The organism is Bacillus sp. HNG (assembly GCF_003400205.1).
GTDB lineage: Bacteria > Bacillota > Bacilli > Bacillales > Bacillaceae_L > Ferdinandcohnia.
On sequence record NZ_QUQV01000025.1, the window covers coordinates 1 to 40,814 of the forward strand.

Sequence of the window (40,814 nt, forward strand, 5' to 3'; positions counted from 1 at the left end):
ATATTTTTTACTATAACAATGAACGGATAAAAGCAAAATTGACTGGTATGAGCCCGGTGGAATACCGTCTTCATACCAGTCAACAAGCTGCATAAATATTTTGGTCTAACTTTTAGGGTTCAGCACACGTTGTGGTCTTTTTTCCTTTTCAATTGATCCTTTTTATGAAAAAATAGAGATGGAATTTAATGTTCAATTAAGGGTAGGTGATAGCTTGTTTCTCAATATTTTTTTCACCATTGTTTACATACTAGGGGTATATTATTTAATACAGTATAGAATGAGCATCAAAAAGGCTGTCGATCTTTCAAAAGAAGCTCTTTTTCCACAAACAGAAGAGGAATTTCGAGGGATCCTTATTCCAACCGAATATAAAGAAATGGAACCACTTTCTAAATCAACTAGATCTTATAAATTTGTCAAATGGGGAACCGTTGTTGCAATCGTGGTCCTTTTAGGATTACTAATAGTCATTCTTACAACCGATTTTTTAGGTTCCTCCTTCTTCTCAATGGCCTATCTCTTTTTTGTCATCATCAGTGCTATTCGCCACCGCGGGAATCTTTTTATATTACCAAAGGGCATTATCCTGCAAGGACGATATTTTTCTTATAGCCGAGTCAAGGAATATGAGGTTGAACGAATTGTGCGTTGGCATGATTTGTACGGCATTAATGACCGAATGAATTTTAGCTACAAGCTAACGATTAAGGTAAAAGGATTTTTTCCATTGGTCAATTTCGTTGTTGTTGAAAAAGAAGAGCATCTTGAAAAAATCATTCATTTGCTGGAAACGGGTGGTGTCCAAGGAAAAAGAATTGCAGAGTCCACACAACACTCAGCTCCAAACATGACAACAAAACCGTAACTCACCAGGCTTTTCACCTGGTGTTTTTTTATTTCCACATTTGTACCCTCTTAATCTGGGATTTTGTCCAAACACTATGTACAAATGTGCATAAAGTAATGGAAAAGACTACCGCAAACGGAAAGGAGTCGATAGTTTTGCCCACTGCTATGCACTTAAACTTACGTGTAGACCCAACCCAATACATTCCACAAATCCGAAACGTGCCTGACTATGATTATATTCATGTAGTTAGACAGCCGAAATATATGGTGGATATGTCCCTCTTAAATGATAAGGTTTACTATTTAAATGAAATTGAATCGCCTAAGAAGTTTGTAAAAAAACAAAAAATAAAGCTTATTCACGCTCATCACGGACAACTAGGAATTCTTTTGCTTCCCTTTAAGGAAAAAACAGGCTTACCCATGGTCACAAGTATTCGAGGGCGTGATGGAACCTTGGCAGACCAGCATTTTACCTATTTAGATCATATGAAATTGCTTTTTAAGCAAACGGAAATATTATTCCCTGTATGCCATTTTTTAGCCGAGAAAATGATTGAATGGGGCTGCCCTGAAGAAAAAATCAGAGTGCTATATGGAGGGGTGGACCTAAACCAATTTCAATTTCGATCACCTGACATCACCGGTACACAAAATATACTCTCGATTGGAAGATTAGTAGAAAAAAAGGGGCATCATGTTTTGCTCCAAGCCTTTGCTAAAATCCGTAAATCATTCCCAAAAGCAACTCTAACACTTATCGGTCGTGGACCGTTGGAAGATGACCTCAAACATTTGGCATCCAAATTAAATCTAGGTGATTCCTTTCGATTGCTACAACATCTACCAAAAGCACAAGTACATGAACACATGAAGAAGGCAGACCTCTTTTGCGCGGCAAGTCTAACCGCTGCTAATGGAGACGTTGAAGGAATACCTAATACAGTAAAAGAAGCAATGGCAACAGGGGTACCCGTTATCTCAACGACCCATGCGGGCATTCCAGAACTGGTGACACATAATGTAGATGGTTTCTTAGTACCAGAAAACGATATCGATGAACTTGCACTTGCACTAGAACACATGTTAACTAACCAATCACTCTGGCTCCCCTTCGTAACTGCTGCACGACAAAAAGTAGAGCAAAATTTCGAACTAACTACCCAACTTAAACAACAAGCCCGCTTCTATGATGAACTGTTAGGAGGATCAAAATGAATGATTTTACTTCAATAACTGTAACAAAACCCGAAAAATCGCTAGAAATCCACAATCCTACCTCATACCCTCTCATTGGAAAAGGTGCTCAAGGAGCTGTCTTTAAGCTCTCCGATAATACATGTGTAAAAATTTTTGTAGACCCTGATAAAGCCAAAATGGAACAAGAGGCTTTTAAATCCGCCAAAAAGAACCCATTCATGCCAAAGGTTTATGAAACAGGAGAAAATTATGTGGTGATGGAATACTTGAATGGCCCTTGCTTAAAAGACTATCTTCTTGGAAGCATGTTCATGCCCGAAGAAATCACGAAGAAACTATTACAGATGCTAGAAGGGTTTAAAGAATCGAAATTTTCAATGGTAGACGCCCCCCTACGCCATATTTTCGTCGTAAACAATGAATTGAAGGTAGTCGACCATGTGAATGCATTTAAACGAGATCATCCAGTGCCTATTAAATTGATTCGCGATTTAAAATTACTCCTCTTGAAGGATTCCTTTCTCATGCAGGTCCAAAAGCTAGCACCCGACACTTATAAAGAGTGGGACAGTTATTTTCATAAAAAAATAAGCTTTAAGAAAATGCTCATACAACCCAATCGCGGTGATGTTGTGGAGGTCGATAGCTCTTTTTCACAGTTATTGATTGGAAAAGGGCATCAGGGCGCTGTATATCGAATATCAGAAGACCGCTGCGTAAAAGTTTATGGAAAAATCACACATGCTCAACAAGAACAAGATGTTTTAATATCTTGCCAGCATTTATCCTTCATTCCAAAGGTACACGAGGCAGAAAAAAATTATGTTGTGATGGAATATTTATCTGGACCAGATCTAAATACGTATCTAAAAAAACAAACCAAGCTTCCAGAAGAGGTTACGAGAAACCTATTAGATATCCTCACGCAACAGAAAAGGGAAGGCTTCAAGCAAATTGATGCACCACTGCGCCATATTATTATTACAAAGAATGGCTTTAAAATGGTTGATCATGTGTATTCATTTACGCGTGACCAAGATCGGCCACTCGAGTTATTTCAAGATTTACATGAAAGAGGATTTCTTGAGGCGTTTTTAGAGCAGGTGAAAAGGCTAGATTCAAAAACATATCATGAATGGACCAAAACCCCCATTCCTTTAACAAAGGAATGTTAGAGAATTATGAGCATTCTAGTAACTGGTGCTGCAGGCTTTATTGGCTATCACTTATCAACACGTCTACTCGCAAAGGGATATCATGTCATCGGTGTTGACAATCTCAACAACTACTATGATGTTCGCTTAAAAAAGGAACGCCTCCTTCAGCTAAGACAACATAATAATTTCATATTCTATCATCTGGATTTGGCAGAATCTGAGAAACTTCACGAGCTGTTTATAAGAGAGAAAATCAATATTGTGATTAACCTTGCGGCCCAAGCCGGCGTTCGTTACAGCCTCAATCATCCGCAAGTATATGTCCATTCAAATCTAGTAGGCTTTCTAAATATTTTAGAAGCCTGTCGACATCATCCTGTTGAACATCTACTGTTTGCATCCTCAAGCTCGGTATACGGGGCAAACGCGAGCATTCCGTTTTCAACTAAAGACTCTGTTGACCATCCGGTTAGCTTATATGCTGCAACGAAAAAATCCAATGAACTCATGGCCCATTCCTATAGCCACCTTTTTAATATACCTATTACCGGTCTCCGTTTTTTTACTGTTTATGGACCGTGGGGACGCCCAGATATGGCCTATTATTTGTTTACACAAGATATTTTAGAAGGCAGACCTATCAAAGTCTTTAATAATGGTGACATGCGGAGGGATTTTACGTATATTGATGATATTGTGGATGGGATTATTGGTTTACTCGACCACCCACCATCTAAAAACTCTGGCTGGGAACCATTGGATCCAGATCCTAGCTCAAGCAACGCCCCCTATAAAATTTATAATATCGGCAATAACAGTCCAGTTAGCCTAATTAATTTCATTAGGACCTTGGAAAATGCAATTGGAAAACAAGCCTACATCCAGTTGTATCCGATGCAGCGTGGGGATGTCAAAGAAACTTACGCTGATATTACTGATTTGCATGAAGCGATTGGATTTCAACCAAAGGTTTCAATCGAAGAAGGACTTACTAAGTTTGTGAACTGGTTTAAAGAATATTATCGGTGGACATAGGTTTGTATTTTGCGACCCGCCTCCTGTTGGGAGGCGGGTGTTTTCGTGAGGTCACTCTTGTGTGGGACATGCTTACGCGTTTTTCCCATCCAGCTTGTACCGCAAAAACACTCTTGCGGGACATGCTTACGCGTTTTTCCCTCGAGCTTGTACCGCAAAAACACTCTTGCGGGACATGCTTACGCGTTTTTCCCATCCAGCTTGTACCGCAAAAACACTCTTGCGGGACATGCTTACGCGTTTTTCCCTCGAGCTTGTACCGCAAAAACACTCTTGCGGGACATGCTTACGCGTTCTCCCCCTCTAGCTTGTACCGCAAAACCCTTCTTGCGGGACATGCTTACGCGTTCTCCCCTCGAGCTTGTACCGCAAAAACACTCTTGCGGGACATGCTTACGCGTTTTTCCCTTCAAGCTTGTACCGCAAAACCACTCTTGCAGGACGTGCTTACGTGTTCTCCCCCTCCAGCTTGTACCGCAAAACTACTAAACGACTATATCAGGCTTGTTCAAAAAAACTCTTAACAAAATATACGAATAAACGTTCTTATTTTTGTTGATAATAGAATATACGTTCGTATATAATATAAAAAAGGAGATGATTACATGCGCGGGATTTTACATCGTGCCCTACTTCAACACACACCTATCGAAATCATCTATATGTCTCAAAATGGCATTCTTACACAGCGGAACATTCAGGTTTTAGAAATCCAGGATACCACAATTAAAGCTTTTTGCTTGCTTCGTAATAAAAAAAGAACCTTTAAAATAGATAGCATTTTATCAGCAGCCGTACCAAGGAACAAAGGAGTTGTGAAATTTGCAAATTAGAACACTACAAATGAGGATGGAACATACAGAACAAGAAATATATGAACAAGTTGTAAAATATATGAGGAAACACCACAAAGCTCCGACGATGCGTGAGCTTTCAAGACTTTGTACATCTGTAAGCTCAACAAGCACAATCAAAGCATATCTTGATCGACTCAAGGAAAAAGGGATGCTACATTATGAACCGAAAACACCACGTTCCATCACCTTACTAAAAGAACTACCCCAGGCAAAATAGGGTAGATCTTTCTCTAACATATTCTAAAGTTTTTCATCTACATCTGAGGTATCGACATCATCGCCAAACCAGTCAACCAGCTTTGCTTTAGCCCTTGCTTTGACATCTTCATCAATATGCATGGCTACTTGGAAAAGCGCAACACCTAAAGCCCCAAGATCATCTGTAAAACCAATACCTACAGCGAGGTCTGGAATGAGGTCAACCGGAAAAATAAAATAGCCCAAAGCAGCAAGAATCGTCACTCTTGCTTTTGCAGGTAGATTAGGCTTTTGTAGCACATAGTAAAGCAAAAGTGCCGTATATACCACAGAATGACCTGCTCTTAGAGCAAATTTTTTAAGTTTTTCCCAAAACTTTTCATCCGAATAATGCTTTTCCATTTCGTCCATGTGAATCCCCCATTTTATTGTTCTGCATCTTTTACTACTATTGTACTACATAGGCAAACAAATGAATCATTGGACAATCATGAAATTTCACTTTACTTAGGATATGTTGCGATTCCATTTTTACACGTGAAAATCAATCAAATACGCTTTGGCGTATTTGCGCCCAGATTTTATTAGGCCCACATGATGTGGGTCACAAAGACGTTGTCACAGGATGTGTCGTTCTTAGTCTTTGATCTTTTGCTCGAAGAGATTCCTTTGAAATCTGTGGCAGCCGCCGGAGGCTTTGAGTTAATTTAGCAGAAGTAGCTGACTTCTGCTCAATTAATTTAAAAGCATTTTTCAAGCTCATCCACCAATGAACCAACATAAGCTACAGCCTTTTTAATTGGCTCTGGTGTTGACATGTCTACTCCAGCAAGTTTCATTAACTGTAGTGGTTTTAGTGTTCCGCCCGCTTTTAATGCAGATAGCCAACGATCTACTGCAGGCTGGCCTTCCTCTTGAATCATTTGGGAGGCTGCTGTTGAAGCGGTTAGCCCAGCGGAATACGTATACGGATATAATCCCATGTAATAATGTGGCTGACGCATCCATGTTAGTGCAGCTAGATCATCCATTTCGACTTCTTCTCCCCAGAATGCAGAAAGTAACTCTGTTTTTTGTTCACAGAGAATGTTGGCCGTAATTGGGGTACCATTATGTGCTAACTCATACACACGTCGCTGCAGTTCACCTTCAAGAATATGTGTTACAAAATTGTGGTAGTAGGTGCCTAACGATTGTAAAATCACCCAGCGTTTCATGCGATCATCATTTGACTGAGACAGAATATGTCTACTTAACAGCATCTCATTCATTGTCGATGGCGCCTCGATAAAATATCGAGAAAGACGTGTGTTTGAAATTCGTTGATTGCGCCCCGCTAATACAAAGTGCCCAGCATGTCCCAGTTCATGAGCAAGGGTAAATGTATTACGCATTGAATTATTCCATGTCATTAAAATGTACGGATGGGCGCCATACGGGCTTGAGCAAAACGCACCAGATCGCTTTCCAACGTTATCAGCTAGGTCAACCCAGCGGTTATGAATTCCTTCCTCCATGATTTCAATATATTCCGGTCCCATCACCTGTAAGGCATCAAGAACTAGCTTTGAAGCCTCATCATACGTGACCTCAGGGTCGAAATCTGGATCAAGCGGTGCCTTTAAATCACTATAGTACATTTTCTCGAGCCCTAATACGCGTTGCTTTAATTTTGCAAGGCGACGCATATGCGGTGATAATTCAGTTTGAATTGTCATCAGCTGATTATGGTACATTTCCTTTGTAACCTGTTGTTCGTCAAGTAGCATCTCTGTTACAGACTCAAACCCCCGTAAACGAGCTTCAATTACCTGCTTCTTCACCTCTGTAGCATATGTAGCCGCATAAGTGTTTTTATATTTCTCCAATGTTTTAGCAAAAGCCGCGGATGCCTTACGACGCAACTCCGTATTCGCTGAGTCCTCATATTTTGGGAATGAATTAAAGGTGAGTGGATGTTCGACCCCATCATCCGTCGTAAATGCCGAAAACTGCATATCGGACGTTTTACTTCTTTGATAAATCATATATGGAGAATCCATGACCTCACCAAAAGCAGCTAATACTTCCTCAGCATCTGGTGATAGAGTATGTTCCTTTGCCTCAAGGATATCTGCTAACGTTTTCTGGAATTCCTCCAACCCTTTTTCTTCTTTTACGTATGTACGAATCGTTTCTGCGTCTAATGTAAGCAATTCTGATTTTATAAATGAAAGACTAGCTCTCACATTTGAAAGTAACGATGCTGCTCTGGCTGCGTTTGCCTGATAAACGGAGTTCGTTCCATCAACCGACATATGGAGGTCGGCATAGCTCACGACTCGCATCACTCTTTCCTGCAGAGCATCCTTTGTCACTAGACAGTCAAACAAGGTTTTTGCTGTTTCACCAACACGTCCCTTGTATTGCGTGACGGTTTGGATGTCCAATTGGACTGACGCAAGTTCCTTCTCCCATGCTTCCTCTGTTTCAAATAAATCTTCTAGGTTCCACGTTTGTTCGACTGGTACCTCTGATCGTAATAATGCCATTTTAAATTTCCCCCTTTTGATAAATGCTTCGTTAATCGAAATATATATTCAAATTATAACGTATTAATCAAAAAAGTTAAAATTTTATCAGGAAAACAAAAAAAGCTTCTACCATTATCCAGGCAGAAGCATGATTTCTAGCAAAATAGCATTATTAATTCGTTACATCTAAGAAAAACTCATATGCTTCTTTATCCGTATATCCTTCATGCACAACCTTCCCAACAGCCTGAATCATTTCTTCAGGGTAATCGGATTGGAAGATGTTTCGTCCCATATCAACTCCAGCCGCCCCACCCTGTATGGAATTGTAGGCCAAGGAGAGTGCGTCTTTTTCTGGAACCTTCTTTCCGCCCGCAACGACTAGTGGAACCGGACAAGCGGAGGCTACCTTTTCAAAATCATCACAATAATAGGTTTTGACTATTTGCACACCAAATTCTGCTAACATTCTAGTTGCTAAGAGGAAGAATTGAGTTGTACGCTCCATCTCTTTACCAACAGCAACAACACCCATGGTCGGAATCGAATACCTTGTTCCTAGATTGACTGCTTTATTTAATTGTTCAATTGTTTCTTTTTGCCCATCAGCCCCGATAAAGGTTTGGATAGCTATCGCACTTGCATTCATTCGAATGGCATCCTCAATATCAACAACCATTGATTCATGACTTAGGTCATCCTGTAATACACTTGAACCTGATGATGCCCTTAATGCAATTGATTTATTAAAGGTTGGAGGCACACTACTTCTAATTGCCCCTCTAGTTCCCATTAAGCAATCAGCATGGTTCGCTAGTTTTGGAATCAGAATATCTAATCTTTCTAAGCCAGATGTCGGTCCCATAAAATATCCATGGTCAAAAGCTAACATGACTGTCTTCTGACTTTTGGGATTGAATATTCTGGACAATCGATCCTTCATCCCCCAATCTAAATTAGCGGCTCCCTTTACATGAAAGTTACCAGTATTGACAAAAGGAGTATCCTCTAAAAACTTCTTTGCTGCTTTGTTCCCCATTGCATCTGCCATTTTTGTTCTTCCTCTCCTTACCATATTTCTATAATCTATTAAGAAAGGCGCAAGGCGCGCAGCCTTAGGCGACAAGCATAAGACGAGCGTAACCAGAAGGCGCTTCTAACCTTCCGAAGCGATTAGCCTAGACCAGAGAGCCGATTGCGCCTAGAGCTAGACATCGAAAACTACGTATTAATACTTCTTTATCTTTCGAAAAAGACTAGCGAAATTGCGTACAGATTAGATTAGAAATCGTAATCTCCTGTATTATCTTTGGTAAATACGATTCTTTCAGGTAATACAATGATTCCAGAGTCTTCTGCTTCGTACTCATAGCCTTGAACAGTATTTGGCTCTACTTTTACCTCCCCTAGTTCCGGAACTTCAACAGTGTCACCTACTTTTAGTTCATTTCCCTGAGCTAAATAGTATGCAATATATACTGCAAGGGCGCCTTGGTCTTTTACATCCCATAACCCATGGTTTTCAATCGTATCATTTTCAATATATTGTCTCATTGAATTTGGAGAAGCAAATCCAGTAATAATTACATCATCTTTATTTAGTCCTTTATTTTGAGCCGCCTGAGCCATTGCAGGAAGAGCAGTTGAATCAGGACAAATAATGATATCGATGTCAGGATATGAATCTAGAATACTCTCTCCGACTTGAAGGGATTTTTGTTCATTGCCTTCACCAAATTGCGTTGTTACAACTTCCCATTTTGGATATTTTTCTTTTATATATTTATTTGCATAATCCACCCATGAATTTTGATCTGGTACAGTCGGACTTGAATAGAACCAGGCTACCTGTTGTGCATCATCTGGATTTTCAAGTTGGCTTGCTGCCATGTCAACAAGCATTGCACCAAGTATGTCAGGTGTCCCTTGGTTTATATAGGCAGTTCGATATTTTGGGTCAACATCGGAATCCCAGGTAACGACTTTAATTCCTGCATCTAACGCCTTTTGTAGAGCTTGATTTAAGCCATCAGAGGTAACAGATGATATCGCAATTGCATCTGCACCACTATTTACCGCACTATTTATAATTTGCACCTGATTTGCAACCGTTCCCTCTGGCGCTCCATCATATTTAACCTTAAATCCAATCTTTTCGGCCATTTCTTGTGCTCCGTCATTACCTGATTCAAAAAATGCATTCCCAGTCATCTTTGGAATAAAGACTACTTCAATATCTTCTGCATTTTTTTCTCCGCTGGAACCATTATCTGCACTGTTTCCCGCGTCTTTTCCGCTACAGGCTGCTAATAACATTGTTAAAAGAGTCACTCCAGTTAATAGTTTAAAAAACGTTGATTTACGCAAGTAGATTTCCCCCTTTGTCCTTTTTAATCGTTAAGAACCTTTTAAACTTGGACTTGAAACCCGGAACACCTAAGAATGCAACCGAAGTGATTAAAAGCAATCCTGTAGCTAAGCCTATATATTGTGTTTGGACTCCTCCCATTTGCAATCCTAGCTTTAAGAAACCAACAACTATGCTTGCAAGTGCAGTGCCTATAACACCCCCTTTACCTCCAGTTATTAATGTTCCTCCTAGCACAACAGCTGTCAATATGGGCATTAAATACTCCGCACCAAAGTCTGCTCTTGAGCTGCCTAAATATGAAGTTAAAATAACTCCAGCAACACCTGCGCTTAACCCTGATAGAATATATGTACTAGTCATAATTTTTCTAGTATCAATACCAGAGTAATCTGCAGCGTTTTGATTAATTCCAGTTAAATAGATGTATCTCCCGTATCTCGTTCTGTGCAGAAGAATGTATGCAATCACAAGCATTACAACAAATAAGATAACGGAATGTGGTATGCCAAGAACTCTTCCATTTGCTAAATTGATAAATCCTTGGGTATATCCGGAAATTCCTTCATAAGTGCTTGCTCCAGATAAACCCACTAATACAATTGCAACTCCGCTATACAAGAGCATTCCGCCTAGCGTGATAACCATAGCTTGAACTTTGGCATATGCAATGAGAACGCCATTTAGTAAACCACAAAGCCCACCAACTAGTACTGCAAGAAGGGCTGCAAGCCAAATATTCATTCCAACAAATTGTGCTAGAATTCCCGTTACTACTGAGGTTAACCCAATAATAGAGCCACCAGAAATATCGATGCCACCTGTAATTACGACAAATGTCACGAAAAAGGCAATGATAGCAATCCCAACAAAATCATTAAAACTATTTAAAAGAACATGTATATTCCAAAACCTTGGGTTAATTAAACCAAAGATAATAATTTCACCTATTAACGTTACTAAAAGCACCAGATTCCACTTCGGTATTTTTTTCAGCATCCCGGGCTTCACACCTCCTTTGTCAAGGTAAGGACTCTTGCATTTAGTCTTTCCTTTTTTGCCCTCTTGTTAGCTCTACGGAAAATGAGTACATCCACTACCACGATGAAGATCAATAGTGATCCCGAGATTGTAGCATTCCAAAACGCTGGAACTTTTAAAAATACAAGAGCTGAATTGATCGAACTCATAATAATGGCACCAATTGCCGCACCAATGACAGAACCTATACCACCGCTTAAGGAGACTCCACCCAGAACAGCAGCTGCGATGACAGTCATTTCAATCCCTAATCCTGCAGTAGTTGAAATAAAACCAACCTGACTAGCAAATATGAGCCCAGCTAAACTGGCTGAGATTCCGGAAATGACAAATGAAATGACTTTATACCTTTTTACGGGTATTCCCATTAATATTGCCCCATCCTCATTATCACCAATAGCAGCGAAATACCTTCCTTTCCTGCTATTTGACAAGTATAGATGTAGGGTTATAACCGCTAAAATTACAATAATCCCTAATAAGTTCATTCCTGCTATATTGATTTGTGAAATGTGTTTAAAATTAGCAGGAAGATTTTCAATCCATTTTCCGTCTGTATAAATCACTTGTACAACTCTCACAATTTCCAGCATACCTAATGTCATAATGAATGAAGAGATTTTTAGTTTTGTAACACCTATCCCATTGATTAAGCCAATAATGGCTCCAATGCAAATGGCTATTAGGATTGCAAGGAAAATACTTCCCCCATCCCTCACAATAACACCGCCTACTGCAGCACTAAGTCCCAATGTACCGCCAATCGAGATATCAATTTCTCCAGTTAATAGAACGAGAGTCAATCCAACAGCAAGGACAATATATAGCAAACTATTTTTCACAGTGTTCAATATATTTTCCATAGCGAGAAAGTCTGAGTTTACTAGACCTACCAGTAAAAAAATAATGATTAAGAAGAGAATGGTTCTAAATTCCCTTTGTTTTGTGAGGACAATGATTTTAGACATGCCTATCACTTCCTTTGTATGTTCCAAAAGCAGCGCTCATTACATTTGCAGCGTTAATCTCATCGAATCCTAGACAGTGTTTACACGTTCCGCGGTAAATGGCATAAATACGATCACTAATTCTTTCAATTTCTTCTAAATCTGACGAAATCAACAAAATTGAATATCCCTGTTCTTTTAGTTGTGTGATAATGGAATAAATATCACTTCTTGCTGCTGCATCAATTCCCCTAGTGGGCTCATCCATTATGATAAGCTGTGGATTCGTTGATAAAATCCTTGCAATGATTACTTTTTGTTGATTTCCTCCGGATAATGATTTAATTTCCTCATGTTGGTTGCTTATTTTAATACTCAACTTGTTTACATATTCATTTGTAATTTCTTCTTCTAATTTTTCATTTAGGAAAAAACCTTGATTTTTTATTACTTGTGCTGTGACATTACTACTTACTGAACTAATTGAAAAAGTCCCATTTAAAAATCGATCCTCTGGAATATAGGCTAAGCCACTGTCAATCGTCCTACCCACATGTAAATCCGTAATATCCTTTCCATTCAAATAAACCTTCCCACTACTTATTTTATTAATTCCATATATAGCCTCAGCGATTTCCGTTCTACCTGCCCCAACGAGTCCGGCAAGGCCAACTACCTCTCCTTTGAAAATCTCGAAGCTTATATTCTTAAAACCGTCACCACATATGTTTTGGACCTTCAGAATTGGTTCTACTTTGTCTCGATTAACAAAATTCTTTTTATATCCTTCACTTCCACTACGTTTACTATCTATAGGTAACAATCCATTGATTAACATTTCTTTTGTAAAGTCTTGAATGTCCCCTTTTAATGTCACTTTACCGTCTCGTAAAATTACAGCATGTGTTGATATTTGAAAAACTTCATCAAGCCGATGTGTAATATAAAAAATTCCGACGCCCTCGGCTTTTAGCTTTTCAATTAACATAAATAAGCTTTTAGTCTCTGCGAACGTTAAGGAAGATGTAGGCTCATCTAAAATAAGAACTTTTGCATTCCTTAACAGACCTTTTATGATTTCTACTTGTTGCTGCTCAGCAATCGATAATGAAATTGCTAATCTGGTCAACTCCAAATCCCAGCCTAGTTGCTGAATTAACTTTTTTGCCTGATCTCTTACCTCTATTTTTTTCCTACTTAATCCAATTGTGAGATTTTGCTCAACTGTCATATTTGGGAATAATAGTGGTTCTTGCGGTACTAAATAGATTCCCTTTTCATGAGCAATCGATGGATTAAACTGAAGCACTTTCTCTCCATTTACCTCAATACTGCCACTATCGGCTTTATAAACTCCTGTAAGAATCTTCATCAATGTACTCTTCCCTGCACCATTTCCACCGATAATCGAGATTACTTCTGATTCATGAATTTCTAGAGAGACACCCTTAAGGACTTCATTTTGATTAAAAGTCTTATGAATATCATCGAATCTTACCAACTGTTTTTTCACATCCATAAAAAGCCCCCCCATCATCTCTTTCTATTTATGTAATCGCTTTCTATTTATAGGTTTTTAAACATTTTATTAATCCACAATCATTTTATTCATTTTCATAATTATTAAAATTTTATATCCGCTAGAACTTTTTTATTACATATATATTCCTAGTCTTGAGATTATTCGCATATTAATAAAAGGATTTTTCTGTAAATGTTTATACCTACAGAATTTTAACTTGGTTATTAGGTTTGTATCATTTTTAAACATTTGTTGGCATATGAATAATTTGTATAAACCAAAAATATAGTTAAGAAGAGTGATCACAATGAACTATGAAAATGACTTAATTGTTAAAATCGCGTGGCAATATTACATTGAAGGTTTAACGCAAAATGAGATTTCAGAGGCTCTTCATTTATCAAGAATGAAAGTTATTAAATACCTTGAAAAAGCAAAAACAAATAATGTGATTCAATTTAAAATTAACTTAGAAGAGATTGATACTCTTGGACTTCAAAATAAGATTAAGGAAAAATATCATTTAAAAGACATCATCATCGTGCCTACTTCAAATCAAAATAATGTTGAAAGTTTAACGATAGCCGCTGCCCGATATATAGAAGATCGAATTACTAGTGACATGATGATAAGTATTGGTTACGGGGAAGCTGTATCAAGAACATTAGGACATCTCCGTATCTCTACCAAATACAAGGTGACATTTGTTTCCCTTTCTGGCGGAGTCAAATTCTACATGCCTACAGCTATCGATACAAGATCTGACTATTATACAAACCCTAATTACAATCATTACATTGTTCCTTCCCCCTTAATTGTATCCTCTAAAAATATTGCAGAGCATTTACTTAAGGAACAATCAGTTAGCAAAATCTTAGATATGATTCCGTATACAAATTTAACAGTAATCGGAATTGGCGCTCTAAATGAGCGAGCCACATTAATTAAAGAAGGCTTTTTCAACACAAATGACTTTGAAATCTTAAAATCAAAGGGTGCGGTTGGCGATTTATTATGCCAGTTTTACGACATCAATGGAAATGTTTTAGATTTAGATTTTCATAAACAACTTATTAGTACTGAAATTGACGTACTTAAATCCCTAAATCATGTTGTAGCTGTTGCTGGTGGCCTTGAAAAAAAGGACGCCATTATTGGTGCGCTCAAAGGAGGATATATTGATGTACTAATTACTGATGAGGCTGTTGCACAAGGTTTGATTTAGGGAGTTTGTACCATTAAAAATTAAGGGGGAAACTAGGGATGAGGGGGAAGTTCCTAATGGCAATCGATGCTGGAACTGGCAGCGCGAGGGTAATCTTATTTGACACATCTGGTCAAGAGGTATGTGTTTCACAGGCTGAATGGACACATCATGAGGATGAGAGATATCCAGGATCCATGGATTTTGATATCCATAAAAATTTCAGGATAATCACTGGACTTATCAAGGAAACCATCGACAAAAGTAACATTGACCCAAATGATATTCTTGCTATATCTACGACAAGCATGAGAGAAGCAATTGTTTTATACGATGTAGAAGGTAAAGAACTATGGGCATGTGCAAATGTTGATTCACGTTCAAATCATGAAGTTTCTAACCTATATAGCCAAAGTGAATCACTAGAATCTGAGATTTATAAACTCTCTGGTCAGACATTTTCCTTAGGTGCCATCCCTAGGATCCTTTGGGTTAAAAATAATCTCCCTGATACCTATGAAAAAATAAAATACGTCACCATGCTTAATGACTGGATCACCTATCGCCTCACAAATATTATTTCAGTTGAGCCCTCAAACGGCTGTACCACGGGTCTTTTTGACCTGAAAAATAGGTTATGGGACACTACCATAGCTGAGAAAGTTAACTTAAGAAATGATATTTTTCCAATCGTTTATGAAAGCGGTACAGTAATTGGAACCGTAACAAAAGAAATGGCAACGCTTACAGGATTAAACCCGCAAACACTTGTTGTTGCTGGTGGTGGGGATGCACAGCTTGGTTGTATTGGCGTTGGTGTAATTAATGAAGGAGATGCTGCTGTTTTTGGAGGTAGCTTCTGGCAATACGAATATACGACCAATCATGTCAAAATCGATGACGAATGCAGGGTTCGAATCAATTGCCATGCTGTACCAGCTACTTGGCAGTACGAGGCCATTGCCTTTTTTCCAGGCTTAGTCATGAGATGGTTTAGAGATAGCTTTTGTGAACTTGAGAAGGCAATTCAAATTAAAACGGGTGAAAGTATTTATGCCCAGATGGAAAAACGAGCACAAAACATACCTCCCGGAAGCTATGGGGTGCTCTGCACTTTTTCAGATCAAATGAACTACAAGTCTTGGAAGCATGCTGCTCCTGGTTTTATTAATTTTAAACTAGATTCCGAGAAGTTTAATAAAGCAAGCTTTTATAGAGCCATCATGGAAAATGCAGCTTTTGTAACAAAGGGGAATATTGAACTGGTTAACGAAATAACAAAAACATCACCTGATTCGATTATTTTTGCAGGAGGTGCTTCGAAAAGTGAGTTGTGGTGTCAAATTGTATCTGATGTATTAAATAAACCTATCAAGGTTCCTGTTGTTAGAGAATCCACCGCACTAGGTGCCGCTATCTGTGCGGGAGTAGGTGCGAAGGTTTATACGGATTTTAATGATGCGATAGTGAAAGTCATTCATTTCGAAAAAACCTATTTACCTAATCAAGAAAATAGTGAAGTGTATGATCGCCTCTATCGAAAGTGGAAAGACATTTACAAGCACCAGCTTGAATTAGCCGATTCCGGTTTAACCGACCATATGTGGATAGCACCAGGAATCAAATGAGCCTTGGCGAATTTGCGCCCGATTTTTAGGCCCACAGGAAGTAGCGTACTTAGTCTTTGAACATATTGCTTGAAAAATTTCCTTTAAAAAATCGTGGCATCCGCCGGAGGCTTTAACTTTATTCAGCTTCTGCTGAATAAAGCTAAAAATAAACGACTTGGAGTGATAGCAATGACAGTTATTAATGAGAACGAAAGAGAATACAGATTTGGTGATAGCGGTCCAAAATATCTTCAAAGGGGTCCAAGGATGAACTTCGGTATCGTCGCTTTAAGACCCGGTCAAGACTTCCCCGCTCATTTCCATAATATAATGGAGGAAAATTTCTTTGTTCTTGAAGGGGAATTAGAAATCCATATTGATAGCGAGGTTTTCTATTGTAAAAAAGGGGACTTTATCCATGTCGAGCCGAAAAAAGTCCATTATCTTGTGAATAAAGGAGAAACGGATTTTAAAGCTGCCTTTATGCTCTCCCCCTACCAGGAAAAAGATAAAGTTGATGTTGATTACAAGCCTTCGAAATAAAATAAGGGGATGCTAAATATGATGAAACAAGTTCCATTAGGAAAAACCGATCTTTACGTGAATCCAATCGGGTTAGGGGCAAATGCAATTGGTGGTCATAATATTTACTCCAACCTGAATGATGAAGTTGGGAAGGATTTAGTTAGAACGGCATTCCATCATAATATAAATTTTATAGACACGGCATATAGTTATGGATTTGGGAGGTCAGAAGAATTAATTGGTGAAGTCGTCAGTGAGATGAAAAATCGATCGGATGTCATCATTGCAACAAAGGGCGGCCCTAAACTAATTAATCATAAACTACACTTTGATAATTCCCCTTCTTTTTTAAAGCAAGAGGTTGAAGAAAGCCTAAAGCGACTAAAAACAGATTATATTGATATTTACTATATTCATAAACCTGACAAAACAACGCCAAAAGCTGAAGCGGTCGGGGCTTTAAAAGAACTTAAAGATGAAGGCAAAATCAGAGTAATCGGTGTGTCAAACTTTTCAATAGATCAACTTCAAGAAGCCAATATAGACGGTTACGTAGATGTGTATCAGGGTGGCTATCATCTATTAGATCGAAAATTAGAAGATGACATTATTCCCTACTCAATTGAAAACCATATTTCCTTTATTCAATTTTATCCCCTAGCTGCAGGATTACTAACTGGTAAGTTTTCTAAGGACTCCACATTCACTGATCTTCGTGCAAGATTACCTTATTTTAAAGAGGAATCATACATTCAGAATCTTGAAAAGGTAGAGCAATTACGAAGTATTTCCGAATCCAAAAATGTAGAAATGGCTCATCTTGTTCTTGCTTGGTATCTAACACAAGATGGAATTGATTCTGTGATTCCAGGTGCAAAAAGACCCGAACAAATCTTAAGTAATCTTAAAGCTTTGGACATAAAATTAACGCCTAATGAAATTCAAGAAATCGATATGATTTTTAATTCCTAATAAAAAGAGCGAAAGCCACGTACTAGTCAGCTTTCGCTCTTCCTTTTTTATAACAACCCTACCATTTTTAATCCGTGTAAAATGCCGTCTTCTTCAACAGACTTCGTTACATATTTGGCAACTTCCTTAACTTCGTCAACCCCATTGCCCATGGCCACACTATTGTGGACCGTGGTGAGCATTTCAAGATCATTTAATCCGTCACCAAAGGCATATACTCGTTCTTCAGGGATTCCTAATTTCTCAACAAGCTTTTCAATTCCTTTTGCTTTTGAACCGCCACTTGGGAGGACGTCAACAGAAACCGGGTGCCAGCGCACAAAGTCAAAGTCCTTAAACCCTTCTTCGTACTGCCCTTCTTCTCCTTCTTGGACAAATAGAAGCGATTGGAACAATTTACGTCCTTCATAATACTTTGGATCATATGTAGGAAAGCTTTTAATTTTTAACGTTGCAATGCTCTCCGTAATAAATTCATGTTCCGGAACATTTGCTTTCATGTCCTCGTGATCCATATAGACAATAGGATGATTATTGGCAAGTGCTGTTTCTGTTAGCTGTAAAAGAGCTTCTTCGTTCAATGGATTTGTGAAGATTTCTTCTCCGTTTAACACGACGTATTGACCGTTGTAGCTAACGTACGTTCCGATTCCGAGCTCCTCGCGCAGGTCTTCGAACATAAATGGAGCGCGACCTGTAGCAATGGCAACTTCATGTCCAAGTTCCTTTAGTTTAAAAATGGCTTCCTTTGTTGAGGCTGGTAGCTGTTTTTTATGATTCAAGAGAGTTCCATCTATGTCAAAAAAAATAAGACTTCGTTCTTTCACTTCAAATTCCTACTTTCTGTTTTACTTTTGTCTGCATTCACATATAACACATACGATACAATATTTTCATGCTTTAAACAAATGAAACACCCTTTGTATTTGCAAATATAAAACATGCAAAAAGTACTACTCCCACGCATAAATTAGTACTACTGTTTTTATTTCACATCAAGGAGAGCGCAAATGAGAAAAACATGGCTGTTAGGGTTTGGCTTTTTTAGCATTAGTCTTGGGTGGTCTTTATATAATGGTTTTGTTCCTTTTTTTCTGGATAACTTTATTACGAGTACGGCTTTAATTGGGTTTCTAATGACCATCGATAATTATATCGCTCTCTTTTTACAGCCATATATTGGTCAGCTAAGTGACCGAACTCGGACCCGTTTTGGGCGCAGGATGCCTTATTTACTTATTGGAGTTCCACTAGCAGCCCTTTTCTATACACTGATTCCCCTTCACACAGGCTTAGTTTCCTTACTCATCTTCATGCTATGCATGAACTTGTCAATGGCGGTGTTCCGTTCCCCGACCATTGCGTTAATGCCAGATATCACTCCTGAACATAAACGAACAAATGCGAATGGAATCATCAATTTTATGGGTGGCTGTGGGGCAATTTTAGCGTTTAGTATCGGATCGTATTTATTTAGCGTTGATGAGACCCTTCCTTTTATCGCCGTTTCCATCATCTTTTTAATCACTTTATGGATCGTGTTTAAACATATCAAAGAGCACCGTGATTCCCTTTCTTATACAGAAACAACTGTCCCGAAAATCAATTACAAGGAAGAATTGAACTCTTCTACTCTTTATCTATTAGCTGCGATCTTTTTTTGGTTTATAGCGATCCAGGGAATGGAGGCTTTATTTACCTTATATGGAGTGAACGAATTAGGCCTCTCCAAAAGTGCCTCAGCGTTTTCGTTAACATTTTTTTCATTAAGCTTTGTCATTTCCGCGATTCCGAGCGGTCTACTGGGTGCAAAAATTGGTAAGAAAAACGTAATTGTAATAGGAGTTATCGGATTAATTGTTGCATTTTTGCTGTTGAATTGGGTTGTATCGGTGTTTTATTTAAGAGCGATTTTATTTTTAGGTGGCATCTTTTGGGCTTTTGTTAATATTAACGCATACCCCTTTATTGTTTCTACTGGAAGTGAAAAAAGCTTTGGAACGAGAACGGGGCTGTATTATTTGGTTTCCTCACTGGCAGCTATTACATCCCCACCGGCTCTAGGTTATTTAATTGACCTGTTTGGGTTTAGTGTGTTGTTTTTAGCTGCAGCTGGCAGCCTATTGGTTGCATTGTTTTTTATTAGCAGAGTGAAAGAGCATGAAAATCATGTTCTTAGCTCTTAGTGCATTAGCGACATGAATGGGCGTGTAAACTGGAAACAGTTTTTCAACGCCTTTTTTACTCTTTCATTGTTTTTACCATAGACTATTACAAGGATTTCTGTTACTATTATCAAATGGTTACCCTCGATAACTATTTTTCCAAAAAGGAGTGAACTCCCATCGAGACATTTCAATTATTCTTCCAACAACTAACGCAATTGTACCGTCCTTTTGAAAGTCAGCTGAATGTTGAGCTTAGTAAACATCAGCTTTATCGGGCGCAATGGTCCATTCTTTACTATATTGTAAATTTTGGTTCTCCCACTCTAGTGGAAATTTCTAATTATCTTGGCGTTGAAAAGCCAACGGTTACAAGAACCATTAATCGTTTAGAAGAACTTGGATATGTGGAGCACATTCCCGGGAAGGACAAGCGAGAAAAGAGAATGCAGCTTACTGTTCTAGGTAAAAAAGTTTATCAAGACGTCCGGAAAACGGTTGATGAATTTGAAAAAGAAATCATAAAGGGTGTTTCTGAGAAGGAACTACTTGAAGCTGTACATGTTATGAAGGCAATTCGCAACAATCTTATAAAGTAAGGGGAGTTACAACTTGGATAATCAAAAACTGTGGACGAAGGATTTTATTATCGTTTCCTCCATCAATTTTTTCTTAACATTTATTTTTTACTTATTAGTTGTCATCATTGCGGTTTATGCAGTCGATGAATATGGTGCTTCTACGAGTCAGGCGGGACTTGTCACCGGAATCTTTATCGTCGGAACACTAATCGGCCGCCTATTTATCGGACGATATATCGATCTGATTGGTCGAAAAAAGACATTATTTATTGGTTTAGTTTTATTTATCATCACGACCTTCTTATACTTCGTTCATGCCGGAATCACTTTTCTTCTTATCAATCGCTTCATTCATGGGATTACACTCGGTATCGCAAGCACCGCAACAGGTACAATCGTTGCGCAAATCATTCCACCTAAACGCAGAGGTGAAGGAATTGGTTACTTTAGTATGAGTGCGACATTAGCAACAGCAATCGGTCCATTTATTGGTTTATTTATGTCTCAGCATACGAGCTACCAGGTTATCTTCAGTTTATGTCTTGCGATTGGCGTTATAGGGCTACTCACTTCTTTCATTTTGTATGTACCACCAATTGAAAACCAAACAAATCAAAATCAAGAGAAAACAGGGTTCTCGATTGCTAATTACGTGGAACCAAAGGCACTTCCAATTGCATTTGTTACATTTGCAATTTCACTTTGTTATGCAAGTGTTCTTTCATTCATCAATTTTTATGCGATTGAAATTGATTTAGTAACAGCGGCAAGCTTTTTCTTCCTTGTCTATTCAATTGCGGTTCTTATTTCACGTCCTTTCACTGGACGCTTAATGGATATAAAGGGAGCAAACTATGTCATGTATCCGGCCTTTATTATCCTTGCAATCGGAATGTTTCTTTTAAGTATCGCTCATAATAGCGTCACACTTCTTATATCTGGTGCGCTTATTGGGCTTGGTTTTGGGAATATGCAATCATGTACTCAGGCTGTCGCGATCAAGTTAACTCCCGCACATCGCATGGGACTTGCGACATCAACTTTCTATATCTTTTTAGATGCTGGGCTTGGTTTTGGTCCATATTTATTAGGTTTTCTCGTTCCGTTAACCGGCTACAGCAAGTTGTATTCCATTTTAAGCATGGTTGCTTTGATGAGTATAGTCCTTTATTTTTTCATGCATGGAAAGAAAGAGACTTCCAGTCGAAAAAATCCAACAACTTCTATGTCCATGTAAAAAGAAGCGATGCCCCGCGGATTTATAGGGCATCGCTTCTTTTTAGTTTCGGATTCCATCCATGACAAAACGGACAAGGTTTTCTGTTTCTTGTTCGATATCCAGCGTGTCTTGAGAGGGTGAAAGAACAAAATTCGTAACGAGAAAACCACCAAATGTTGTCATAAACATTTTTAAAAGGGCATCTGTAGGTAGGTCCTTTATTTCACCACGGTTTTTAAAAAGTTCGAATGCATGTGCAGCACGTCTCATAACATTAGCAGAGAAATACGGAAGAAATTCCTTTCTTAGTTCTTCACTATATAATAATTCCTTGACGATAATTCGAAAGATTTCTTGATTTTCACTGATAAATTCCATCCTGTTTTTGATAATCCTTCTTAAAAAATCTTCAAAATGAACAGTATCTTCGGTTAATACCTCTTTAAATACTTTCTCAGCCATACCTGGTAAAGCTTCTTTTAAAAAGGGAATGATCACCGAAAGCAATAAATTATCCTTCGTACCATAATGACGGAAAATGGTTCCTTCAGCTACCCCTGCCGCTTTTGCAATTTCGCTTGTAGATGTATTTGCATATCCTTTGTCAGCAAACATTTTAATGGCTGTTTCGGCGATTTTTTGTTGTTTTTCAGTTGGTTTCTTGGATAACTTTGTTTGTTCAATGATGGCATCTAAAAGATTTTCTTTAGACAAATTCCTTTCACTTCCTTCGTTACAATGCGCGGTATCTTTTCAACGCAAATACATTTAATATGATAAATACAGTAGCGAATATGACTAATGCCAAAAGGTCCAGACTGATATCGGCGAATCCTAACCCTTGATACATAACTCCCTTTAATGCATCTGCTGCATAATAAATGGGCATGACTTTTGCAATTGCCTGAAGCCAATCTGCCATTCCCTCAAGGGGGAAAATACCAGAGAAGAATATTTGTGGGATAATGACAATCGGTATAAATTGAATCATTTGAAATTCAGAGGCAGCAAATGCCGATAATAAAATGCCTAATGATAAAGCAACTAAAGCAAGCAATAAATTAATAAGGATAACATTCCAGATTGAGCCTACTAGTACAACATCTAACACATGAATGGTAAAGAACACAATAATCACTGTTTGAATGATAGCGAATATTCCAAATCCAACTAAATAGGCGGTCACAATCTCTCCCCTTCGGATAGGTGTCGCCATCAATCTCTCGAGGGTTCCCGATGTTCTCTCCTTTAACAATCCAATGCCTGAAATGAGAAATACAAAGAAGAAGACAAAATAGCCAATCAGGATTGGACTAAGCACATCAAAAAATATCGTATCACTATTTCCGTACACATAGTTTATCTCTAAATCGACTTTTGGTAAGTTCTCAATAGCAGGTATCTGTTTTGCCAATTTTTCCTGAGCCTGTGCGGCAAATACTTGATTTACCTTCATTTGCAAGGCTTTTGCGGAAGTCGGGTCACTGTTTGTTACTGTTAGAATGACCTTGTTGTCTTCCATTGCAAGTAACCCATCAAGCTTGTAATCGAGGATGGTTTGTTTAGGATTACTTGATTGGTTGAATTTCTCAGTTTGAATATCTATCTCTTTTAAAGCTGTGACTACTTTTTCATCAACATCTACGACACCTAATGTAGGTTCTACCGAATCACCATTAAACATTACGTACATAAGGGATAAGACTAAAAGCGGCGCAACAAATAACAGTGCTAAAGTCCGCTTATCACGAAGAAGCTGCTGAAAGATTCTTTTTATGAGGGCGATGGTTCTCATTGTCTCCCCCTCCCCGCTTGTAAAAATACTTCATCAAAATTACTTGCTTGATATGTTTCTTTCAATTCTGTCGGTGTACCTCTTGTTAAAATTCGACCATCACGGACCATCGCAATATAATCACATCGTTCTGCTTCTTCCATGACATGAGTCGTAACGATGATTGTTTTGCCTTCTTCCTTTTTTAAGCGGAATAGTTCATTCCAAATCGTAAGCCTTAGCTCTGGGTCAATTCCGACAGTTGGTTCATCTAAAATGAGTACTTTCGGGTTTTGTATTAAGGCGATGGCTAGTGATAACCTGCGTTTCATCCCACCAGAATAGGCTGATACTTTTTTATTTAGGTCCTCTGTTAGATTAACGAGTTTTGCTGTATACGCAATTCGTTCTCTTGTTTCGAGTCGATTTAATTTATAAAGTGAAGCAAAAAATGCGAGATTTTCCCTCCCCGTTAGCTCTGTATATAGTGCATCGGATTGAGCCATATAGCCAATATCCTGTAGCAACTCTAAATTCGGCATTTTCTTTCCTAACACTTGAATGAATCCATCGTCAGGCGAATCCATCCCAACAATCATTTTCACCAATGTCGTTTTACCTGCTCCAGAAGGGCCAATAAATCCATAGATCGTTCCTTCCTCGATGGTAAGGTCGATTTCGTTTAACACAACTTTTTTACCAAAGCTTTTACTAACCTTTTCAATTTCCACCGTATTAGTCATCAAACTACCTCCCTTTTACCTTCATCCCCCACTAGGGAACTTTCGCATAACAAAAGTGAGTGATTACTCACATTATCTCCCTAGATTTTATGTAAGTCAATAAAAAAGTGAGTATTCACTCACAAAATATTTTTACAAGTAGGATATACGAACAAGCACTTTGTTCTTCACATTCATACGATGCATTGAAGGAGGTGACAACGATGGACTTGCTACAATTTTCAAATGAAAATTATTATATGTTGGTTCCTATGTTATGGGTCATTGGATTTTTCTTAAAACAAACGCCTACTATTCCAAATTGGGCAATCACTTGGATCTTATTAGGGGTTTCATTAGTGGGTGGTGCCTTTTTCTTTGGATTTACTGCAGAAGCTTTCTTCAATGGAGTAATTGCAGCTGGCGTTGCTGTATTTGGGCATCAAATGGTGAAACAAACCGCAGAAGCAATGGAAGGGAAAAAGTAACAACATTTCATGCATTTATTCCATTTATGAACGAATGAATATCCTTTCATTGTAATAAATATAAATCGCCTCAAACAAATAACGCTTGGTTTTCCAAGCGTTTTCTCGTGAAAGGTATTAGACCGTACACCTATATACTCTAAAGTTTAATTTATCCTTGTATTTACTTACAATTTGTTGATGCTGCTCAAGTATCTCATGATGCTTTTCATGTATTTGATTTGAAAGCATAAAATCATTTGCATACATAACGTCCTGTGGCACGAAATGATGCTTGTGTTTTTCAATTTTCACATGGTGAAAGCCTGATTTCTGAAAATGTTGACGCCATTCTGTCTCTGTTAATAAATCGGAAACACCATAGAAATCACAGATAAACTGTTTTTCTTTTTTTGTAAAAGGAAGTGGTTCAGCTGTCATTTCAATCGCTAATAGAACACCGTTTGGCTTTAGTACCCTTTTATACTCTGAAAGGCTTACAGGTATATTTGTAAATGCTGTTACTGACTCCGAGAGAATAAAATCAAACGCCTCATTTTTAAAAGGCAAATTTTCAGTCTGCCCTTTAACGACATTAATTGGTAAGCGCAAGGAGCGAAATCTTTGTGTCGCCTTATCCACCATCACTTTATTGTTATCCAAGGCGGTTACATGACACTGATATTGCCTAAAGATGTATGCTGCTGTTTGACCGGTCCCGCAGCCGACATCAAGGATTGCTGATTTTCGATTCACTTTTTCCCTTGCTAATAGCTGTTCGGTAAGCTGTAAGCCTCCAGGGTGAGCTCCCCCCACTCCATATGTGGCTAAACTATCGAGATATGTGTAGTTCATCTATATTCACCTATTCTTTATTTTTTCAAAAACATGGATAGTAAGGGACTCACCTGACCATATATCTTTTTCATATGTCCCGCTGTAGTAGAGATCTTACTAAAATCAAGCTTTCCATCGGCTGTTTGAAAATGGGACATTAGACTAGAAATATTTGATGGCTGCGAATTAGTGAATGGTCTTCGTGGTCTACCTATATTGTTTGGCCTGAAAGGAACGGGGCGTCTTGGTCTTCCATACACCATTTTTTCATCTCCCTACTTTCTATTACATTTATATGGAATTCTTAATCGATACGTTTATCATTGAAGGACAATCCTGTCTTATTATGAACGGGAAGTGCCCTCCAACGAATGTTCAGTTGCTTTTTGCTAGTAATTCATCTTATTAACCTACAACCAGAACGCCCCAACTAGGGCAATACCTGCAATCGCTCCGATAGCAAGACCAGCTCCAAAGCCACCCCATCCCCAACCATAATAGCCGTAGCCATAGCCACCAAAATTTCTTCGTGGACCAAGTGGGCGGAGATATACCCGGTCACCAGTTACACGATGGATAATTCCACGATGGACCCTTCCATCCCGCATTCTTATTTCAACAGCCCTTCCTCTGTATCTACGACACAAAGAATGATAATATCCGACAGACACGATAGTTCACCCCCAAACCTGTTAGATAATTATCATCTTATGTGAGAATTTAAGTTTCGCAGAGGTCAGGTGTCCTAAGACAAGCGCGGAAATTTGTAAAACGGTGAAGGACGTTATTTACTATTTTGGGGTATGGGTTTTAGTCGTACAGGTATATTTTGCATATTTTAAGAATACTAACATAAATAATTGTATTTTTTACAAGGAGGGGTAACGGTGCAGATTAGAAGAGCAACTTATAATGAAACACAAAGAATACTCAATCATTCTTTGGAGGTATTAAAAGAGGCTACGATGGGTCATGTTAAACAAAGGAGAAAAAAAGCATTAGAATTAATTACACCATTTCTATCCAATGGGGGATATTACTTGATTTGTCTTGAAAATAATAGAGTTCTAGGCTGGATTGGAGTCGGTAGTTCCGTTGATGTTAATACGGATGAAATGGTTGGAATCATACCTGAAATATACGTCCTGCCCGAATATCGGAATAAAGGAATAGCTAAAGCACTTTGTAATGAAGCGTTTACCTATTTAAAGAGTGAAGGATTGAATAAGGTTCAACTAAATGTATTTTCCGGAAACTACGCGAAAAGGATATATGAAGATCTTGGTTTTAAAGAAGTTTCTACAGTCATGGAACGAAAAATTTAAGAATCATTTTTTCTTCAAATCCAAAAGAAAGCGTAAATCCTCAACTGGATTTACGCTTTCTTTTGTTCATTCTTGTCTATTGATTTCGGTACCAGACAAACCAACCTTTATCTTTGCTTTTTGATACAAAGATTTGACCATCTGATGCAACGCCACTTTTTCCTTCCCATCTAGGAAAATGTAAGGTCACTAACCATGACTTATCCGCAACTTCTTGTCCACAATACTTGGAGGACATTTGATATTCTTTTGCTACCTTTTCATCTAATGGCTGTGCTGTAACGACTTCCCAGTCAGCATAATGATTTAAGTAATCACCATCTCCAAACGTACGAGGGATAATGGTTTCTAATGCCTTTAAGAGCTCATCTTTATAAATCATCGTGGTATTTTCTAACTGGCTTACATTGGGACATTCAACATTCGATGCGGCACCGACAGGGTATGGGAAAAAGATGACAAGAGTAAGCAGGGATATTACTATTTTTTTCATATTATTCACCTCAGGTAGTAATATCCCAATTATTTCATTGCTTATTCATATTTTTTCCAACTTTTTTATTTCGCTTCGTTCTCGGTTTCCCACTTTGCTACTTCTTCTCTAACGCGTGGTGCCACTTCTTTTCCTAATAGTTCGATGGAGCGCATCACATCTTCATGTGGCATTGTTCCAACAGGGCAATGTAGCATAAAGCGAGTAACCCCTACATTTTTACGCAAGTGGATAATTTTATTGGCAACATACTCAGGGTCACCCACATATAATGCACCCTCAAAACTTCGGGCAAACTCAAAGCTTTCACGTGTATATGGTCCCCAACCACGCTCTTGACCTAATTTGCTCATCGCTTGTGCGGTCGATGGGAAGAATTTTTCTGCTGCTCCTTCCATCGTTTCTCCAACAAACCCATGAGAATGTGAGGCAACGGCTAATTTTGAAAAGTCATGACCCGCATGAGCAACGGCTCTCTTATATAATTCCACAAGTGGTGCAAATTGAACTGGTCTACCACCAATGATTGCTAACACTAGTGGCAACCCTAATAATCCTGCACGAACGACTGACTCCTGGTTTCCGCCACTTCCAATCCAAATTGGTAACGGATCTTGAACAGGTCGTGGATAAATTCCACGGTTATTGATGGATGGGCGATGTTTCCCTTGCCAGGTTACTTTCTCTGACTTTTGAATCTGTAATAACAGATCTAATTTTTCTTCAAAAAGCTCATCATAATCCTTTAAGTCATACCCAAACAGTGGGAAGGATTCGATGAAGGATCCTCTTCCAGCCATGATTTCAGCACGACCATTTGAAATGGCATCAAGTGTTGAAAAATCCTGGAACACGCGAACCGGATCGGCAGAGGACAGCACAGTAACCGCACTTGTTAAACGGATATTCTTTGTTTGTGACGCAGCCGCTGCAAGCACCATGGCTGGAGCTGAAGCCGCGTAATCCTCCCGATGATGTTCACCCACTCCGAATATATCCAAACCTACTTGGTCAGCTAGGACAATTTCCTCTACAACTTCGCGAATTCTTTGTGCGTGACTGATGACCTCACCAGTTTGCGGATCCGGTGTTGTCTCAACAAAAGTACTAATTCCTATTTCCAATGTCTGTACCCCCTATTTTATGTATTGCTTATTTGTAACTGTTTATTAACTACCTCCATTATTTAATAATGTTGTTTTCGATGCAAATTTTAGGATTATTCGAATGAGATTTTTAACGACTGTAATTATGCTATCATGCTTAATAATCAGGACTTTTCGGGTGAGAAAAGCTACAAAAAAATTAATGGAACGAATGACATTGTTACAAGGTCTAATAAGTAGATAGTTGTTTAGTTCCGGACTAGCAATAATGTCTAAACAGATAAAATCATAGTAATATAAACCTAATGAAGGGGGGAGTCCTGTCCACATGTCTATTTTTAAATCATTTTATAAGAGTTCAAATTCAAGCAAATATTCCTTTGAAGCCCTCATCAATGAGGAGCAGGAAAAACTTTATAAAGTTGCCTACTCATATGTTAAAAATGAGCAGGACGCATTAGACATTGTACAAGATGCAATCATAAAGGGCTTCAAATCCTTTGATAGATTGAAAGAAATTGAATATTTTTCTACATGGATTACTCGGATTTTAATAAATACTGCGATAGATCATATCAGAAAATCTAAAAAGGTTATTACCCTCGAAACTGACTTGTTCGACCCCGGGTTTAACGAAGAAAATAATTCAATTATGACAATGGATATCGAACTCATTTTTGAAAAGCTAAGACCACAGCAAAAAACATTAATTCTTCTGCGGTTTTATTATGGATATTCTATTAACGAAATCTCTGAAATTCTTGGTAAACCCGAAGGTACAATTAAATCTCAATTACATCGGACACTTCAATTTATAAAAGAAAAACTTGAAAATGGAGGAGATTCCTATGGAAAAGCTTCATCGAGATATTAAAATCATGGTAGATCATGTTTCCGTACCTACTGAAAAGCTTAATGAAACTGTCCAAACTGCTCTATTGTCTGGAAAAAAGAAGCGTAAACTCCATATATTCCAGTGGCCTAATCTGATGGCTAGTGTTGCTTCCCTATTTATTTTAGTAATTGGAGGCGTATTGTTTACTTCATTTTATCTCGGTCCTTCGGAAAAAGAAGTCCATTTTAGTGGTAATGAAGGTATCTCTTATACTGAGAGTATTTTTTATCATGTTAGTGATGCCGGGCTTAAAAGAATGGCAATGGAAGGAATGACAAAGAACCTTTCTCTAGAGTCGGAGGATCAAGGACTAAAAGTAATTCTTGAGGAAGGGTATCTTGACAGCCAGCGAATGGCCATTTCTTATCGGTTAGATCGAACTGGTACAATGGGAGTTATTGAAGAAACTTCCATTTCTTTAGACCTCTATGTTAATGGAAAAAGCATGGGAAATCATGGTTTTAGTGGAATGAAAACAAACCAATTAGTTGAAACAGGTGATGTTTTTCAATTTGAAACTTCGGAAGAATTCCCAGAACATCCAGAGATAGAAATTCGTATAAAATCAATAAATAATATAGAAGGAGATTGGTCCTTTACCTTTGATATTGAAAAGAAAGAAGAATTTATTAAAAAATCTTCTCTAGCATCAAAAGAAGATAATAAAGGAAATTATTTTTCAGTAGGTCAAGCTAGGATGACTCCTTCTGTATTAGTATTAAACACGGGAACAAAGCTTAAATTAGAAAAGAAATACTCAGATTTAAGTCACTATGAAATTTCAATTACTGCACTTGGAGCAGACGGAACAGTGTATCTAGACCATTATAGTCGGAGGGGCGGGAACGATTCATATAATTTAGACGCTCCTGAACTAATGATAAATGAAAAGGTTGAGATCCCAAGAAAAAGTAACTCTTATTTATATAAATTAGTTCCTTACATTGCAACTTATAAGGGAGAAAAAGTAGATGACAACGGATATATATGGAATGAGATTTCCGTCCCATATAATCAAGGTGTAATTTTAGAAACTGATTCTAAGATTAAAGTGTTTGAGATTAAAGAGGAGCCTAATGAGACTATCGTTTATTATGAAATGGACACCTTATTACCAATTTTCCCTATTATAATTGATCGCAATAACAATTTAGAATATCAAGCAATTTCTTATAAACAAAAAGATAGTCTTCTTGAAGTAACATATCCAAAAGTAAAGGATCCAGTTTCCTCTCGGTTCTTAATGTATGACGCTAGTTACGAAGTATTCTCAGATTTAGAAGTTGAAATAGACTTAAAATAATATCATTTAAGGCTAGCCTACACACAGGTTGGCCTTTATTTGATTCATAATGCACATATATGTTAGTCATAAATTAGTAAAATTGAATTTTATGGAATAAATGTAAAACTTTTTACTGGTTTTTACGTATAATATATATATAGCCCCTAGTTATCAATTCTTTTAGGAGGGATGAAAAATGCAATTAGTTCCTGAAAAACTGCGCGAACCACTCTCACATTTTAAATTCAGCATATTTGAAACAGAATCTCTCAGCACATTTTTCTCAACCTTCAAGCTCAAAAGCTATTTCTTGCTTCTACTCTCACCTATTGGTTTAGGAGCATCTGCCTATCTTGCTCAAATGTCGTTTGGAGTTGAATCACTCGGCACTTCGTTCGGGTTGTTTTTATTAAGTCTATTAGTCTTATTACCTTGGACACTAGTACCCATCACTTTTCTGTTTACAACCATCCAACCTAAAACATGGCAGCGCTGGCTAGCATGGGTATACATAGCCCTGCTCATTGCTTCTTATATTTATTGGTTGGTTTTCTTTTAATATTTGCACCTCAATTCAAGGTGCTTATAAAATTGCCCGGTTGTCACCGAACGATTTCCTATTATTATTTTATAATCACTTATTAAAAATAGAGCTCCTGTTACTTTATGTATAAATCTTTACAGTCTAGTCAGAAAATTCTTTATTTAACTCAAATGTTAATGGTATTCTACAGATGAAGATATTTTCAAGAGGAGGATTTTTTTGATAAACACTACAAATGATAGAACTATTATTAATGAGGTTACAATTAATGCCCCCTTACATTTACTTTGGTATGCATGGACAATATCAGAACGTGTTTCAGAATGGTTTGCTCCTGAAACAGTCGTAGAACCCATAGAAGGTGGGGCTTATGAACTTTATTTTATTCCTGGAAATAAAAACGGAATGAATACCAAAGGTTGCAAGATTGTTAAACTTGTTGAAGAAAAAGAACTACGATTCACTTGGAAAGGTCCAGATCAGTTTGAATCAATAATGAATAGTGAAAATGAATTAACAACTGTAAGTGTTCGTTTTGAACCAGTTGACACTATGTCTACAAAAGTTATTGTTGAACATACTGGATTTAAAGAAGATGAAAATTGGAAAGAAGCATTTAATTGGCACCAAATGGCTTGGTCCGGTGTTCTAAGTAGCTTAAAGTCTGCTCTTGAAAAAGGTGAAGGCAGTTTATGCTGCCAACCTATAAAATAAACTGCACAAAACCATCTATTGTTTAGAATTTAATAGATGGTTTTAATATTTCGGCTCCTATTTTGGAAAAGTCCAAACTTATTTAACTTGATTACATAAACTCAAACAACTTCTAATGTAGTAGCATATTTAGAAAATTGATTTGCTTCGAACCAAAAAGGACCGTCAAAAATGGCGGCCCTTATTGAGCTATCTTTTTAGAATTTGTTTTAATGACTTTTCTACAAAACTGTATGCAGCCTCTTCAGTTACATTTTTTTCAGGGAAAGTGTATACATAAACAGCATTATTTAGTTTAAAGCTGAAGTAATATGCTTTGTCGTTAAGTGGTGAACCCGTATCAACTACTCTGTACTTAACAGTATGACCAGCTATTATTCTTTCTTCACCATACAAAGCTGAATATATCAGGTCTTTTCGACTAGTTTTTTCGGACATAATGGCAATGGTAGCTTTGTATTTTTCTGCTTTTAGAAAATCACCATATACAATCTCATAAGGTGCTAATTTAAGTCGTCCTTGTTCTTTTAATCGTTCAAATTCTGCTGCATCAGCTTGATCAGCTTCTAAGGTACTATAGCCAATAATAGCTGCCCCGTGCTTTCGTCCTATTACTTCTCCCTCTTCTGTGCTAGTTGTTTCCATAATAAACATTGCCGTTCTTAATGGAAGATTCTCATGATATGGAATGTACACTGGTGCTTGTAATACATCTGAAACTTTGTTTTCAATCTCGGTATACGGTGATTGAACTTCTGCATTTTCGTGGCCTAGATTTCCTTCCTCTGAAAATATGACTTGGTTTACTAGGAAGTATCCTCCAATAAATAATAATATTCCTGTTAAAATAGCATTGAATATTGGACGTATACCCCATATTTTATTCCGACGATCTGATTTTTCTACAGATTCTATCATCTTCAGGTGGATTTCACTCTTTTCTTGAGCTGTTAATGTAATATTTTGTAAACTTTTTAAACTATCATCGTATACTGTTTCTTTTTTAGATTGTTTCATGCACATAGCCCTCCTTAATCATTTGTTTTCTTAAGGCCTCTAATGCTCTGAACAATGTAGTTTTCACTTTCGATTCGGTCCAATTTAATATTTCACCTGTTTCTCGGATGCTAAGTTCTTCTATTTTCCTTAATATGATAACCTCACGATAAGGCCTTTTTAACTTTTGAAGTGAACGATAAAGCTGTTCCTCACTTTCCCCTAACTGGGCTACTTTTTCTGGAAGATAGTCATTTGTTGCGATAGAAGTGTAAGTATTGACCATAAACCGTAATGGCTTCCTTTTTCTTATTTCGTCAATGGTCGTGTTATGTGCAATTCGATACAACCAGTTTTTCTCACTTGCTTCCCCTCTAAAATTTTTCATATTCCTATAGGCTTTAATAAAGGTATCGTGTGTTATATCTTTTGCTAATTCTTCTTCAGCAGTCATCATTAGTACATATCGATATATCTCAACACTATATTTGAAATACCATTCATTTAGTTTTTCTAATGAGCTATCTTCTCCCACTCACTTCACCTCCTGCTAAAATCGATTTATTATTAAAAATTGTTTGCCTTAAAGACGTAACAAGATATAAAAAGTTACACTTTATTTACAAATATAAACAAATACAAAAAAATCATTGTTATTTCTGTTCAGAAATACACTGCTTTTCTATTGTTTACATTCGCTCATCCTTTTTAATTGGCCAGATACCTTTCCAATGTCAAAAAAAATAGTGCCTACCCCATCGGGTAAGCACTATTTATTAATTTTATAATTTTACAGTCCATCCGAATACGTCTTCTTCTGTACCATTTTGAATGCTGGTAATGGTGTCATATAATTTTTTCGATAACGCACCTGTTTCTCCGTTGTTAATGATCAGCTTTTCATTATTATAGAAAAGTTCTCCAACCGGTGAAATAACAGCAGCTGTTCCAGTTCCAAAGACTTCCTCCAGAATACCTTCATTATAGGCTTCTTGGATTTCATGAATCGAAATTCTTCGTTCTGTTACAGGGATGTTCCAGTATTTTAAGAGTTCAATAATAGACTTACGAGTGATTCCATCAAGAATACTACCGTTTAATGCAGGCGTAATTACTTCTCCTTTAATCTTAAAGAAGATATTCATGCTACCTACTTCTTCAATATATTGTCTCTCTCTACCGTCAAGCCATAATACTTGGGAATATCCATTTTCACCTGCAATTTCTGATGCTAGTAAACTTGCAGCATAGTTACCAGCTGTTTTTGCATCACCTGTACCGCCTGCTACGGCACGAACAAATTTATTCTCTACTGCAATTTTTACAGGATTGATACCTTCTTTATAATAAGAGCCTACTGGGGATAAGATAATCATTAATTTATAGTTTTTAGCCGGATCAACGCCAAGATGTGCTTCCGTAGCAATCATAAATGGACGGATATATAAGGAAGTACCAGGAAGATTTGGAACCCAATCTCGATCGATTTCAATTAGCTTCTTCAATGCATGAAGGGCAAATTCTTCGTCAAACTGTGGCATAACTAAGCGCTGGTTAGACTTATTGAATCTCTTCATGTTTTGATCCGGTCTGAATAATAAAATTTCCTCGTCCTTTGTACGATAGGCTTTTAATCCTTCAAATACGGATTGACCATAATGAAAAACTGTCGCTGCAGGATCTAATGGAATGGATTGATAAGGGACAATACGAGCATCATGCCATCCTCTTCCTTCTGTGTAATCCCACATAAACATATGGTCAGTGAAGCTTGTTCCAAACACCAGTTGGTCAAATGGAGGAATCTCTTTCTTCTGAGTTGTAAGGGTGATGTCAAGTTTAAAATCTGTCGTCATGTTAATCCCAGCTTTCGTTTAATATAAATCGTTAGTAATAATCGAAATCTTATATTATTCTGATAATAATATCAACTATTTTATCACAATCTTATGAAAAATGGACTATGCAACTTATACAATATTTTAAATTCTTTTAAAGAATTTTTTGGAAACAGCAAATTGGCGACCGTTAAAACGGACGCCTTTTGTTATTTTCATTTAGCTGTATAATACCCTTTTACCATTTCGCCCATTACCCAATTTGTTCGTGCACCCGATTCACCAGTGCTTGGGCATACTCCACTTTTACCTGTCAATTCAGCCACAATGGTTTCCACAAGTGGTTGGTGAACATGCTGAGGGCGCTCAAAACTCCACTCTTCTGTTCCGTTCAGGGTTGTTAATACGATTGGCTCATTACCGAAAGTAGAGAATGTAATCTTTCCTTTGCTACCGACGATTTCATTGATATCCTCATCTTGAAATGCGGTAAAACACCAATTGCCAACACCATGGATTCCTGATTCAAATAAATAGGTACCCGTAACAATATCTTCCGCTTTGTAACGACCGCCATGATTTGAGGCAAAGCCGTGTACTTCCTTAATTGGTCCAAGAAGGAAATCTAATATATCTAGGGTATGGCTTGCTAAATCAAAGAATAATCCCCCACCCGATATTTCAGGTTGTACTCGCCATGGCAGAGCATTTGGATCTTCGGTTGCTTTCCGGTATTGTGTGGTTGATACAAATCGCACTTCCCCTACTGCCCCATTCTCCAGCAACTCTTTTATTTTCAAAAATCTTTGTTGTCCTCTACGATAATAGGCGACATATAATGGAACATTTTCCTTTTTACAGGCTTCAATCATTTCTAGACATTCCTCATAATTTCGTGCCATTGGCTTTTCAACATAAACGGGTTTGCCAGCCTGTGCTGCCTTCAGTGTATATTCTTTATGAGATCCAGGTGGTGTCGCGATATAGATGGCATCCACCTCTGGGTCTTGAATAAGCTCGTCTGCATTGTCATACCATTTATGTACATGATGTCTCTCAGCATAATCCTTCGCCAGTTCACCTGTTCTTCGCATTACCGCAACCAACTCGGAATTTGCGATTTTTTGAAATGCAGGACCACTTTTCACTTCTGTCACGTTCCCACAACCAATAATTCCCCAACGAACTTTTTTATAAGCCATAACCGAAACTCCCCTATCAAAAAACGTTTATATAAAATTATACCTCAAAAAGGCCAGCTAGCACAAACGGCCATTCAACAAGAAAACTTGCCGAATGACCTGAACCTTCTTTACTTAACGTTAAAACGCTGAGTAATTTCTGATAGGGATTTTGACAGATTATGTAGTCTTTTCCCTACCCCGTTTGTATTTTCCATTTGTTCAATTTGGCTTTCACTAAAGGCCAACATTTCTTCAGCGCTCGCTAATGTTTCCTGTGACACAGATGAGAATTGTGTAACAGATTGCTGGAGTTCTGGTACAATGCTCTCAAGTCCAGTTAATTCTTCCTGCATAACTTCAATGTTTCCACTGACCTCATAAATCCCTTGCATTAACTCATTAATGGAGATTTTCGAATCATTTGCCAATTGGAGATTGGAATTAATTTGGATCAGCATTTGGTCAAATTCCTTTGAAGCGAGTAATGTAATAGACTCCATTTTTGTGATCGCATTTGTAATTTCATCTGTCGCTTTCGTTGATTGCTCGGCAAGCTTTTGAACCTCTTGGGCTACGACTGCAAATCCTTTTCCGGCTTCACCCGCACGTGCTGCTTCAATGGTTGCATTTAAAGCTAACAGTTTTGTTTGTTTCGCGATTTCCGTTACCAACTCCACAAGGGAGGTAATCTCGAGTGAATATTCCTTCACTTCCCTAATTGTTTTTGTGAGACGGTTGAAATCACTTTCAAATGATTGAATGGTTGTAATCAACTGTCCCATATTTTGTTCACCACGGCCTGCTGAGAGATTCATATTCTTTGAGCTACCGATGACAGTTTCCATGTTTTTCATAATATCTACTATCCGATTTGACATCGTCTTAAATCCTAATGCACTCTCCTCTGAACTGCTTGCTGTTTGCTCTGCACCTAGTCTTACTGTATCAATCGCCGAGATTAATTGATGACTTGATTCAAGTGCATCTTTAGATGAAACATTTAATTCATCGCCTGTTGTTTCTAATTCTTTAGTTGATGTCTTCAATTCATTTAACATGCTTCTCATTTGATCAATCATTGCATTATAGCTCTTATGCAATGAAGTAATTTCCGGAATCGTTGTACGTATATCAACTGAATGCTTAAGATTTCCTTCCCTTACTTCTTTCATCGTATTACGTAATGCACCTAATGGTTTTACAATTGTTCGAACTAATAGGATAATCACGACCGTCATCACAATGATACTAACAGCCATCACAAGCAAGGTAAAATACGCCATTTGGTCGATTGGACCTGTATAGGATTTCGTTGGGATAAGGATTCCATAAACTCCGTCTATCTCTTTAATCATATGAAACGAAATTGTGTAATCCTCACCATTAATCCTCTCATGAATGACACCATTTTTGCGATTAACGAGTTCTTTGATTGTTTTTTCTGAAATAGTTGGGATTGCATCTTTACTCACCTTGAAAGGGACTACTTCTGATTTTCGAATATAGAAAAACTCTGCCTGTATCCCATCTGATTCAAGCTTCTTCTGCTGTACTCGAACATTCCCATTTATCTGCTGCATAAAATAATCGTAATCGTCTTTACCGACATAAACAAACTTTAAACCTTCTGCAATATAGCCCATTAGCTCTGCTTCCCGTACTAATCGATTTTCAATCGTTTCAATTGTCATATCTTTTGCCTTTATGTAAGAGACTGTTCCTACCGTCACAACAGAAATCACGAGTAACGAAACAAACAGGATAAATAATCGGGCACTCAAATTCACTCTTTGTAAAAATCCCTGTAAGAACCCTTTTCTGCCATTATTCTCTTTATCTAGCATTTTCACTTTACGCAACTTTTTTCCCAAGTATAGAACCCCCAAACTCCATGTCTTTTTACCTATATAGTAAAAATTATAAACAAGCATTGTAAATTCCCTGTAAAGATTATGTAAAGGGATTATGTATCAACCTAATTTTCCTTATTTCCACGATCTTTCTTAGTTCACTTTTATCTGAATTATTTGATATTATTATTTTATAATTAAGGAGGGGAAATACCATGGTTTTGGATTTGGTGAATGTGACACTTCGGCGTGACAATGTGCATATTCTACAAAATATTAATTGGCAAATTGAACAAGGCGAGCATTGGGTACTTTACGGTTTGAATGGTTCTGGAAAAACTGCGTTATTGGATTTAATCAACGCTTATAATTTCCCTACAAGCGGCAACGTCACCGTTCTGGGGTTTACATTTGGAAAGATGTATCTTGGTGAGGAACTTCGTAAGAATATTGGCTTTGTTTCCTCCTCTTTACAGCAAAAATTCTACCCGACTGATAACGCGTTCGAGGTTGTCTTAAGTGGAGCCTTCGCATCCATCGGCTTGTATGAAACACCTACAGACGAAATGCGGGAAAGAGCAATTGGACTACTTGAGGAGCTTGGGTGTATTGGGTATGCTAATCGGGAATATGCAACTCTATCACAGGGTGAAAAACAACGAGTATTGATTGCGCGCGCATTAATGGCAGATCCGTCGATTCTCATTTTGGACGAACCTACAAATGGGTTGGATTTTATCGCAAGAGAACTATTATTAGATTCCATTGAAAGACTTGCTACTAAAGAAGATTCGCCAACCATTATTTATGTCACCCATCATGTGGAAGAAATTCTTCCCGTGTTTAATAAAACATTGCTTCTAAAAAATGGAGAAGTATTTGCTTCTGGACAAACAAATCAAATCATTTCAAGTGAAATTCTTTCAAACTTCTTTAATCTTCCGGTTCATGTCCATTGGGAAAATGACCGTCCTTATTTAGTAAAAAACAAATAAAAAACAGCCAGCCCGTGATTATAAATGGGCTGGCAGCATCCTATTCTTCAGCAATTAACCTTAAATCTTCTGATAGTGGTGAAAACCTCGCATTGAAGAATCGTAGTGTAGGAGGCTCATAATCCATTCGTAACCCACTAATCTGATTTCTCTTTTCATAGAGGGCCATTACCGAATCAGCTACGACATCCATGTGATTATTCGTATATACTCTTCTAGGGATGGTTAATCGAACGAGCTCTAGCTTCGGTTTGTTATGTTCGCCAGTTTCTTTGTTTCTTCCCGCAGAGACAATTCCTCTTTCCATTGCCCTTACACCTGAATCTAAATACAACGCTGCTGCCAATGCTTGAGCAGGAAACTCCTCCTGGTCTAAATGGGATAAAAATTGTCTTGCATCTAAGTACACCGCATGACCCCCAATTGGCTGAACAACTGGAATTCCTGCGTCAATCAACTGCTGTCCAAGATAACGAACTTGCTGAATACGGTGATGGATATAATGATCATCAATAGATTCATAGATTCCTTGTGCCATTGCTTCCATATCACGGCCAGCCATTCCTCCATAGGACGGCATCCCTTCATATACAACTACCAATTCACGTGATCTTGCGTAAAGCTCCTCGTCATTCATCGCGAGGAATCCTCCGATATTAACCAAACAATCTTTTTTCCCGCTCATTGTACATCCATCTGAATAGGAAAGCATCTCTTTTAAAATATCCTTAATGCGATGGTTTTCATAACCCGCTTCTCGTTCCTTAATAATATAAGCATTCTCTACACAGCGTGTGGCATCGAACATCACGTCAATTCCATAACTCTTACATAAGTTATAGACCTCTCTCATGTTTTTCATACTGACTGGCTGTCCTCCTGCCATATTGACGGTTACAGCCACACAAACATACGGGATAAGCTCTGCCCCAACCTCCTGAATAAGAGCCTGTAATTTAGATAAATCGATGTTCCCTTTAAACGGATGCTCGGTCGTTGAATCATGCGCTTCTTCAATAATGATATCAACAAATCTCGCTCCATTTAACTCCTGATGGGCACGTGTTGTTGTAAAATACATATTCCCAGGAACCACATCACCCGGCTTTATTTTTAATTGGGATAAAATGTTTTCCGCTCCCCGTCCTTGGTGTGTTGGCAAAACATACTTATATCCATAAATCTCCCTGACAGCCTGTTCAAGCCTTTTCCAGCTTTTACTTCCCGCATAGGCTTCATCTCCAACCATTAATGAACCCCATTGACGGTCACTCATTGCACTCGTCCCACTATCTGTTAGGAGATCAATATAGACATCTTGCGATTCAATCAAAAAAGTATTGTAGCCAGCTCGATCCAATGCTTCTTTTCTTTCCTCATACGTTAGCATTGCTAATGGTTCCACTGCCTTAATTTTATATGGCTCTGCCGTTCTTCTTATCATTCGAACCCCTCCGTTTATTTAGAAAATTCAATCTATGTATAATGTAAAATATCTTCGGCTTCCTTCTCAAGAATCTCCGGTGCACGATAGACGCTTTAAACCATTGAAAAAACGCCCTCCCGTTGTGTTGGAAAGGCGTCTTTTATCTATTATTGAAATATGGTTTCAAAACAATCTGTTTCATTTTGCTATATTCATTTCAAACAAATGTTTGTTTGGCAGTCTAAGCCAATAGCAGCAAGTACTTAAAAATTCAATCAAACGTTTCTTACGTTTAGTCAAGTGGTTATTCCATAAAGTTTTATAATATATATTTTAGTGGCTGGGGGATTAAAAGAAAACATGACAAATAGACCTATCCATTTACATTTTTTTGAAT

General features: G+C 37.8%; 43 protein-coding genes. 21 read left to right on the forward strand and 22 right to left on the reverse strand.

What is annotated here, in order from left to right:
* From DZB84_RS23020 to DZB84_RS23050, 7 genes are all read left to right on the forward strand, one after another.
* On the forward strand, positions 1-95 hold a 95-nt coding region (locus DZB84_RS23020), incomplete at its 5' end, for an IS3 family transposase (protein WP_142759862.1).
* An 83-nt stretch (positions 96-178) separates the two neighbouring features.
* Positions 179-868 (forward strand): hypothetical protein, encoded by a 690-nt coding sequence (locus tag DZB84_RS23025; RefSeq protein ID WP_223254539.1) that lies wholly within the window; start codon positions 179-181, stop codon positions 866-868.
* A 137-nt stretch (positions 869-1,005) separates the two neighbouring features.
* Positions 1,006-2,070, forward strand: coding sequence for a glycosyltransferase (locus DZB84_RS23030; RefSeq protein ID WP_116354645.1), 1,065 nt, complete (start codon positions 1,006-1,008; stop codon positions 2,068-2,070).
* The gene (locus DZB84_RS23035) at positions 2,067-3,227 is read left to right on the forward strand and encodes a protein kinase family protein (protein WP_116354646.1); all 1,161 of its coding nucleotides are present in this window, start codon (positions 2,067-2,069) and stop codon (positions 3,225-3,227) included. Before DZB84_RS23030 ends, DZB84_RS23035 begins: the two co-directional genes overlap by 4 nt.
* Before the next feature lie 6 nt (positions 3,228-3,233).
* Positions 3,234-4,244: an NAD-dependent epimerase gene (locus tag DZB84_RS23040; RefSeq protein WP_116354647.1), complete on the forward strand. Its 1,011-nt coding sequence runs from the start codon at positions 3,234-3,236 to the stop codon at positions 4,242-4,244.
* Between the two features lie 605 nt (positions 4,245-4,849).
* Entirely contained in the window at positions 4,850-5,077 is a 228-nt protein-coding gene (locus tag DZB84_RS23045) for a hypothetical protein (RefSeq protein WP_116354648.1), read from the forward strand.
* Complete coding sequence (locus tag DZB84_RS23050) at positions 5,067-5,318, forward strand: LexA family protein (protein ID WP_116354649.1); 252 nt, start codon at positions 5,067-5,069, stop codon at positions 5,316-5,318. Before DZB84_RS23045 ends, DZB84_RS23050 begins: the two co-directional genes overlap by 11 nt.
* A gap of 23 nt (positions 5,319-5,341) precedes the next feature.
* Here DZB84_RS23050 and DZB84_RS23055 read toward each other — a convergent pair whose 3' ends face one another.
* From DZB84_RS23055 to DZB84_RS23085, 7 genes are all read right to left on the reverse strand, one after another.
* Positions 5,342-5,701 carry a YkvA family protein gene (locus tag DZB84_RS23055; RefSeq protein WP_116354684.1) on the reverse strand — a complete coding sequence of 120 codons (360 nt, stop codon included), beginning with the start codon at positions 5,699-5,701 and terminating at the stop codon, positions 5,342-5,344.
* Positions 5,702-6,039: 338 nt separating this feature from the next.
* Positions 6,040-7,830, reverse strand: a complete 1,791-nt coding sequence (pepF, locus tag DZB84_RS23060; protein WP_116354650.1) for an oligoendopeptidase F — start codon at positions 7,828-7,830, stop codon at positions 6,040-6,042.
* Between the two features lie 154 nt (positions 7,831-7,984).
* Positions 7,985-8,863 (reverse strand): 3-hydroxy-5-phosphonooxypentane-2,4-dione thiolase, encoded by an 879-nt coding sequence (gene lsrF, locus DZB84_RS23065; protein WP_116354651.1) that lies wholly within the window; start codon positions 8,861-8,863, stop codon positions 7,985-7,987.
* Between the two features lie 230 nt (positions 8,864-9,093).
* A complete protein-coding gene (gene lsrB, locus DZB84_RS23070; protein ID WP_116354685.1) occupies positions 9,094-10,128 on the reverse strand; it encodes an autoinducer 2 ABC transporter substrate-binding protein LsrB in 1,035 nt (344 codons plus the stop codon).
* A gap of 43 nt (positions 10,129-10,171) precedes the next feature.
* The gene (locus tag DZB84_RS23075) at positions 10,172-11,179 is read right to left on the reverse strand and encodes an ABC transporter permease (RefSeq protein WP_116354652.1); all 1,008 of its coding nucleotides are present in this window, start codon (positions 11,177-11,179) and stop codon (positions 10,172-10,174) included.
* Positions 11,180-11,187: 8 nt separating this feature from the next.
* Positions 11,188-12,189 (reverse strand): ABC transporter permease, encoded by a 1,002-nt coding sequence (locus tag DZB84_RS23080; RefSeq protein ID WP_116354653.1) that lies wholly within the window; start codon positions 12,187-12,189, stop codon positions 11,188-11,190.
* Positions 12,182-13,687, reverse strand: a complete 1,506-nt coding sequence (locus DZB84_RS23085) for a sugar ABC transporter ATP-binding protein (RefSeq protein WP_116354654.1) — start codon at positions 13,685-13,687, stop codon at positions 12,182-12,184. The genes DZB84_RS23080 and DZB84_RS23085 overlap by 8 nt, the downstream gene beginning before the upstream one ends.
* A 310-nt stretch (positions 13,688-13,997) precedes the next feature.
* Between DZB84_RS23085 and DZB84_RS23090 the strand changes: the two genes are divergently transcribed.
* The 4 genes from DZB84_RS23090 (at position 13,998) to DZB84_RS23105 (ending at position 18,001) form a co-directional block, all read left to right on the forward strand.
* Complete coding sequence (locus DZB84_RS23090; RefSeq protein ID WP_116354655.1) at positions 13,998-14,915, forward strand: sugar-binding transcriptional regulator; 918 nt, start codon at positions 13,998-14,000, stop codon at positions 14,913-14,915.
* A gap of 38 nt (positions 14,916-14,953) precedes the next feature.
* Positions 14,954-16,522, forward strand: a complete 1,569-nt coding sequence (lsrK, locus tag DZB84_RS23095; RefSeq protein WP_116354656.1) for an autoinducer-2 kinase — start codon at positions 14,954-14,956, stop codon at positions 16,520-16,522.
* A gap of 171 nt (positions 16,523-16,693) precedes the next feature.
* Positions 16,694-17,047, forward strand: a complete 354-nt coding sequence (locus tag DZB84_RS23100) for a cupin domain-containing protein (protein WP_116354657.1) — start codon at positions 16,694-16,696, stop codon at positions 17,045-17,047.
* 18 nt (positions 17,048-17,065) lie between these two features.
* Complete coding sequence (locus DZB84_RS23105) at positions 17,066-18,001, forward strand: aldo/keto reductase (protein WP_116354658.1); 936 nt, start codon at positions 17,066-17,068, stop codon at positions 17,999-18,001.
* A 47-nt stretch (positions 18,002-18,048) separates the two neighbouring features.
* Here the strand turns inward: DZB84_RS23105 and DZB84_RS23110 are convergent, their stop codons facing one another.
* Entirely contained in the window at positions 18,049-18,828 is a 780-nt protein-coding gene (locus tag DZB84_RS23110) for a Cof-type HAD-IIB family hydrolase (RefSeq protein WP_116354659.1), read from the reverse strand.
* A gap of 183 nt (positions 18,829-19,011) precedes the next feature.
* On the opposite strand from DZB84_RS23110, the gene DZB84_RS23115 reads away from it, so the two are divergent.
* The 3 genes from DZB84_RS23115 (at position 19,012) to DZB84_RS23125 (ending at position 21,984) form a co-directional block, all read left to right on the forward strand.
* Positions 19,012-20,187 carry an SLC45 family MFS transporter gene (locus tag DZB84_RS23115; protein WP_116354660.1) on the forward strand — a complete coding sequence of 392 codons (1,176 nt, stop codon included), beginning with the start codon at positions 19,012-19,014 and terminating at the stop codon, positions 20,185-20,187.
* Positions 20,188-20,384: 197 nt separating this feature from the next.
* The gene (locus DZB84_RS23120; RefSeq protein ID WP_309536140.1) at positions 20,385-20,765 is read left to right on the forward strand and encodes a MarR family winged helix-turn-helix transcriptional regulator; all 381 of its coding nucleotides are present in this window, start codon (positions 20,385-20,387) and stop codon (positions 20,763-20,765) included.
* Positions 20,766-20,778: 13 nt separating this feature from the next.
* A complete protein-coding gene (locus DZB84_RS23125; protein WP_116354662.1) occupies positions 20,779-21,984 on the forward strand; it encodes an MFS transporter in 1,206 nt (401 codons plus the stop codon).
* 42 nt (positions 21,985-22,026) lie between these two features.
* Here DZB84_RS23125 and DZB84_RS23130 read toward each other — a convergent pair whose 3' ends face one another.
* Genes DZB84_RS23130 through DZB84_RS23140 form a run of 3 tightly spaced genes read right to left on the reverse strand, consistent with a single transcriptional unit; the run spans position 22,027 to position 24,483 of the window.
* Positions 22,027-22,680 (reverse strand): TetR/AcrR family transcriptional regulator, encoded by a 654-nt coding sequence (locus DZB84_RS23130; protein ID WP_116354663.1) that lies wholly within the window; start codon positions 22,678-22,680, stop codon positions 22,027-22,029.
* A gap of 19 nt (positions 22,681-22,699) precedes the next feature.
* Positions 22,700-23,761 (reverse strand): ABC transporter permease, encoded by a 1,062-nt coding sequence (locus DZB84_RS23135; RefSeq protein WP_116354664.1) that lies wholly within the window; start codon positions 23,759-23,761, stop codon positions 22,700-22,702.
* Positions 23,758-24,483 carry an ABC transporter ATP-binding protein gene (locus DZB84_RS23140; protein ID WP_116354665.1) on the reverse strand — a complete coding sequence of 242 codons (726 nt, stop codon included), beginning with the start codon at positions 24,481-24,483 and terminating at the stop codon, positions 23,758-23,760. The genes DZB84_RS23135 and DZB84_RS23140 overlap by 4 nt, the downstream gene beginning before the upstream one ends.
* 203 nt (positions 24,484-24,686) lie before the next feature.
* Between DZB84_RS23140 and DZB84_RS23145 the strand changes: the two genes are divergently transcribed.
* A complete protein-coding gene (locus tag DZB84_RS23145) occupies positions 24,687-24,950 on the forward strand; it encodes a phage holin family protein (protein WP_116354666.1) in 264 nt (87 codons plus the stop codon).
* A gap of 117 nt (positions 24,951-25,067) precedes the next feature.
* On the opposite strand, the gene DZB84_RS23150 is transcribed toward DZB84_RS23145, so the two are convergent.
* The 3 genes from DZB84_RS23150 to DZB84_RS23160 form a co-directional block, all read right to left on the reverse strand.
* Positions 25,068-25,784, reverse strand: a complete 717-nt coding sequence (locus DZB84_RS23150; protein WP_116354667.1) for a class I SAM-dependent methyltransferase — start codon at positions 25,782-25,784, stop codon at positions 25,068-25,070.
* 17 nt (positions 25,785-25,801) lie between these two features.
* Positions 25,802-26,029, reverse strand: a complete 228-nt coding sequence (locus tag DZB84_RS25700; protein ID WP_116354668.1) for a YppG family protein — start codon at positions 26,027-26,029, stop codon at positions 25,802-25,804.
* 147 nt (positions 26,030-26,176) lie between these two features.
* Entirely contained in the window at positions 26,177-26,437 is a 261-nt protein-coding gene (locus DZB84_RS23160; RefSeq protein ID WP_116354669.1) for a hypothetical protein, read from the reverse strand.
* Positions 26,438-26,653: 216 nt separating this feature from the next.
* Here DZB84_RS23160 and DZB84_RS23165 point away from each other — a divergent pair, with 216 nt between their 5' ends.
* A complete protein-coding gene (locus DZB84_RS23165; RefSeq protein WP_116354670.1) occupies positions 26,654-27,091 on the forward strand; it encodes a GNAT family N-acetyltransferase in 438 nt (145 codons plus the stop codon).
* 76 nt (positions 27,092-27,167) lie between these two features.
* Here DZB84_RS23165 and DZB84_RS23170 read toward each other — a convergent pair whose 3' ends face one another.
* Positions 27,168-27,584: a hypothetical protein gene (locus tag DZB84_RS23170; RefSeq protein WP_116354671.1), complete on the reverse strand. Its 417-nt coding sequence runs from the start codon at positions 27,582-27,584 to the stop codon at positions 27,168-27,170.
* 65 nt (positions 27,585-27,649) lie between these two features.
* A complete protein-coding gene (locus DZB84_RS23175; protein ID WP_116354672.1) occupies positions 27,650-28,708 on the reverse strand; it encodes an LLM class flavin-dependent oxidoreductase in 1,059 nt (352 codons plus the stop codon).
* A 310-nt stretch (positions 28,709-29,018) separates the two neighbouring features.
* On the opposite strand from DZB84_RS23175, the gene DZB84_RS23180 reads away from it, so the two are divergent.
* The 4 genes from DZB84_RS23180 (at position 29,019) to DZB84_RS23195 (ending at position 32,128) form a co-directional block, all read left to right on the forward strand.
* The gene (locus tag DZB84_RS23180; RefSeq protein WP_116354673.1) at positions 29,019-29,564 is read left to right on the forward strand and encodes a sigma-70 family RNA polymerase sigma factor; all 546 of its coding nucleotides are present in this window, start codon (positions 29,019-29,021) and stop codon (positions 29,562-29,564) included.
* A complete protein-coding gene (locus DZB84_RS23185) occupies positions 29,539-30,888 on the forward strand; it encodes a DUF4179 domain-containing protein (RefSeq protein WP_116354674.1) in 1,350 nt (449 codons plus the stop codon). Before DZB84_RS23180 ends, DZB84_RS23185 begins: the two co-directional genes overlap by 26 nt.
* Before the next feature lie 178 nt (positions 30,889-31,066).
* Positions 31,067-31,429 (forward strand): hypothetical protein, encoded by a 363-nt coding sequence (locus DZB84_RS23190; RefSeq protein ID WP_116354675.1) that lies wholly within the window; start codon positions 31,067-31,069, stop codon positions 31,427-31,429.
* A 204-nt stretch (positions 31,430-31,633) separates the two neighbouring features.
* Entirely contained in the window at positions 31,634-32,128 is a 495-nt protein-coding gene (locus DZB84_RS23195; RefSeq protein ID WP_116354676.1) for an SRPBCC family protein, read from the forward strand.
* A 189-nt stretch (positions 32,129-32,317) separates the two neighbouring features.
* Here DZB84_RS23195 and DZB84_RS23200 read toward each other — a convergent pair whose 3' ends face one another.
* The 5 genes from DZB84_RS23200 to DZB84_RS23220 form a co-directional block, all read right to left on the reverse strand.
* Positions 32,318-33,145, reverse strand: a complete 828-nt coding sequence (locus DZB84_RS23200) for a hypothetical protein (protein ID WP_116354677.1) — start codon at positions 33,143-33,145, stop codon at positions 32,318-32,320.
* The gene (locus DZB84_RS23205; protein WP_116354678.1) at positions 33,132-33,659 is read right to left on the reverse strand and encodes an RNA polymerase sigma factor; all 528 of its coding nucleotides are present in this window, start codon (positions 33,657-33,659) and stop codon (positions 33,132-33,134) included. The genes DZB84_RS23200 and DZB84_RS23205 overlap by 14 nt, the downstream gene beginning before the upstream one ends.
* A 247-nt stretch (positions 33,660-33,906) precedes the next feature.
* Complete coding sequence (locus DZB84_RS23210) at positions 33,907-34,980, reverse strand: branched-chain amino acid aminotransferase (protein WP_116354679.1); 1,074 nt, start codon at positions 34,978-34,980, stop codon at positions 33,907-33,909.
* Positions 34,981-35,177: 197 nt separating this feature from the next.
* On the reverse strand, positions 35,178-36,164 hold the full coding sequence (locus DZB84_RS23215; protein WP_116354680.1) for a Gfo/Idh/MocA family protein: 987 nt from the start codon (positions 36,162-36,164) through the stop codon (positions 35,178-35,180).
* 110 nt (positions 36,165-36,274) lie between these two features.
* On the reverse strand, positions 36,275-37,990 hold the full coding sequence (locus DZB84_RS23220; protein WP_116354686.1) for a methyl-accepting chemotaxis protein: 1,716 nt from the start codon (positions 37,988-37,990) through the stop codon (positions 36,275-36,277).
* A 221-nt stretch (positions 37,991-38,211) separates the two neighbouring features.
* Here DZB84_RS23220 and DZB84_RS23225 point away from each other — a divergent pair, with 221 nt between their 5' ends.
* Positions 38,212-38,991 carry an ABC transporter ATP-binding protein gene (locus tag DZB84_RS23225; protein WP_116354681.1) on the forward strand — a complete coding sequence of 260 codons (780 nt, stop codon included), beginning with the start codon at positions 38,212-38,214 and terminating at the stop codon, positions 38,989-38,991.
* Positions 38,992-39,031: 40 nt separating this feature from the next.
* Here the strand turns inward: DZB84_RS23225 and DZB84_RS23230 are convergent, their stop codons facing one another.
* Positions 39,032-40,435 (reverse strand): tyrosine phenol-lyase, encoded by a 1,404-nt coding sequence (locus DZB84_RS23230; RefSeq protein WP_116354682.1) that lies wholly within the window; start codon positions 40,433-40,435, stop codon positions 39,032-39,034.
* Between the last annotated feature and the right edge of the window lie 379 nt (positions 40,436-40,814).

Coding starts and splice junctions, on each gene's coding strand:
- lsrK (WP_116354656.1), top strand. CDS start 14,954: ATGAGGGGGAAGTTCCTAATGGCAATCGATGCTGGAACTGGCAGCGCG.
- DZB84_RS23040 (WP_116354647.1), top strand. CDS start 3,234: ATGAGCATTCTAGTAACTGGTGCTGCAGGCTTTATTGGCTATCACTTA.
- DZB84_RS23090 (WP_116354655.1), top strand. CDS start 13,998: ATGAACTATGAAAATGACTTAATTGTTAAAATCGCGTGGCAATATTAC.
- DZB84_RS23140 (WP_116354665.1), bottom strand. CDS start 24,483: ATGACTAATACGGTGGAAATTGAAAAGGTTAGTAAAAGCTTTGGTAAA.
- DZB84_RS23170 (WP_116354671.1), bottom strand. CDS start 27,584: ATGAAAAAAATAGTAATATCCCTGCTTACTCTTGTCATCTTTTTCCCA.
- pepF (WP_116354650.1), bottom strand. CDS start 7,830: ATGGCATTATTACGATCAGAGGTACCAGTCGAACAAACGTGGAACCTA.
- DZB84_RS23105 (WP_116354658.1), top strand. CDS start 17,066: ATGATGAAACAAGTTCCATTAGGAAAAACCGATCTTTACGTGAATCCA.
- lsrB (WP_116354685.1), bottom strand. CDS start 10,128: ATGTTATTAGCAGCCTGTAGCGGAAAAGACGCGGGAAACAGTGCAGAT.
- DZB84_RS23025 (WP_223254539.1), top strand. CDS start 179: ATGGAATTTAATGTTCAATTAAGGGTAGGTGATAGCTTGTTTCTCAAT.
- DZB84_RS23180 (WP_116354673.1), top strand. CDS start 29,019: ATGTCTATTTTTAAATCATTTTATAAGAGTTCAAATTCAAGCAAATAT.
- DZB84_RS23115 (WP_116354660.1), top strand. CDS start 19,012: ATGAGAAAAACATGGCTGTTAGGGTTTGGCTTTTTTAGCATTAGTCTT.
- DZB84_RS23055 (WP_116354684.1), bottom strand. CDS start 5,701: ATGGAAAAGCATTATTCGGATGAAAAGTTTTGGGAAAAACTTAAAAAA.
- DZB84_RS23045 (WP_116354648.1), top strand. CDS start 4,850: ATGCGCGGGATTTTACATCGTGCCCTACTTCAACACACACCTATCGAA.
- DZB84_RS23085 (WP_116354654.1), bottom strand. CDS start 13,687: ATGGATGTGAAAAAACAGTTGGTAAGATTCGATGATATTCATAAGACT.
- DZB84_RS23215 (WP_116354680.1), bottom strand. CDS start 36,164: ATGGCTTATAAAAAAGTTCGTTGGGGAATTATTGGTTGTGGGAACGTG.
- DZB84_RS23075 (WP_116354652.1), bottom strand. CDS start 11,179: ATGCTGAAAAAAATACCGAAGTGGAATCTGGTGCTTTTAGTAACGTTA.
- DZB84_RS23145 (WP_116354666.1), top strand. CDS start 24,687: ATGGACTTGCTACAATTTTCAAATGAAAATTATTATATGTTGGTTCCT.
- DZB84_RS23190 (WP_116354675.1), top strand. CDS start 31,067: ATGCAATTAGTTCCTGAAAAACTGCGCGAACCACTCTCACATTTTAAA.
- DZB84_RS23185 (WP_116354674.1), top strand. CDS start 29,539: ATGGAAAAGCTTCATCGAGATATTAAAATCATGGTAGATCATGTTTCC.
- lsrF (WP_116354651.1), bottom strand. CDS start 8,863: ATGGCAGATGCAATGGGGAACAAAGCAGCAAAGAAGTTTTTAGAGGAT.
- DZB84_RS23230 (WP_116354682.1), bottom strand. CDS start 40,435: ATGATAAGAAGAACGGCAGAGCCATATAAAATTAAGGCAGTGGAACCA.
- DZB84_RS23200 (WP_116354677.1), bottom strand. CDS start 33,145: ATGAAACAATCTAAAAAAGAAACAGTATACGATGATAGTTTAAAAAGT.
- DZB84_RS23135 (WP_116354664.1), bottom strand. CDS start 23,761: ATGAGAACCATCGCCCTCATAAAAAGAATCTTTCAGCAGCTTCTTCGT.
- DZB84_RS23210 (WP_116354679.1), bottom strand. CDS start 34,980: ATGACGACAGATTTTAAACTTGACATCACCCTTACAACTCAGAAGAAA.
- DZB84_RS23035 (WP_116354646.1), top strand. CDS start 2,067: ATGAATGATTTTACTTCAATAACTGTAACAAAACCCGAAAAATCGCTA.
- DZB84_RS23220 (WP_116354686.1), bottom strand. CDS start 37,990: ATGCTAGATAAAGAGAATAATGGCAGAAAAGGGTTCTTACAGGGATTT.
- DZB84_RS23225 (WP_116354681.1), top strand. CDS start 38,212: ATGGTTTTGGATTTGGTGAATGTGACACTTCGGCGTGACAATGTGCAT.
- DZB84_RS23100 (WP_116354657.1), top strand. CDS start 16,694: ATGACAGTTATTAATGAGAACGAAAGAGAATACAGATTTGGTGATAGC.
- DZB84_RS25700 (WP_116354668.1), bottom strand. CDS start 26,029: ATGGTGTATGGAAGACCAAGACGCCCCGTTCCTTTCAGGCCAAACAAT.
- DZB84_RS23080 (WP_116354653.1), bottom strand. CDS start 12,189: ATGTCTAAAATCATTGTCCTCACAAAACAAAGGGAATTTAGAACCATT.
- DZB84_RS23150 (WP_116354667.1), bottom strand. CDS start 25,784: ATGAACTACACATATCTCGATAGTTTAGCCACATATGGAGTGGGGGGA.